Origin of the sequence: Veillonella tobetsuensis (assembly GCF_001078375.1) — a bacterium.
GTDB classification, from domain to species: domain Bacteria; phylum Bacillota; class Negativicutes; order Veillonellales; family Veillonellaceae; genus Veillonella; species Veillonella tobetsuensis.
Window position 1 is genome coordinate 1 of the sequence record NZ_BBXI01000007.1, and the last position, 57,671, is coordinate 57,671.

Annotated in this window: 53 protein-coding genes, 1 rRNA gene and 1 pseudogene (1 of these 55 running past the window's edge); 52 read left to right on the plus strand and 3 right to left on the minus strand. The window is 38.5% G+C overall.

The features are described from left to right. The 11 genes and pseudogenes from rrf to VEI_RS02165 all read left to right on the plus strand — a co-directional run. Window positions 1–92: ribosomal RNA gene (gene rrf / locus VEI_RS02115) — 5S ribosomal RNA — on the plus strand; the annotation flags it as partial. A 373-nt stretch (window positions 93–465) separates the two neighbouring features. Beyond that, window positions 466–783: pseudogene (locus VEI_RS02120) on the plus strand (ATP-binding cassette domain-containing protein); the annotation flags it as partial. Window positions 784–922: 139 nt separating this feature from the next. Further along, complete coding sequence (locus VEI_RS02125; RefSeq protein ID WP_059361647.1) at window positions 923–1,774, plus strand: polysaccharide deacetylase family protein; 852 nt, start codon at window positions 923–925, stop codon at window positions 1,772–1,774. Window positions 1,775–1,782: 8 nt separating this feature from the next. Then, window positions 1,783–2,277, plus strand: a complete 495-nt coding sequence (locus tag VEI_RS02130) for a MogA/MoaB family molybdenum cofactor biosynthesis protein (protein WP_059361648.1) — start codon at window positions 1,783–1,785, stop codon at window positions 2,275–2,277. Between the two features lie 78 nt (window positions 2,278–2,355). Then, a complete protein-coding gene (locus VEI_RS02135; protein WP_059361649.1) occupies window positions 2,356–2,985 on the plus strand; it encodes a DUF47 domain-containing protein in 630 nt (209 codons plus the stop codon). Further along, the gene (locus VEI_RS02140) at window positions 2,978–3,976 is read left to right on the plus strand and encodes an inorganic phosphate transporter (protein ID WP_059361650.1); all 999 of its coding nucleotides are present in this window, start codon (window positions 2,978–2,980) and stop codon (window positions 3,974–3,976) included. Before VEI_RS02135 ends, VEI_RS02140 begins: the two co-directional genes overlap by 8 nt. Before the next feature lie 166 nt (window positions 3,977–4,142). Then, entirely contained in the window at window positions 4,143–4,595 is a 453-nt protein-coding gene (locus VEI_RS02145; protein ID WP_059361651.1) for an RrF2 family transcriptional regulator, read from the plus strand. A 57-nt stretch (window positions 4,596–4,652) separates the two neighbouring features. After that, a complete protein-coding gene (locus VEI_RS02150) occupies window positions 4,653–6,041 on the plus strand; it encodes a cytochrome ubiquinol oxidase subunit I (RefSeq protein WP_059361652.1) in 1,389 nt (462 codons plus the stop codon). Next, entirely contained in the window at window positions 6,032–7,051 is a 1,020-nt protein-coding gene (gene cydB / locus VEI_RS02155) for a cytochrome d ubiquinol oxidase subunit II (protein ID WP_059361653.1), read from the plus strand. The genes VEI_RS02150 and cydB overlap by 10 nt, the downstream gene beginning before the upstream one ends. 123 nt (window positions 7,052–7,174) lie before the next feature. Beyond that, the gene (gene cydD / locus VEI_RS02160; RefSeq protein ID WP_059361654.1) at window positions 7,175–10,717 is read left to right on the plus strand and encodes a thiol reductant ABC exporter subunit CydD; all 3,543 of its coding nucleotides are present in this window, start codon (window positions 7,175–7,177) and stop codon (window positions 10,715–10,717) included. Window positions 10,718–10,841: 124 nt separating this feature from the next. Then, window positions 10,842–12,011, plus strand: a complete 1,170-nt coding sequence (locus tag VEI_RS02165) for a hypothetical protein (protein WP_059361655.1) — start codon at window positions 10,842–10,844, stop codon at window positions 12,009–12,011. Between the two features lie 50 nt (window positions 12,012–12,061). Here VEI_RS02165 and VEI_RS02170 read toward each other — a convergent pair whose 3' ends face one another. Both VEI_RS02170 and VEI_RS02175 read right to left on the minus strand, forming a co-directional pair. Further along, window positions 12,062–12,652 carry a DUF805 domain-containing protein gene (locus VEI_RS02170; protein WP_059361656.1) on the minus strand — a complete coding sequence of 197 codons (591 nt, stop codon included), beginning with the start codon at window positions 12,650–12,652 and terminating at the stop codon, window positions 12,062–12,064. A gap of 66 nt (window positions 12,653–12,718) precedes the next feature. Further along, complete coding sequence (locus VEI_RS02175) at window positions 12,719–13,555, minus strand: pyridoxamine kinase (RefSeq protein ID WP_059361657.1); 837 nt, start codon at window positions 13,553–13,555, stop codon at window positions 12,719–12,721. A gap of 248 nt (window positions 13,556–13,803) precedes the next feature. Here VEI_RS02175 and VEI_RS02180 point away from each other — a divergent pair, with 248 nt between their 5' ends. The 22 genes from VEI_RS02180 to ftsH all read left to right on the plus strand — a co-directional run bounded on the left by VEI_RS02180 (window position 13,804) and on the right by ftsH (window position 33,720). Next, window positions 13,804–14,733 (plus strand): ABC transporter permease, encoded by a 930-nt coding sequence (locus VEI_RS02180; protein ID WP_059361658.1) that lies wholly within the window; start codon window positions 13,804–13,806, stop codon window positions 14,731–14,733. Next, window positions 14,733–15,632, plus strand: coding sequence for an ABC transporter permease (locus VEI_RS02185; protein WP_059361659.1), 900 nt, complete (start codon window positions 14,733–14,735; stop codon window positions 15,630–15,632). Before VEI_RS02180 ends, VEI_RS02185 begins: the two co-directional genes overlap by 1 nt. Then, on the plus strand, window positions 15,629–16,612 hold the full coding sequence (locus VEI_RS02190) for an ABC transporter ATP-binding protein (protein ID WP_082161449.1): 984 nt from the start codon (window positions 15,629–15,631) through the stop codon (window positions 16,610–16,612). Before VEI_RS02185 ends, VEI_RS02190 begins: the two co-directional genes overlap by 4 nt. After that, a complete protein-coding gene (locus VEI_RS02195; protein ID WP_059361660.1) occupies window positions 16,612–17,559 on the plus strand; it encodes an ABC transporter ATP-binding protein in 948 nt (315 codons plus the stop codon). Before VEI_RS02190 ends, VEI_RS02195 begins: the two co-directional genes overlap by 1 nt. A gap of 11 nt (window positions 17,560–17,570) precedes the next feature. Continuing rightward, window positions 17,571–18,386, plus strand: a complete 816-nt coding sequence (locus tag VEI_RS02200; RefSeq protein ID WP_059361661.1) for a serine hydrolase — start codon at window positions 17,571–17,573, stop codon at window positions 18,384–18,386. Next, the gene (locus VEI_RS02205) at window positions 18,383–19,984 is read left to right on the plus strand and encodes a peptide ABC transporter substrate-binding protein (protein ID WP_059361662.1); all 1,602 of its coding nucleotides are present in this window, start codon (window positions 18,383–18,385) and stop codon (window positions 19,982–19,984) included. Before VEI_RS02200 ends, VEI_RS02205 begins: the two co-directional genes overlap by 4 nt. Before the next feature lie 85 nt (window positions 19,985–20,069). Beyond that, on the plus strand, window positions 20,070–21,008 hold the full coding sequence (locus VEI_RS02210) for a S66 peptidase family protein (protein WP_059361663.1): 939 nt from the start codon (window positions 20,070–20,072) through the stop codon (window positions 21,006–21,008). 31 nt (window positions 21,009–21,039) lie between these two features. Next, window positions 21,040–22,188 (plus strand): amidohydrolase, encoded by a 1,149-nt coding sequence (locus tag VEI_RS02215; protein WP_059361664.1) that lies wholly within the window; start codon window positions 21,040–21,042, stop codon window positions 22,186–22,188. A gap of 101 nt (window positions 22,189–22,289) precedes the next feature. Next, window positions 22,290–23,846, plus strand: a complete 1,557-nt coding sequence (locus tag VEI_RS02220; RefSeq protein ID WP_059361665.1) for an ABC-F family ATP-binding cassette domain-containing protein — start codon at window positions 22,290–22,292, stop codon at window positions 23,844–23,846. A gap of 8 nt (window positions 23,847–23,854) precedes the next feature. Beyond that, on the plus strand, window positions 23,855–24,418 hold the full coding sequence (gene folE, locus VEI_RS02225; RefSeq protein ID WP_059361666.1) for a GTP cyclohydrolase I: 564 nt from the start codon (window positions 23,855–23,857) through the stop codon (window positions 24,416–24,418). After that, entirely contained in the window at window positions 24,411–25,244 is an 834-nt protein-coding gene (gene folP, locus VEI_RS02230; protein WP_059361667.1) for a dihydropteroate synthase, read from the plus strand. Before folE ends, folP begins: the two co-directional genes overlap by 8 nt. A gap of 10 nt (window positions 25,245–25,254) precedes the next feature. Further along, window positions 25,255–25,617: a dihydroneopterin aldolase gene (gene folB, locus VEI_RS02235; RefSeq protein ID WP_059361668.1), complete on the plus strand. Its 363-nt coding sequence runs from the start codon at window positions 25,255–25,257 to the stop codon at window positions 25,615–25,617. Continuing rightward, window positions 25,617–26,087, plus strand: a complete 471-nt coding sequence (gene folK / locus VEI_RS02240) for a 2-amino-4-hydroxy-6-hydroxymethyldihydropteridine diphosphokinase (protein ID WP_059361669.1) — start codon at window positions 25,617–25,619, stop codon at window positions 26,085–26,087. The genes folB and folK overlap by 1 nt, the downstream gene beginning before the upstream one ends. 29 nt (window positions 26,088–26,116) lie before the next feature. Continuing rightward, window positions 26,117–26,926, plus strand: a complete 810-nt coding sequence (locus VEI_RS02245; protein WP_059361670.1) for a hypothetical protein — start codon at window positions 26,117–26,119, stop codon at window positions 26,924–26,926. A gap of 9 nt (window positions 26,927–26,935) precedes the next feature. After that, on the plus strand, window positions 26,936–27,172 hold the full coding sequence (locus VEI_RS02250) for a GlsB/YeaQ/YmgE family stress response membrane protein (RefSeq protein ID WP_016476584.1): 237 nt from the start codon (window positions 26,936–26,938) through the stop codon (window positions 27,170–27,172). An 88-nt stretch (window positions 27,173–27,260) separates the two neighbouring features. Beyond that, complete coding sequence (locus VEI_RS02255) at window positions 27,261–28,208, plus strand: L-lactate dehydrogenase (protein ID WP_059361671.1); 948 nt, start codon at window positions 27,261–27,263, stop codon at window positions 28,206–28,208. A 124-nt stretch (window positions 28,209–28,332) separates the two neighbouring features. Further along, window positions 28,333–28,659: an FtsB family cell division protein gene (locus VEI_RS02260; protein WP_005379832.1), complete on the plus strand. Its 327-nt coding sequence runs from the start codon at window positions 28,333–28,335 to the stop codon at window positions 28,657–28,659. A gap of 57 nt (window positions 28,660–28,716) precedes the next feature. After that, a complete protein-coding gene (locus tag VEI_RS02265; RefSeq protein WP_005379830.1) occupies window positions 28,717–29,118 on the plus strand; it encodes a S1 domain-containing RNA-binding protein in 402 nt (133 codons plus the stop codon). Window positions 29,119–29,213: 95 nt separating this feature from the next. Beyond that, complete coding sequence (locus VEI_RS02270; RefSeq protein WP_059361672.1) at window positions 29,214–30,116, plus strand: Ppx/GppA phosphatase family protein; 903 nt, start codon at window positions 29,214–29,216, stop codon at window positions 30,114–30,116. Next, window positions 30,097–31,113, plus strand: coding sequence for a tRNA lysidine(34) synthetase TilS (gene tilS / locus VEI_RS02275; RefSeq protein WP_059361673.1), 1,017 nt, complete (start codon window positions 30,097–30,099; stop codon window positions 31,111–31,113). Before VEI_RS02270 ends, tilS begins: the two co-directional genes overlap by 20 nt. 24 nt (window positions 31,114–31,137) lie before the next feature. Beyond that, window positions 31,138–31,680 carry a hypoxanthine phosphoribosyltransferase gene (hpt, locus tag VEI_RS02280; protein WP_059361674.1) on the plus strand — a complete coding sequence of 181 codons (543 nt, stop codon included), beginning with the start codon at window positions 31,138–31,140 and terminating at the stop codon, window positions 31,678–31,680. Window positions 31,681–31,809: 129 nt separating this feature from the next. Then, the gene (gene ftsH, locus VEI_RS02285; RefSeq protein WP_059361675.1) at window positions 31,810–33,720 is read left to right on the plus strand and encodes an ATP-dependent zinc metalloprotease FtsH; all 1,911 of its coding nucleotides are present in this window, start codon (window positions 31,810–31,812) and stop codon (window positions 33,718–33,720) included. A 49-nt stretch (window positions 33,721–33,769) separates the two neighbouring features. On the opposite strand, the gene VEI_RS02290 is transcribed toward ftsH, so the two are convergent. Next, window positions 33,770–35,113 (minus strand): threonine/serine exporter family protein, encoded by a 1,344-nt coding sequence (locus VEI_RS02290; RefSeq protein ID WP_059361676.1) that lies wholly within the window; start codon window positions 35,111–35,113, stop codon window positions 33,770–33,772. A 226-nt stretch (window positions 35,114–35,339) separates the two neighbouring features. On the opposite strand from VEI_RS02290, the gene VEI_RS02295 reads away from it, so the two are divergent. The 19 genes from VEI_RS02295 to VEI_RS02385 form a co-directional block, all read left to right on the plus strand. Then, on the plus strand, window positions 35,340–36,314 hold the full coding sequence (locus VEI_RS02295; protein WP_059361677.1) for a biotin--[acetyl-CoA-carboxylase] ligase: 975 nt from the start codon (window positions 35,340–35,342) through the stop codon (window positions 36,312–36,314). Window positions 36,315–36,323: 9 nt separating this feature from the next. Continuing rightward, window positions 36,324–37,091: a type III pantothenate kinase gene (locus VEI_RS02300; RefSeq protein ID WP_059361678.1), complete on the plus strand. Its 768-nt coding sequence runs from the start codon at window positions 36,324–36,326 to the stop codon at window positions 37,089–37,091. 84 nt (window positions 37,092–37,175) lie between these two features. After that, window positions 37,176–38,186 carry a tRNA dihydrouridine synthase DusB gene (gene dusB / locus VEI_RS02305; protein ID WP_059361679.1) on the plus strand — a complete coding sequence of 337 codons (1,011 nt, stop codon included), beginning with the start codon at window positions 37,176–37,178 and terminating at the stop codon, window positions 38,184–38,186. Window positions 38,187–38,281: 95 nt separating this feature from the next. After that, window positions 38,282–38,755: a transcription elongation factor GreA gene (greA, locus tag VEI_RS02310; RefSeq protein WP_059361680.1), complete on the plus strand. Its 474-nt coding sequence runs from the start codon at window positions 38,282–38,284 to the stop codon at window positions 38,753–38,755. Between the two features lie 28 nt (window positions 38,756–38,783). Next, window positions 38,784–40,301, plus strand: a complete 1,518-nt coding sequence (lysS, locus tag VEI_RS02315) for a lysine--tRNA ligase (RefSeq protein WP_059361681.1) — start codon at window positions 38,784–38,786, stop codon at window positions 40,299–40,301. A 253-nt stretch (window positions 40,302–40,554) separates the two neighbouring features. Further along, on the plus strand, window positions 40,555–41,508 hold the full coding sequence (locus VEI_RS02320) for a cation diffusion facilitator family transporter (RefSeq protein WP_059361682.1): 954 nt from the start codon (window positions 40,555–40,557) through the stop codon (window positions 41,506–41,508). A gap of 72 nt (window positions 41,509–41,580) precedes the next feature. After that, window positions 41,581–42,861 (plus strand): serine--tRNA ligase, encoded by a 1,281-nt coding sequence (serS, locus tag VEI_RS02325; protein WP_059361683.1) that lies wholly within the window; start codon window positions 41,581–41,583, stop codon window positions 42,859–42,861. A 9-nt stretch (window positions 42,862–42,870) separates the two neighbouring features. Continuing rightward, entirely contained in the window at window positions 42,871–43,515 is a 645-nt protein-coding gene (fsa, locus tag VEI_RS02330; protein ID WP_059361684.1) for a fructose-6-phosphate aldolase, read from the plus strand. 33 nt (window positions 43,516–43,548) lie between these two features. Then, window positions 43,549–44,511, plus strand: a complete 963-nt coding sequence (gene glpX / locus VEI_RS02335; protein WP_059361685.1) for a class II fructose-bisphosphatase — start codon at window positions 43,549–43,551, stop codon at window positions 44,509–44,511. A 183-nt stretch (window positions 44,512–44,694) separates the two neighbouring features. Next, window positions 44,695–45,960 (plus strand): UDP-N-acetylglucosamine 1-carboxyvinyltransferase, encoded by a 1,266-nt coding sequence (gene murA, locus VEI_RS02340; RefSeq protein ID WP_059361686.1) that lies wholly within the window; start codon window positions 44,695–44,697, stop codon window positions 45,958–45,960. Window positions 45,961–46,009: 49 nt separating this feature from the next. Beyond that, window positions 46,010–47,239: a rod shape-determining protein gene (gene mreB / locus VEI_RS02345; protein ID WP_059361687.1), complete on the plus strand. Its 1,230-nt coding sequence runs from the start codon at window positions 46,010–46,012 to the stop codon at window positions 47,237–47,239. Between the two features lie 182 nt (window positions 47,240–47,421). Continuing rightward, complete coding sequence (locus VEI_RS02350; protein WP_059361688.1) at window positions 47,422–48,762, plus strand: phosphodiester glycosidase family protein; 1,341 nt, start codon at window positions 47,422–47,424, stop codon at window positions 48,760–48,762. An 85-nt stretch (window positions 48,763–48,847) separates the two neighbouring features. Further along, on the plus strand, window positions 48,848–49,132 hold the full coding sequence (locus VEI_RS02355) for a biotin/lipoyl-containing protein (protein ID WP_059361689.1): 285 nt from the start codon (window positions 48,848–48,850) through the stop codon (window positions 49,130–49,132). An 11-nt stretch (window positions 49,133–49,143) separates the two neighbouring features. Continuing rightward, window positions 49,144–51,144, plus strand: a complete 2,001-nt coding sequence (locus tag VEI_RS02360; RefSeq protein WP_059361690.1) for a SpoIVB peptidase S55 domain-containing protein — start codon at window positions 49,144–49,146, stop codon at window positions 51,142–51,144. A 28-nt stretch (window positions 51,145–51,172) separates the two neighbouring features. Then, a complete protein-coding gene (locus tag VEI_RS02365) occupies window positions 51,173–51,934 on the plus strand; it encodes an MlaE family ABC transporter permease (RefSeq protein ID WP_059361691.1) in 762 nt (253 codons plus the stop codon). 24 nt (window positions 51,935–51,958) lie between these two features. Then, window positions 51,959–52,717 carry an ABC transporter ATP-binding protein gene (locus VEI_RS02370; RefSeq protein ID WP_059361692.1) on the plus strand — a complete coding sequence of 253 codons (759 nt, stop codon included), beginning with the start codon at window positions 51,959–51,961 and terminating at the stop codon, window positions 52,715–52,717. Further along, the gene (locus VEI_RS02375) at window positions 52,717–53,976 is read left to right on the plus strand and encodes an MlaD family protein (RefSeq protein WP_059361693.1); all 1,260 of its coding nucleotides are present in this window, start codon (window positions 52,717–52,719) and stop codon (window positions 53,974–53,976) included. Before VEI_RS02370 ends, VEI_RS02375 begins: the two co-directional genes overlap by 1 nt. A gap of 26 nt (window positions 53,977–54,002) precedes the next feature. Next, window positions 54,003–55,469 (plus strand): TolC family protein, encoded by a 1,467-nt coding sequence (locus VEI_RS02380; protein WP_059361694.1) that lies wholly within the window; start codon window positions 54,003–54,005, stop codon window positions 55,467–55,469. Window positions 55,470–55,627: 158 nt separating this feature from the next. Continuing rightward, window positions 55,628–57,671 carry the 5' end (the start) of a translocation/assembly module TamB domain-containing protein gene (locus tag VEI_RS02385; protein ID WP_059361695.1) on the plus strand. It continues 2,246 nt past the right edge of the window, so only the first 2,044 of its 4,290 coding nucleotides appear in the window; its start codon is at window positions 55,628–55,630; its stop codon lies off the right edge, out of view.

Here is a 57,671-nt window from a genome sequence, read left to right on the forward strand (position 1 = left end):
CACCTGTTCCCATCTCGAACACAGTAGTTAAGCTCATAAACGCCGAAAGTACTTGGCTGGAGACGGCCTGGGAGGATAGGAAGTCGCTGATTAACGAAAGAAAAAGGTCTACCGAATGGTAGGCCTTTTTCTTTTGTTTATTCGTGGGTTTGTTATACTGCGAGAGCCGTCTCCAGCCAAGGTTGTAGAGGTTTACACTATGTGTAAAGCTTAATTAGACGGATCTGGGAAACCTAGGGCACTAGGGCGTAAAGGAGTGCAGCGACGCATACGTCCATTGCATCAGGTTCTAAGAATGCATAGGAGAGCGGAGCGATAGCTATGCGTGCTGGGATAGGAACTTATTTTTTGTGTGCGACTTCCTATCCGACCAGGGAACGTAGGTATGCTCTTTATTACTCATGATGTGAGTGTTATTTCTCATATTGCTGATGAGGTTATCGTATTGAATAAGGGAAATGCCTCGGTATTCTCGGTGAGTCTGGTAGTGGTAAAAGTACATTGGGCCGTGTTATGTGCTCCTTATTAAAGCCCTTTAAAGGTTCAATGGAGATTGATGGTCTTGATTTATATAATAGTAAAGACGCTTTAGAACCAGGTACTTTGGCCGTAGTATTCCAAGATTACACGACCTCTGTGAATACTCGTTTTACAGTACGCGATATTATCAATGAATCGTTTATTGTATTAAAACGTCGCACTGGTGAGACCATTGATGTTAATGCAGAATGCATTAAGCTACTTGAGCTAGTAGGGCTTAGCGAATATTTCTTGAATACATAATTAATGAATCCCCTTATAGGCTATTTATATAAATTTTGAATGACCTATAAGGGGATTTATATTGAAACAAAAGGTTGAGTATGTTATTCTCAAAGAGTATGAAATATAAATGTTAAATGAAGTAAGAAGGTTCTTAATTATGCTGTTAGTCGTATGTAAACGTATATTATATGTAATTATCGCTTGTATAGCGGTGCTATTTATTACGTTAGGAAGTATGTATTGTTTGTCATCAAATTACAAAATCTATGGTGTTCCTGTTTTAAATTATCACCAAGTAAATGACAAGTATCATTCTGCATTGACACTTGATGTTGCTGAATTTACTAAGCAAATGGAATATTTACATAAAGAAGGATATCATACGATTAGCTTAGATGATTTATATGCGTATATAACTGAAGGAAAAGAATTACCAGAAAAACCAATTGTTATTACCTTTGATGATGGTTATATAGACAATTATGAGGATGTGTTACCAATTTTACAGTCCTACAATATGCAAGCTACTATTTTTATGATTAGTGATGCTATTAATACAGACCGATTTGTATCTGCAAATCAATTACAAGTTATGAACGCCCATGGCTTTACTGTAGAAAGTCATACTAACCATCATCGGATGTTAACTTTTGTAGATCCATCCACCTGGGTAGATGAAATTAAAGGTGGTAAGGATACACTGGAAGGTTTTATGGGAAAACCTATTAAGTATTTGGCTTATCCAGGGGGCTTTAATAATGCTGAAATTCAACGTATAACTAGTGAAAGTGGATTTAAAATGGCTTTCACAGTGACACCGGGAACAGTAAAGCCAAGTGATAATCTCTATGCATTACCAAGATTAGCCATTTTTCAAGGTGATACACCATATTTATCATTTTGGTTACGCCTTCATTGCGCACCATTTATCGCCTATACATGGCAATTGCGCGATACATTACGCGATAATGGATTTACGACATTGGCTAATTTGATGCTATTATTCTAGGAGGATATATGTCTCAAGAAATTATAGAAAGACCACTGAACGTGGCGGTATTAACCGTTTCTGATACACGAACAATGGAAACTGACAAGGGTGGAAATAAGGTTCAAGAATTACTAGAAGCTGCAAATCATAATGTAGTAGTTCGTAAAATTGTAATTGATGATTATGATGAAATTCGTAAGGCTATTATTCCTTGGTGCAATGATGAAGATGTTGACGTAGTCATTTCAACAGGTGGCACAGGAATTGCGATGCGTGATGTAACTATTGAGGCCGTAAATTCTTTATTTGAAAAATCAATACCAGGTTTTGGCGAAATTTTTAGATACCTTTCTTTTACGGAGGATATTGGTACCAAAGCTATTGCATCTCGTGCAGAGGCAGGCGTAAATTCGAATACATTAATTTTTTCTATTCCTGGTTCGGTGGGAGCTGTTACTCTTGGCATGAGTAAATTAATTATTCCAGAAATGCCTCATTTGGTGCGAGAAATCAATAAATAGATAGGCACGCACTGATTTACTATGCTATAATTGTATTATAATTATAGAGGCTAACAGTACTGTATCAGGAGGATCTCCATGGCTTTTAAATTAAAAGGAAAAGAAGAAAAGTTTTTTAGTATTTTAGAAAATCATGCTGAACTTACCTATGAAAGTGCGGAAATGATGGAACGCGTTTTCAAAGGCGAAGTTTCTAAAGAAGAAGCATTCTTGGAAATTGATACAAAGGAAAAAGCTGCGGATGAATTAGTTAATGAAACGGTTGATCGTTTGCGTAAAACATTCATTACACCGATGGACCGTGAAGATATCCAATTGTTGATTGATCAATTAGATACAACACTTGATAATATCAAAGAAATCATGGATAAAATGGTTATGTATCATGTAGGTAAACCTAGTGATGGTGCCATTCGCATGAGTGAAATCGTTGTTAAATGCGTTAAGCATATTAATAAATCTATTGGTTATATGGGTAGCCTTAAAAAGGACCATGTAAAGGTAGAAGGCCGTGTACACCAAGTATTGAAACTTGAGTCTGAAGCGGATAATATTTACCACGAAGAAATGGCTAAACTCTTTACTGAGTGTACAGATCCTATTGAAATTATCAAATGGAAGGAAATCCTTAGCGCCATGGAGGATGTAATCGATGGTTGCGAAGATTTGGTTGGTACATTCCGCCGGGTAGTATTGAAGTATGCTTGAGTCACATTACTTAGTTTGGCTAGTCGTATTTCTAGCCCTAGCATTTGACTACATCAATGGCTTCCACGATACGGCGAACGCCATTGCTACATCTGTTTCGACCCGTGCTATTGAGCCTAAAAAGGCAATTATGATGACTGCGGCACTCAATTTCTTGGGGGCCATGGTTAGTACTGGTGTTGCTAAGACTATCGGTGGTGACATCGTCATGTCTGCATCTCTAATCAATAGTGGTATCATTTCTGCAGCCCTTATAGGTGCTATAACGTGGAACCTTTTAACCTGGTACTGGGGAATTCCTAGTTCCTCATCCCATGCACTTATCGGTGGTATCATCGGTGCCGTAGGTTGGTCTGTAGGCTTTGATGCGTTAAATGAGGCTGGTATCTTAAAAATCTTCTTATCCCTCATTTTATCTCCAATTGTAGCCATGATTGGTGGCTATATTGTGATGAAAGTATTGTTGCTTATCTTTGGTAGATTTTCTCCAATTACATTGAATGATCGATTTAGATCCATGCAAATTGTATCTGCCATCATGATGGCCTTTTCTCATGGTTCTAATGATGCGCAAAAGGCGATGGGGATTATTACCTTAACATTACTTAGCGGTGGATTTATCGATACATTAGATGTACCATTATGGGTTAAACTTTGTTGTGCTACGGCTATGGCCATGGGGACAGCAGTAGGCGGTTGGAAAATCATCTCTACTATGGGGACTAAAATTTTCAAATTGGAAACTATCAATGGTTTCGCTGCTGACTTAAACTCTGCCATCACTATTTTTACAGCTACATTCTTACATTTACCTGTAAGTACTACACACGTTGTAAGTGGTTCCTTGCTAGGCGTTGGTTCCTCTAAACGTTTGAAAGCTGTTAACTGGGGCGTAGCAAGATCTATGGTATTGGCGTGGTTTGTAACAATTCCATTATCTGGTATTGTTGCAGCAATTGCTTATGAAATAGGGCATCTACTTTTTGGATGATTTTATAAACTACATACATAAATGAGAAGGACTATTAGTAATATACTAATGGTCCTTTTTTGTGATAAAATTTACTTTTTACAAAACAATACCATTGCAGTATTGTTTTGTATCGTATATACTAAAAGTGGTAATACGTAGACGTTGTTTTGGAAAAGGAGTGCTTATGAAACTAAATCAAGCCACGGACTATGCGTTTCGCATGATTTTACACATGGCAATGTTACCATCTGGACAGAAGGTGACAGGCGGTGTATTGGCTGAGCAAGAAATGATCCCAGAACGTTTTTTGCTTAAAATAATGCGCAGCCTAATTGCCGCAGGAATCATGAAATCATTCCGCGGGGTGGATGGTGGATTTGCATTAAATCGTGAGCCTAAAGATATTTCCATGCTCGATGTGATTAGAGCCGTTGAGGGGGATACGTATTTACAACGTTGTTTGTATGATGTTGGTTCTTGCTCTAAAGCATGTATGGGCCAGTGTGCAGTTAATGAAGCCATGTCTGTTATTCAAGCTGAACTTGTGAAACAGATGACAAGTGTAACTTTTGATAAATTAGCTGCACGAGAAAAAGAGATTTTAGAGACCATAAATCCTTATGTATCTCATGCGTAATGATGTAAGACATTCATCAAGTGTGTATTTTTGAGTCAATTCTAAGGAGGAAAAGACATGTTTGAAGCACTGGATTTAGCACGATTACAGTTCGCGCTAACATCTATCTATCACTGGCTATTTGTACCGTTTACATTGGGGATGACGGTTATCGTAGCTATTTTAGAATGGACCTATGTAAGCACCGGTAAAGAAGTTTACAAAAAAATGGCAAAATTCTGGGGTAAATTATTCTTAATTAACTTTGCTATGGGTGTAGTAACAGGTATCGTTCAAGAGTTCCATTTTGGTATGAACTGGGCTGAATATTCTCGTTTTATGGGTGATATTTTTGGTGCCCCACTTGCCCTTGAAGCATTAATGGCATTTTTCTTGGAATCTACATTTATGGGCGTTTGGATTTTCGGTTGGGATCGTTTATCCCAAAAAACACATGCACTTGTGGCTACACTTGTTGCATTAGGTACTAATTTATCCGCATTCTGGATTCTTGTAGCAAATTCTTTTATGCAACATCCTGTAGGCTATGTAATCCGTAATGGCCGTGCAGAAATGGATAACTTCTTAGCTATCGTTTCTAATGGTTATGTACCTGGTCAATTTGCTCATATTGTATTAAATGGTTCCATGACAGCAGGTGTCATTATTATGGCTATCAGCGCATGGCACTTGATTCGAAAAAGCAATGTTGATTTCTATAAAACCTCTGTAAAATGGGGGATGGTAATTACATTAATTGCAGGTTCTTTAGGCGCTTTAGCCGGCCATCATCAAGGTCAATATATTACTAAAGAACAACCTATGAAAATGGCTGCTATGGAAGCACTTTGGGAAACTCAAGATCCAGCTCCATTCTCTTTGGTAGCGAATATTGATACAAAAGCACAAAAAAATACAGGTGCTATTGAAATTCCTGGTGGTTTATCCTTCTTAACACAAAATTCCTTTACATCTGGTAAGGTAGAAGGTATTAAAGATTTACAAGCTAAATCCGAAGCTCAATATGGTCCTGGTAATTATATTCCAGATGTACCTAGTATTTTCTGGACATTCCGCATCATGGTAGCAACTGGTTCTATTATGTTGTTAGTAGCATTCCTTGGCTTAGTGTTAAACGCTAAAGACAAACTTGTAGAAAATAAAACATTCTTAAAGGTTATTTTCTGGATGTTACCATTGCCTTATATCGCACAATCCACAGGTTGGTTTGTAGCTGAAGCCGGTCGTCAACCATGGCTTGTATATGGTTTACAATTGACTGCTTCTGGTGCTTCTAAATCTGTTACAGCACCTGAAATTTTGACCACTATCATTGGTTTCACAGTTATTTATATCTTAGCAGCGATTGCAGCGATTTATTTAGCTGTAGAACACATCAAAAAAGGTCCTGATGGTCAAACAATTTATCATGTAGAAGAAAAAGAGGAGGCAAGATTATGGAACTAATTATGAATAACCTTAATGTGATCTGGTTCATCTTGCTTTGTGTATTGTTCGCAGGTTTCTTCTTATTAGAAGGCTTTGACTATGGTACGGGTATTCTTCTACCAGTCATTGGTAAAACTGACGTTGAACGTCGTCAAATGATTAATGCATTAGGTCCTATTTGGGATGGTAATGAAGTATGGATGATTACTGCTGGTGGTGCATTATTTGCATCCTTCCCACATGTATATGCTACATTATTTAGTGGTTTCTACATGGCATTGTTCTTGATGCTTGCTGTACTTATTATGCGTGGCGTTGCCTTTGAATTCCGTTCTAAGAGCCCAAATCGCACATGGCGTAAAGTATTTGATTACTGTATTTTCATCGGTTCCATCGTACCTGCATTATTGTGGGGCGTAACAGTAGGTAACTTGATTCAAGGTACTCCTATTGATGAAACAATGACTTATGTTGGTACATTCTGGGATTTGCTTAGCCCTTACACTGTATTATGTGGTGTAGCCTTCATTTTGGTATTTACATACCATGGTGGCTTGTTTACATCCTTGAAAACAGCTGGCCCTGTATCTGAACGTGCTCGTGCAGCAGCTCTTGTGACTGGTGTACCTACAGCAATTGGTGTGATTGCATTGATTATTGCATCTTATGTATGCACGGATTTGTACAATTCTACTTTAGCCATTGTTTTCTGTGCACTTGCTGTTGTATGCTTCCTAATTTCTTGGGGCGCAACACGTACTCGTAATACAAAATGGGGTTTCCTATTTAGCTCCCTTTCCATTATCTTGATTACTGCAACATACTTCGCAGGCCTATTCCCACGTATCATGGTTTCTTCCTTGAATCCAGCTTGGAGCTTGACGATTACAAATACGTCTTCCTCTGAATATACATTAGCTTTGATGACTGCTGTTGCAGCTGTATTCGTGCCAATCGTTTTGGCATACCAAATCTGGGTATATTGGATTTTCCGTCACCGTGTAACGGAAAAAGACTTACATTATTAATACGAATGCTTTTACAATTAGTGAAAGTATGACTCCTTTTATGAGGCGTGCTATAGCGGCACGCCTCATTTTTATGGTAAGATGAATGTAATATTGATAAAATTAGATTTAAAGGGGATAGACATGATACAAAAAACGGCACTTCGGGTCATTAAGGGAAAAAAGAGTGTATTGTTGGCACTTATTATCACTAGTATCTTACAAAGTCTCACCATAGTAGGACAAGCTTGGTTTTTTGCTATATTGATTAATAATTTTATATTTCTTGATCACTCGTTGGTGGATGAAACATATACCGTTATATGGCTTTCAATAATGATCGTATTACGATTAGTTTTTTCATATTTACAGGAGCATTTATCTTCTAGTTTAGGACATACTGTAAAATCTATTTTGAGAAAAGAGGTGCTTAATCGTCTTTTTAAGCTAGGTACGCAGCGTAGTGAATCACAAGGGGATATGATTCACCTCATTACTGATGGTTTAGAGCAAATAGATGCATATGTATCTAACTATATTCCACAAATGTTATATGCAATTATTACGCCTCTCGTTATGGGGATTGCTATTATCGATACAATGCCTATTATTGGGGCTATCCTTGTTGGTACAGTACCATTAATTCCGCTGTTTATGATTCTTATTGGTAAACAAGCGGAGAAGATGAATCAAGAACAATGGGAACGGATGAGTTTATTATCAGGTCATTTTTTAGATGTGTTGAAAGGGATTACTACATTAAAAGTATTTGGTCGTGCCAAGGATCAAATACAGGTCATTAGTCGCTTATCCAATGAATTTAAAGACTCTACATTACGTGTATTACGGGTAGCGTTTTTATCTGCTCTTGTATTGGAATTAGTAAGTACCATCAGTACGGCAATTATTGCTGTTTCACTTGGTTTAACATTATTAGAAGGGGGCTTAAATTTCTTTTCGGCCTTTTTCATTTTACTATTAGCACCTGAGTTTTATACTCCTTTTAGACAACTGGGCGCAGCCTTTCATACAGGAATGTCAGGTAAAACAGCACTTGCTAAATTTGACGCTTTTATGAATTTACCTCTTACCTTACCAAAAGGGGGGGCTCAAGTTGTAAATGAAAATATTCATACCATTTCTGTACAGAATCTTACTTATACTTATAAGGGAACGAATAATGGGGTTAGACATATCGACTTAGAGGTACATCGAAATAAACCTATTATGCTTGTTGGTGAAAGTGGTGCTGGGAAATCAACTATTGCACATATTATAGGCGCCTTTTTAGAAGCGCCACCTCATAGTGTATATATTAATGACACGGATCTTTCCACATGTTCCATGGATTGGTGGCGTGCACAGGTTACTTATGTTTCTCAAAAGCCACATGTTATGAATGGTACATTGCGAGATAATATTGCTTTTGGGCAAGCCGTAAGTGATGAGGATATTCTAGCGGCCTCCCATCTAGCTGAATTACAAGATGTAATTCATGAAAAAGGTTTAGATTTTGTCATTGGTGAAGGCGGTATAGGTCTTAGTGGGGGCGAGCTACAACGGATTGCATTGGCACGTGCTTTTTTACATGGTGGTCAAGTTCTCATATTAGACGAAGTGACATCTCATTTAGATGTAAAAACGGAGTCTCAAATTAGTCGCGCTTTGCAACGATTGATGAAGGATAAAATCGTTATTCTTGTAGGTCATCGCATTCAAACGATGCAATGGGCTTCTAAACTATATGTATTGCGATTAGGAAAGATTATTGAGCATGGAACCTATGAAGAATTACTAGCTTACAATGGATATTTCAAAGCACTTGTAGAGGCTGGTACAGGGGCCTTCGTAATGGATGCGAATGAGGGCCTAGCTGATACTTTGAAACGCTCTGAAACTGTTGAGCCAGAACGTATTAGTATAAAACATCTACCAGAACTGAATGGTGTTAATCAGCCTACTAATAATGATATAGAAGCTTGGAAATTATTGTTCTCCGTGTTAAAGCCTGCAAGATGGTCTTTAGTACTTGCGCTGATATTCACTTTTTTAACTGTATTTATGAATGTTGGATTATTAAGTGTATCTTCGTGGCTTCTTGCATCTGCTGCATTACAACCTGGGATTACATATTTGAGCCTTGCTATCGTAGGGGTTCGCTTTTTTGGAGTTAGCAGAGCCGTATGTCGTTATTTTGAGCGATACACATCTCATAGAATGGCTTTTCAAGGATTGTATGGATTGCGTGTATGGTTTTACAAATATTTAGAACCATTAGCACCTGCTATCTTTCACCGTTGGGGGGCTGGTGATATGCTAGGCCGTATAATGGCGGATATTGAAGTACTGCAGTTTTTTTATTTGCGCACATTAATCCCTCCCGTGGCAGCGATTCTTTTGACCATATTGGTATCCTATGGTGTTAGTCTTGTAGATGCTAGGGTATCTGTCCTCGTATGGACCGCTGCATTGGTGACCGGTCTTGTTATACCGTATGCAGTTTATCGGTATCATCGCTTATCATTAGACTCTATTAGTCAGGTTCAAGGGCGCTTTAAAGCAACTTTAAGTGATGCCTTAGAAAGCATGGAGGATATCATCAGCTATCGTAATGAATCTCTCATTATGAATCGAATGCGTGCGGCTATTGATGATGTAGAATATCATAAGCATCGTATTTCAAAGGGCATGAATCTAGGGACTACCATATTTCTTGGAATTGTACAAATAGTAGTTATTATGGCTGCTATATTGGCTAGTGAGGTCCTATCGGGACCGTGGGCGAGTGTTATGGTTGTAGTATGTGCAATAGGCATACAGGCTTGGTTTGAAGCGTTACAGCCTATGATTGTATCCTTTCATCATGGTTATGAAAGTTTAGTAGCTGTGCGACGCCTTTTACAGATTAAGAATACTCCAATACCTGTAAGAGATGAAGGTCATATTGCGGTTGACTCTATGAAAGATGTTGCTTTTATGAATGTTAACTTTAGTTATGATGGTATTTTGCCTATCTATAAGGACCTAACATTGAGTATAGAAAAAGGTCAAACCATAGCTATTGTTGGTGCTAGTGGTTCAGGTAAAACAACACTATTTTCTCTATTGGAGCGATTATATGATTATAATGGGCGCATTACTATCGGTGAGGATGAATTAAAGCATGTATCCGTTGATTCTTGGCGTAATAGAATGGGTTCTATTACACAAGATACCTATATTTTTCATGCTACATTAGAGGATAATATTCGCCTTGCCAATCCCAAAGCTAATTTGGAAGAGGTTCGGACTGTTGTAGAACGTGCGGCATTGGAGGACGTAGTTAATCGTTTGCCTAATGGCTTAAAAACCGTTGTTGGTAGCGGTGGTATTGGTCTTAGTGGTGGCGAGCGTCAGCGTGTTGCGTTAGCTCGATTATTTTTGAGAAATCCTGAGTTTGTACTCCTCGATGAACCATTGGAAGGATTGGATCAAGTAACGAAACGAAAGTTACATAATGATATTATTACATTCACAAAAGAAAAGACCGTTTTATATATTACCCATCAGTTGGAAGGGTTAGAAGTGATGGACCGCATTATATTTATGGAAAAAGGCCAAATTGTAGAGGATGGTACCTTTGCTGAATTAATTGCATTGAAAGGGCATTTCTACGAATATTGTAGACTGACTATGGCAAGTGTTTAAGTGTTGTTTGAAGAGAATATGATTTGTATCTATGTATCAATCTCGATAAAATGTGTATTATATGATATAATTATACTGTTTAAGGGATATAATTAATGTGTAGTGTGCATAAATTGGAGCGACTATGACAAAAATCTTCACCAAGTTACGAGCTTTGGTGGATGACGCATTAAATGAACGTTCGCCTATTATTGAACAGGATACAACGCTTATAACTGCACCTGTGGAGCGAGAATTATTTGATCATCGTATTCTTTATATTGAAGAAGATATGGTTAATCGAATGCTCCGTGCTGCGCTTCGAAATCACTGGTTATTATATTCTGTAACCTTTGAATTTGAACCTAATAATCAAGTGTTCCTCTCCATTATTACAAAATGGGGGAATGTGATTAATGTGGAATTTACCATTGAAGATGTGTGGTTTGATGACTATTCATCTTCCTTTGCTATACGGTTAGATACCGCTAATATAGATACAGGTGGGTTTATTTTGAACTCGATTCTCCACCTTTTAGGCAATTGGTGCCTCAGTTTATTTGGCATCTTCTTTAATCCTATTGCTATGGGCAATCAGGGATCAACCGTACGGTTTGAAAAAAAAGGAATTATTCAATTTGATTTAGTTCCTACTTCTAGAATTAAGAAATTTATTCCATTACCTGAACGTCATGTAGGGAGTGGAGGCCCTATTCTATTAGGGAATCCTAAAACAGGTCAATCTGTATTGCAATTAGACTATTATGCATTTCATGACCCGGTAGATACGTTTACTGTTCCTGATGTGCCTACCCGTACAAGTTGGGTTAGATCTATTGATATTGCAGCGGTACTATTGCTGCCAATTGGCGTATGGATTACATTTCTTATTCTCCATCACTATTTGCCTACAGAAACCTTAGAGTTTTCATTTTCTACGTATTTCTTAATCTCTTTAGGGATTTTTATCATATCCTTCTTGGTGATGAATATTCCGAGATATGTGTATATGTATGTGGATTCTCGAAAACAATGGCAAAGTGCATTTGTACATAATAATATTAAAATTCAGTTGCGTAAGTTGCATCGTAGGATTTTTATGCAGCAAGCTTCTTTGACAACAGATTGTGATGAATGTGTGGCGTCTCAAAGTCAGGAACGAATTAAGCAATTATTATTACAAATACGGGATAAACGTTTTCTTGCTAATCGTTTGAAAATTGCTGATGATGATCGTGCTAGAAAGCAAAAGGTTAAGTTTATTATTGCCTATATCGGTTGTACATTAATTGAATTAATGTTGTTGATGAACTAACAATATAATGCAAAACGAAAAGGCTGAGCCCAGAGGCTCAGCCTTTTGTGTTATCGTTTTTTACGTCGTTTACGAACCTTTTTTCTCACCTCTTGTTCAGCGGGAGTTGGTGGTTGCGGTTCAAAGTGCTCTTGCGAATGTAATGGTTCTTGATGCATGAATGGAGGGTATCCGTATTTATTCGGTTCCGGTTGACCTGGTAAAACCCAGAATAGGAATCCAATAATCCATACAAATAGGTCTAATAAATAGTTTAATGGCGTTACGGCTATATAGGTATTGATGAAAATGATAATGGAAGCCCATAAGATACCTGCCCAGCCATTAAAGCCAATATCGTGGATACGTCTTGCGAATAGGACACAACCAAGTGGAAAGAGCAGTGCTTGAAGTAATCCTATCAAGATACGTGTAGCCCAATATGCTGGGAGTGTAACGATATAGTCAAATAAACGGGCTTCGATGACGTCTACGGCATAGAAAAGTCCCATTAATCCCATAAAGAGTATAAAAAATTGTAGTCTATTAAATCGCCCATATAGATTAAATATAGTATAGCCCATGCGTCTTCCCTGATAAGCTATGCCAAAACCTACTAAGCAAATTAGTACAGTTCGTAGAACTGGATATAATAAATCCATGAAATCCCCTTTTTAAAAATAAACATATAGCATATTTTCTATGTGTTTTAGTATATCATGAACGGCCTATTTGGACAATTTAGTTAATTCTGGTAATACTAGTTCAAAAGCTATGCCATGCTTCATAGATTTTACAGTATCCACCGTAGCTTGAATTGATTTTGTTGTAAAGTTCATAGCTAATTGAGCTGCTTCGTGTACAGAATAGCCACGCATAATGGCTCCAGATAGGACAGATGTAAAAATATCACCAGTTCCTGTTGCTTTTACAGGGATAAGGGGAATAGAGTAGGTTGATACTTTATCAATGGTTCCCTCGTAGACTGCAATGGTAGCATGTGTTTCAGAGGGAACGCTGGTCATGATGACCAGTTCTGGCCCTAATTGATGAAGTTTTCTACACATATCCTGTAATTCATCATTTGAAATAGGATTTGTAGAATATGGTTTATCTAATAAAAAGCAGGCTTCGGTATAATTTGGTTTAACGATATAGGCTCTGGAAATAAGATGGCGCATGGCTTTTACCATTTCTGGTGTGTAAATGGAGTAGAGCCGCCCATCATCTGCCATAGCAGGATCGACAATTACCATTTTATCTTTGCCAAATCGATTAATTGCTTCCTCTACGAGGTGGATTTGTTCAGGTGAGGCTAAAAAACCACTGACAATAGCGTTAAAATCGATGTTATTTTTTTCCCAACAATCCATAAAGGCCGTTAGATGATCTGATAAATCGACAATTTCAAAATATGGATATTCTAAATGATTACTCAATACGGCTGTTGCCAAAGGTACAGCTTGGCATTGAAGTGCGCTGATGATAGGTAACATTACTGTTAAAGAGCAACGGCCAATGGAGCTCATATCTTGTATTGTTAATATTCTTGGTATTGTTGTCATAGAAACCTCCCAATATAGTATGCTTGTATTGTACTGTATTCCTTAAAACCTGTAAATCAAGAGGAATTATAGAAAGCACTATTTTTACATGATATAATGTGAAGAATAGATGAGTATCAAATAGATGAAATGTAAAAGAAATAAATAAAAAATAAAATTTTTATTACAATAATTGTGATTCACCTTTAAATTTTGATACAAAATATAGTATAATAAAATAGAAATTTTATTGTATGGAGGAGATTAGAATGGCGAGGTATGTTTTACGGCGCATAGGTAGCGCTCTCGTAATACTATGGGTAATTATCAGTATTACCTTCGTTTTAATGCATGCTATACCTGGTGGACCTTTCACAAGTGAGAAAAAATTACCACCTCAAGTAAAAGCAAGTATAGAGGCAAAGTATCATTTGGACGATCCATTATGGAAACAATATACTGATTATATTGGCAGTATTGTTACTGGTGATTTAGGTCCATCTTATAAGTATGAAGGTCGTTCTGTTAATGACATCATTGGTGAAGCATTCCCTATTTCCGCTCAATTAGGTTTACTTGCACTGTGTGTAGCTGTTGTTGGTGGCATTGCGGCAGGTGCTATTAGTGCTATGAGGCCTAATGGAATGATTGATTATGCGATTACATTTATTTCCACATTAGGCATTTCTGTACCAACATTTATCATAGGTGCAGTTTTGGTGTATGTAGTGGGCTTTGAAATGGGTTTATTACCCGTGGCGTTATGGCGTGGACCATCGTACATGATTTTACCAGTACTTACATTAGCGGCTCAGCCTATGGCTTTTATTGCACGATTAACACGTAGTGGGCTGCTTGATGTATATCAACAGGAATATATACGTACCGCTCGTGCTAAAGGGCTTGGTTCATGGACTATTTTATTTAGCCATGCTTTGGGAAATGCTATTTTACCTGTCATCACCTATATTGGACCATTGGCAGCAGGCCTTTTAACAGGCAGTTTCATTGTTGAAACCATTTTTGCCATTCCTGGCTTAGGTCAATATTTTGTAACATCTATTTATAATCGTGATTACACTGTTATTCTTGGTGTTACCGTATTTTATAGTACATTAATAGTAGTATTAAATATTATAGTTGATATGATTTATCCGATTATCGATCCTCGGGTAACAACAGAGAAGGAGCGTGCGTAATGGATAGAGAAGATTTTTTACCTATTGAACGCGATACGCATATTCGAGAATCGTCCTTTATTGTGAGACCTAATTGGTGGCAACGATTTAAGGTAAACCGCTTAGCTGTAATTGGTGCAGGGATTATTGCTGTTATGATCGTACTGGCTATTTTGGGACCTATAATCTCACCATATACTTACGCAGATCAATCTTTGATTGATGCTAATCAAAGTCCGAGTTTATCACATTGGTTTGGTACCGATACGTTGGGACGTGACATATATACTCGCGTTATGTATGGTGCGCGTATTTCTTTAACAATTGGCATTGTAGCAGCACTATTAAACCTGGTGATTGGTGTTGTTTATGGCGGTATTGCAGGGTATTTTGGCGGCAAAGTCGATCGTATTATGATGGCTATTGTAGATGTATTATATGGCATTCCATTGTTGCTCTACGTTATTTTGTTAATGGTTGTCATTGGGCCTGGCTTAACGTCGATTTTTATTGCATTAGGTATTGCATACTGGCTTAATATGGCTCGTATTGTGCGCAGTCAAATTGTGAAAGTTCGAGAAGAAGAATATATTATTGCCGCAGAGACCATGGGGATTCCTAAATGGCGTATTTTGTGGCGCCACATTTTGCCAAACTGTGTGGGACCTATTATTATTACACTAACATTGGCCATTCCCGATGCTATTTTTACAGAAGCTTTTTTGAGTTTCATTGGCCTTGGCGTAAATGCACCGATGGCTAGTTGGGGCGTTTTGGCATCTGATGGAATTAGCAGTATGAGATCATATCCATTCCAATTGATTTTCCCAGCATTGGCAATTAGCATTACTATGCTTGGATTCGTATTCTTAGGGGATGGTTTGCGCAATGTATTTGATCCAAAGGAAGGGGATAGATGATGAACGATATACTAGTAGATGTGCGTAATCTATCCATTACTATTGATACATTTAGAGGACCTTTGCGGGTGATTCGCAATCAAGATATTATGCTTAGAAAAAGTGAAATTCTAGGTGTTGTAGGTGAATCTGGATGCGGTAAATCGGTTATGGTTAATTCTTTGATGGGATTATTACCGGAAGGTCAAACTAAAATAAAATCAGAAAAATTTGAAATTGATGGTGAAAATTGTCAAGAATATGTGGAAGAAGATTGGAATGAATTGCGTGGTACAACTGTAGCCATGGTGTTTCAGGATCCTATGACCGCATTAAATCCAATTTTAACAATTGGGGAACAAATTTATGAAGTCATTCATCGTAGCAATGCTTATGGTGATGATTATGATGAAAAAGCTATAGCCTTAGACTTATTGAAAAAAATGGGCTTATCAACACCTGAAAAACGATTGACCCAATATCCCCATGAGTTGAGCGGTGGTATGCGTCAGCGTGTATGCATTGCTATGGCTGTAGCAGGACGCCCTAAAATCTTGATTTGTGATGAGCCAACAACTGCATTGGATACAACCACAGAAGCGCAAATTTTACGCCTTATGCAGACCTTAGCTGTAGAAGCTGGTATAGGTATTATATTTATTTCTCATAACTTACGTGTTATAGCACAATTATGTGACCGTGTTATGGTTATGTATGCGGGGAAATGTGTAGAGTCCGCAACTGTTGAGGATTTATTTAATGATCCACGCCATCCTTATACAATTGGTTTGCTGATGTCCTTGCCTCAAGGTAAATGGCATGGTGAATTGACGGCTATTGATGGACAACCGCCTGATTTATATGATCTTCCGCGGGGGTGTGCATTTAATCCGCGTTGCAAATGGGCAATGCGCATATGTGGAAAGCGTATACCTATGGTATCAAATATCGGTAATAATCATGAGTATACATGTTGGTTAGCGAAGTTGGAGGGACTTTAATGGGATATATTTGGGAAACAGACAATCTCGTTAAAAATTTTACCCTTTCTGGCGGATTGTTTAGACCGAAACAAACGGTACATGCATTACAAGGTGTCAGCCTTTATCAGGCTGAGGGGGAAACCTTGGGGATTGTTGGCGAGTCAGGATGTGGTAAATCTACATTTGGATATACTTTGATGGGTATTCATCAAGCCACATCGGGTTCTATTTACATGAATGGTCGTCAAGTTGATCCTTATGTACAACGAGATACAACGAGAGATATGATGCAAATGGTATTTCAAAATCCTTATGCATCTCTTAATCCGAGACTAAAAATTAACACAATCTTAGAAGAACCATTAGAGTTAAATCCTAATTATACACCTCGTGATCGTGTCATTCGCGTTAAAGAGGTGTTGGAACAGGTTGGCTTGGATATGGCCTTTGGCGAACGTTATGCTCATGAACTTTCCGGTGGGCAGCGTCAAAGAATTGGCATTGCACGAGCTCTTATTATGCAACCGAAATGCATTATTCTAGATGAGCCAATTTCTGCATTAGATGTGTCCATTCAGGTGCAAATTATGACCTTATTGGAGCGTTTACAAGCATTATATGGTATTTCATACCTCTTTATCTCTCATGATCTACCAATGGTACGTTATATTAGTCATCGCATGGTGGTTATGTACTTAGGGGCTGTCATGGAAGAGGGGCCTGCTCTTGATATTTATGAGTTCCCACAACATCCATATTCTAAAGCGCTTACGACGATGGTGGGACAAGTTGTACCACGAGCTCCAATCGGGGCGCCATTGCGTGGTGAACCGGCAAGCCCATTGCATCCACCTAAGGGGTGCTTATTTAGTGACCGTTGTCCAGAGGTTGATCGTAGATGTCTTGAAGAACGACCACCACTTCGTGAATGGGCAGATCGAAGAATTGCATGTTGGCATATATAATGGGGTAAATGATGGAAAAGTTAATCGTCGGGAAATCCTTAGAAACACAATTATCGGCTTTGTTAGCAACGTTACCTTCTGATGCTATAGTATCGTATATGGTGACGCGTCTTAATGAGGGGGAAGAAGCCACAATAGTTGCTTCCTCTAAGGAAACACAAATCCATACTGGTGCAAGTATGGTAAAAACATTGATTTTAGAATATGTATTTCATTTAGCGACCCAAGAGCAGTTAGATATTAATGATACAATTGCATTGAGCCGTAGCCCTCGTGTTGAAGGTGCGGGTGCTTTGATGGAATTGGTAGGTAATCACAGCTTTAGTTATTTAGAACTTTGCCGACTAATGATGGTACTCAGTGATAATTGGGCCACTAATTTATTAATTCAGGCATTAGGTATGGAATATATTAATGCTCGTGCAGAGCAAATAGGATTAGAGCATTTTGAAATCAATCGTATGATGATGGACTTTAAGGCTGTAGAAGAAAATCGGGAAAACTATATTACCGCTTTAGATATGGCTAAATTATTACACCATATATATGAATTGCGTCAGAACATATATGGTCATGAGATGTGGAATATTTTAGGTCGTCAGCAATATAGAGATATTCTGCCATTTCATTGGGGCGAAGATGTGGTATTCCATCATAAAACGGGATCACTAGATTGTGTTGAGCATGATGCGGGTATTATAGAAACGATGAATGGGGACTTTTGTTTTGTATTGTTGATGAGTCGTTTACGCAATGATGTAGCAAAACAATTAGGAGCTCAAATGGGGCTCATTATGAAAGAATTTGTAGAGGATGCATTACCATGATGGATAAACGTACTTTGCTTAAGCTCGTGGTATTAGCCTTTGGAGCAAGTATACTATTACTTGTCTTTGGGTATACAAGTGGGCCTAAGATTGTTGATGAGCATACCATACGATATGTATTGGAGCAAGAACCATCAACATTAGATCCGGCTAAGTCTAGTACCTCGCCAGAGGCAACCGTTCAGTTACAGTTGTTCGATGGTTTAGTTCGTTTAGATGATAAAGGCGAACCAGAGGCTGCACTAGCTAAGAGTTGGACCGTGTCAGATGATGGCACACGATATACATTCCATTTACGACCTAATTTGAAATGGTCGAATGGAGAGCCTTTAACAGCACATGACTTTGAATATGCTTGGAAAAGAACGTTGGATCCAAGCACCGGTGCTGATAGTGCATATATGTTATATGTGCTTAAAAATGGGGAAGCTTTCAATAATGAAAAAGCAGATAGAGATGATGTTGGTGTAGAGGCAATCGATGATGATACACTGGTGGTTACCTTAGAACAACCAACTGCATATTTCTTAAAATTGTTAGCATCTCATGGGTATTACCCTGTTAATAAAAAGGTTGTAGAGGCAAATGAAAATTGGGCTAATGATGCAGAAACACTAGTTTCTAATGGTCCATTTAAGCTATTGGGCTGGCAACATAATGGGGAAATGAATTTTGTAAAAAATGAACACTATTGGGATGCTGATGAAGTTGTAACAAAAACGATGAATTGGCCGATTAGTGAATCTCAAAGTACACGCCTCACCCTTGTCGAAGGTGGCGAAGCGGACATGATGGTAGAACCTCCTGTAGCAGATCAACAACGGTTAGAAGAAGCTGGTTTATTGCACATAGGCCCTATGCTTGGTAACTATTATTACCTATTTAATGTGAAAGCAGAACCTTTTACCAATCCTGATGTACGTAAAGCCTTTTCCATGGTTATTAATCGTAAGGAAATTGTAAAGAACATCGTAAAAGGTGGTAAGGAAGAAGCTTATGCCTTTGTTCCATATGGCATGCTTGAAAGCAATGGTACAGAGGATTTCCGTGAAACCGGTAGTTATCTTGTATATGAAGATGTAGAGCAAGCTAAGGAATTGATAAAAGAGGCTGGCTATGATGAAAATCACCCATTACCACCAATTACGATTTTGTATAATACTAGCGAAATGCATAAAGCAATTGCAGAAGCTATTCAAGCAACTTGGCACAAAGCATTTGACGCTGATGTGCGCTTGCAAAATCAAGAGACAAAGGTATTCCTTGCTAATCGTGAGGCTGGTAAATACCAAGTGGCTCGTGCATCTTGGGTTGCAGATTATGGTGATCCACAAAACTTCTTGGAAGTGTTCTCCGCAGAGGATAATGACAGTCAGTACCATAATGAAGATTATAACGAGTTAATTGCTCAAATTCGTAGCACTCCAGATGGTGCAAGACGGGATGCGTTGATGCATAAGGCGGAACAAATGATTTTTGATGAGTCCTTAGTTATGCCGTTGTATTTTACAACGCAACCATATGTTTCTAATGGAACGATTCAAAATTATTTCTGGACTGTACTTGGTCAAGTAGACTTTAAAAAAGCATATAAATAAGATACACTAAAGACGTACAAATAGTACGTCTTTTTTGTATGCTTATATTCACTTAGGTGAATAGTGATATATTTTGTGAGGGCTTATGGAGTGGAAATATCCAACGTGTTTAAAAAGGGGAATGACCATTGGATGTATAGCACCTGCTAGTAGCAGTGACGAATCCTTGAACACGATACAACAGATATGTAGTGAACATGGTTATAACATTATATTTGGGGAATCCTGTTATCGTACTGGCTTGTATGGAGGCAGTACGGAGGAACAAGCGGAAGAATTTGAATGGATGATGACTAAGGCGCCTTGTGATGCGGTGTTAGCTTTACGAGGTGGCTATGGAACGATGCGATACGTAGATCGCATTGATTATGATGCTATACGTAAATACGGAAAACCTTTTATAGGCCATAGCGACTGTACAGCATTACATATGGCTATTAACCGATATGGTCGTCTCGTTACCTATCATGGACCGATGGGTGTAGATTTTACAAAGGCACGGAAGCAGGATATAGCCCATCTATTTGAAGCGTTAGAGGGGCGTTTGCGTGTTATTGAGCCATTACCGGAGCCACCGAGAGGGGCTATTGGTACAGAATTAGGGGAGGGCATCTTGCGTGGCGGCAATATGACAATGCTTTCCATGTTATGTGGCACACCTTATTTTTTAGAGGATGATAGCATAGAGGACACGATTTTATTTTTAGAGGATATAGGCGAAGCTCCATACAAATTAGATCGTATACTACAACAGTGGCGACTATCCGGTTTGTTAAGCCGCATAAAAGGATTGATGCTTGGTACCTTTACAGACTGTGAAGGCGATGAGGATGAAGCAGATTATGACATCGGTTATGAAGTATTGCGATATATGGAAGAGAATCGCAAGCGTCATTTACCAGATCCATTTGTATGTTATGTACCAACGGGACATGGTACGCCACATCAAACATTGCCTCTAGGGGGTCATGTTCATTTTCGATATATTTCTAATACAATTGTATTATCGCCTTATACAAAGTAACATAAATCATAAGATACATGAGGAAAAATCTATGAATTTAAAGGAAAGGGAGGCTCAAGCGTGTACCATAATTGATGGTATGCAAGATGAGTTGAAATCGATTTCCCTATTTTTACATAATAATCCAGAACTGGGGCAACAAGAGGTACTGGCTGTAGACAAAATTAGTCAATATATGATGGACAATGGTTTTGATACGACCGTAGGTCTAACAGAACGTTTAGAGTTACGCACTGCCATGAGATGTGATATTGGTACAAATCGTTTACATAAAATAGCTTTTTTAGGTGAATATGATGCTTTGCCAGAATTGGGTCACGGTTGTGGTCATAATTTGATTGCTATTATGAGCATGGGGGCCGCTATTGCCTTTAGTCAAACATCACGCGAGACATGGGGGACAACCTTTTTTGGTTGCCCTGCAGAGGAAACAATTGGCGGTAAGGTGTATATGGCTGAAGAAGGTTTATTTAAGGGCTATGATGGGGCTTTGATCATACATCCAGGTGGTGAAAATGAAGTGGGTGGGACGTCATTGGCAACGCATCCATTAGAGGTTACTTTTCGTGGTAGATCCTGCCATATTGCATCATTAACTGATTCTGGTATCAATGCATTAGACTGTGCGGTTGATCTATATCAATCTATTAAACAAATGAAAACTAATACCTTTCCTAAAGGGGCTATAGTAGGAGCTGTCTTTACACAAGCTGGCACCGCGCCTAATGTAGTGACCGACAAGGCTACGTTGCGTATGACCGTGCGTGGTGCTACAGTAGCAGATTTGGAAGATTTGATTTTGCCTGCTATTAAAGCTGAGTCGAGTCGTATTGCCACAAATTATGGTGCTACAGTTGAGATGCATCATTATGAGCCTTTATTTAAGGATATGAGACAAGATAAACGTTTACTATCTTTATTTAATGAGGTTATGACTGAGTTTGGTGAAAGCCCACGCCAATTACCACCAGATGAGGCAGATGGCAGCACAGATGTAGGCAATGTTTCTTATGAAGTGCCAACGGCTCAACCGACATTGACGATTGGCAATCGTCTAGAAGCACATACGCCTGAATTTGCTTGTGCAGCAGGTTCTGAGTATGGATTGGACCAAGCTATTAAGGGGGCTAAGATTATGGCTGTTGTTGCCTTGCGTTATGCGGAAGCATTAGAAGCGTAAATTTTGACATATTTAGTGTAATCAAGGTACAATAAATATATTAATTAGTGTGAACTAAGCCGTCTTAAGCAAGACGGCTTTTATTCCGATGGAGATAGATGATGAGTGTATTAACGGTATCCCATGTAACGCATGGCTTTGGGGCACGACAAATATTAGATGATGCATCGTTCCGACTGTTAAAGGGCGAACATGTAGGCTTGATTGGTGCGAATGGTGAAGGTAAGTCTACGTTTTTAAATATCATTACAGGAAAACTGCCTCCTGATGAAGGTAAAATTGAGTGGTCCAATCAAGTGACCGTGGGCTATTTAGATCAACATGCGGTCCTTGAAAAGGGCATGACCATCCGTAATGTATTGCAACGTGCTTTTGATGATTTATACATTATGGAAGAGAATATCAACGATGCGTATAGTAAAATGGGTGATGTTTCAGAAGATGAAATGAATCGTCTCTTAGAGCAAGTTGGTGAATGGCAAGAAATTCTAGAGCAACGTGGGTTCTACGAGATTGATGCGGTTATTGAAAGAACCGCACAAGGATTGGGCCTTATGGATATTGGTTTAGAACGAGATGTATCTGAGCTAAGTGGTGGTCAACGTACAAAGGTTTTGCTGACTAAACTATTACTTGAAAAACCGACCATATTACTACTAGACGAACCGACGAACTATTTGGATGTAGAACATATTCATTGGTTGCAAAACTATTTACAAAATTACGAGAATGCTTTTATCTTAATTTCTCATGATATGGAGTTTTTAAACTCTGTGGTCAATGTAATCTACCATATTGAACAGGCTGTCCTTACTCGATATACTGGGGATTATCATCAATTCCAAGCCGCCTATGAGGTTCAGAAGGCACAGGCTCGCAAGGCTTATGAGCGCCAACAGCAAGAAATTGAACGTATGGAGGATTTTATTCAACGCAATAAGGCGCGTGTAGCTACCCGCGGTATGGCAAATTCTCGTGCTAAACGATTAGAAAAAATGGAAATTCTTGAAAAACCAAAGGAGTATATCAAACCATCTTTTGGATTTAAAGAAGGCCGTACACCTAGTCGTTTTATTGTTGAAGCCTTTGGCCTTGAGATTGGTTATGACGAACCGCTCACAAGACCTGTAGACTTTCAAATTGAACGAAACAAAAAAATCGCTATTCGCGGTGTCAATGGTTTAGGGAAAACAACCTTATTAAAGACTATTTTAGGTTTATTAAAACCGGTGAGTGGTGAATTAACAAAAGGCGACTTTCTTGAGGTTGGTTATTTTGCTCAAGAGGATGCACCATCTAATTCAGAAACTGCATTAGACTATATTTGGAATGAATACCCCGCTATGACAAATGCGGAGGTTCGTGCAGCACTGGCGCGTTGCGGTTTGTCAAATGAACATATAACATCTCAAATGCGCGTTTTATCCGGTGGTGAAAATGCGAAGGTAAGACTTTGTAAATTAATGCAGAAAAAATACAATGTTCTCGTTCTTGATGAACCGACAAATCATTTAGACATACACGCAAAAGATGAATTAGCACGAGCGTTGCGTGACTTTAAAGGCACCATTGTTCTCGTCAGTCATGAACCAGAATTTTATGAAAGTTGGATCACCGATATTTGGAATATAGAGGATTGGACAACGAAAATCGTTTAGGAGGGCCTATGAATCAACTTGCTAAAGAAGGGATAGAACAGTTTTTGCGCGCTCTATCCGTTGATACAAAGGCACCAGAATTAGAAAAAACACCAATCCGTGTAGCCGAATTATATGAAGAGCTATTTTCTGGTGTAGGTAAAGATACAAAGGAGTTATGGGGAGAGCTGTTTTCTACGGATTATAATGGCTTAGTAGCTGTTACAGACATTCCGTTCTACTCCATGTGTGAACATCATCTATTGCCATTTTTTGGCACTGTAGATGTAATATATCAACCACATAGTGGTTGTGTAGCTGGCTTAAGTAAGTTTAATGATGTAATAACGGTATTAAGTAGAAAACCACAATTACAAGAACGATTGACTCGGGAAATAGCTGATGCTATCGAACGAGATTTATCGGCAGAAGGTGTTTTTGTACGTCTTAAAGCCACACAATTATGTATGTTGATGAAGGGGACTTTGCAACAAGGCTCGCAAGTGGTAACCATAGAAAGCAGAGGCTTATTAAGGGAGGCTGGATCTTTGCGAGACGAAGCATTGGCTATGTTAGGAGGCACAAATGTATAAACGTAGACAATATACTTGGAGTGATGGAAAATCATTACGCTTATTTGACCATACATTGATTATGGGGATTTTAAATGGTACGCCAGACTCTTTCTCTGATGGTGGATTGCATAATACACCCGAAGCAGCGGCAGAGTGGACTCGTCAAATGATTCTTGACGGGGCTGATGTGATTGATTTAGGTGTTGAATCAACGCGACCTGAATGTACACCATTGACAGCAGATGAAGAAATTGAACGCCTTAGTGTATTGATTGATCCTGTATTAGAGGCATCTACTGTACCTGTATCCATTGATACGTATCACGCTAAAACAGCTGATTATGCATTCTCTAAAGGAGCACATATTTTAAATGATGTATGGGGATTACATTATGATCCAGATATGGCGGCCGTAGCTGCAAAACATCGCGTGCCGATTATCATTATGCACAACAGCAATGATACAAATTACGATGATATCATTGAAGATATGAAAGCCTATTTCTTCTCTGCTGTTGATAAAGCGTTAAAAGAAGGAGTACAACCACAAAATATTTGGCTTGATCCAGGTATTGGTTTCGGGAAAACAGAGGAACAAAATATTGAGGTTTTACAACGTTTAGGTGAAATTACAGCTTATGAATATCCTGTATTGTTAGCACCTAGTCGAAAGCGCTTTATTGGCTCCATGCTTGGTGGACTTCCTCCAGAAGAACGTGATGAAGGTACTGTAGCAGCTTGTATTACAGGAGTTTTCCAAGGTGTTGATATGGTTCGTGTGCACAATGTATTAATGCATAAACGTGCTCTTGTTGTAGCGGATGGTCTACTTCGCGGCGAATAAGGGGTTTACTATGGATAAGATCGTATTAAAAAACATGGCTTTTTACGGATATCATGGTAATTTAGAGTCTGAAAAATCTCAAGGGCAACGCTTCTTCGTAGATGTGGAGATTAAAACTGATTTAACAAAGCCTGGTCAAACCGATGTTTTGGAGGACTCCATCAATTATGTTGAGGTTTATGATATGGTAGCCTCTATTATGACTGGTGAAAGTTGCAATTTACTTGAACATATTGGGGCATTAATTGCAGATTCACTATACCAACATTTTCAAGGAATTATTGGTTTAAGCGTAGCCGTTCGTAAACCATCGGTACCTATTGCCGGTGTATTAGATTATGTAGAGGTTGTAACGACTCGAGGTCAAATTTAATGTACACATACTATATTAGTGTAGGTTCTAATATAGGGAATCGCCGTCAGTTTATTATGGGTGCATATGATTCGCTTTCAATACATCCTCAAGTTCATAGGATTACTAGTTCCTCCGTTATGGAGACAGAACCTTGGGGCTATACAGAACAAGATGTGTTTTTAAACGCTGTTTGGTGTGTATCTAGCTCGTTAGAACCTCACGATTTACTCGATGTCTTACAGTCATTAGAATGTGAGGCTCAACGTAAGAGGGATATTCATTGGGGACCAAGAACACTTGATTTGGATATTGTATATGCCCTATCGGATGATGGTGCGTGTATGTATATCAATGATGCTCGATTAGTGATTCCTCATCCCTATTTTTGGGATAGACTATTTGTTTTAGAGCCCTTGATGGAGCTAGATAAAGCGTTTACATATAATGGGGAATCCATAGGTGATAGGATTCAAACATTAAAGAAATAATATGAGATGTGTATTCATAAGGGGTTAAGATGAATGCAAAACGACTGGGATTTATCTTTATTGCCATTCTTCTAATGGGGTTATCTTATTGGGCGATGTCGATGGTTAATAATGATGTAAAGTCTGTTAAGGTAGATCCTGAACAGCATACTTTGATGGTTATATCAAATGATGCAGTTATATCTAAACGTATATTAGGAATGAAACAAATCGGTGATGACGTATATTTTTTAGGCTATGAAGGCTATGGTATTTATAATGTAAAAGAAAATACTATTCGTCTCAATGCAATCCAATTTAAAGGTAACCATATTGAGCCAGGGCAATTAAAAAATTATCATAAAGGTGTACGTTACGTAGAAACTGTAGCGAACTTTCAAGATTTTTCTGCTGATGAACAACGTAACTTTTCAGATTTGCTCAATGCTACTGATAAAGGAGCTCATTATATAAAGCCTTATTACCAATCTGGTTATGAATCTTCGCTCATCGATTTAGATAAGAAATTTTTTATTACTAATAATGTAAAGTCTCTTAAGCAAGGGGATTCAAAATTATATATTTTAGATGGCTCTGGATTTATCATTATTGATCGGTCAAAACAAGAAATTCAGGGATACTTTAACACTCGTATTCTAGGAGAGGGTACGAAAGGTGTTCCTGATAGCTTGAAAGGTCATTATGGATCACAATTTATACGGATTTATGCATTAAATAAGATAGAACCAGATGACTTATCTATTTTGTGGAATTTACGTAAACAATATTTAGAAAAGAATAAAATTGATGTACAGGAACAAAATCTATTTTCTCTGGAATTAATTGATGTACATCAGTAGGAGGTATACATGCTTTGGTCTATTATTGTTGGTGGTTTTATTGGTTTCGTAGCAGGACGTATTACTAAGAAAGCGAAAAGCATGGGAATTATTCTTCGTGTTGTAGCAGGTTTAGTTGGGGCCTCTGTGGGTCAAGCTTTACTTGGTACCTGGGGACCTAGTCTTGCGGGTATGGCCTTAATTCCATCCATTGTAGGTGCAGTTATCGTTATTGCTGTAGTGAGTTTCTTTTTTGGAAGGGACTAACAATATATTTAAAAAAGGACTATTATAGTAAGTGGCTATAATAGTCCTTTCAATTATTTATAAACCAAATGGTATTGAGGAGACCCTTATGAAATTACGTAAAGTAGGTATTATCGGAACTGGACATGTAGGCTCGCATGTAGCCTTTTCTTTAGCTTTGCAAGGCGAAGTTGATGAGTTATATATGATGGATATTGATGAAAAGAAAGCTAAAGCACAGGCTATGGATGTTAATGATGCGGTTAGTTATATCCCTCATCGTGTAACGGCTACATCTGGTCCGATTGAAGAATGTGGTGATTGTGATATTCTTGTTTTTAGTGCGGGCCCACTACCTAATTTATATCAAGATCGCCTAGAAAGCCTTGGTGATACAATCGCAGTACTAAAGGATGTTATTCCTCGCATTAAAGCATCTGGGTTTAAGGGCTTTATTATTTCTATATCTAATCCAGCAGATGTAGTGGCTACGTATTTATGTAAACATTTAGATTGGAATCCAAAGCGCATTATTTCGTCAGGTACAGCGCTAGATTCTGCAAGATTGCAAAAAGAGTTAGCTCATATATTCGATATTAGCAATCGAACTATTACTGCTTATTGCATGGGTGAGCATGGCGCAAGTGCTATGGTGCCATGGTCACATGTGTATGTACAAGGCAAGCCGTTAGTAGAATTGCAAAAAGAATTGCCTCATAGATTTCCAGAACTAGATCATAAACAAGTTTTAGATGATGTTAAAATTGGTGGATATCATGTGTTGGCAGGCAAAGGCTCTACGGAATTTGGTATAGCAAGTGCCACTACAGAGTTAATTCGCTCTGTATTCCATGATGAGAAAAAAGTATTGCCATGTTCTTGTTATTTAGATGGTCAATACGGGGAAACAGGCGTTTTTGCATCCACACCTGCTGTCATTGGCAAGGATGGCATAGAAGATGTTCTTGAATTACAAATGACAGAGGATGAATTGGCTTTATTTAAGAAATCCTGTGAGGTTATTAGAGAATATGCAAAAAAAGCAGAAACTATGTAATGTACCTTAAATATATTTCAAAATAAATCTACTTTTATACAATTTTCTATCTATAATTTCCTAGGGGTTCTGTGGTATAATTTGTTATTATGTATATAGTTAATACTATTTTTGGGGGCTCTGCATGAAACAATCTGAACATCGTGAAAAACCGATAAAGCGTAGACGGGTGCAACGAAATCGACGCGCTGAAGATCGTAAGATTGTCATTATGTGGGTGAAACGCATTGCAGTTGCAGTAATGGTTATGCTTTTACTTGGACAAGCATATCGCTTAGTAGCTATATATCAAGAAAAACAACATATTGAACAACAATTGCAAGAATTGCAACAAAGAAATGATGAATTAGAACAAGAAAAAGCAAAGCTACAAGATCCTAAGAATATTGAAAATGTAGCACGTGAGCAATTAGGCCTCGTTAAACCGGGTGAAGTGCCATATGTAAAATGATCTTGTCATCATTGGTGTAGTTTTAGTTTATATTTTGAGGTTTTATTAGGAGGTTGCATGGCAATCGAAGTTGGTAGCGTTTTAAACGGTACAGTTTCCGGTATTACAAAGTTTGGTGCTTTTATCGATTTAGGTGATAAACAAACAGGTTTAGTTCATATTTCAGAAGTAGCTCATGGCTATGTAGAGGATATTAACGATGTACTAAAAGTACAAGATGCAGTGAAGGTAAAGGTCTTATCTGTAGATGGTAGTAAAATTGGTCTTTCCATTCGTCAAACTCAAGAAAAACCACAAGTAGAGGAACGCCGTCCAGAGCGCCGTGTACAAAGTCGACAAAGTGCAGAGTCTTTTGAGGCAAAGATGAAATCATTCTTGCGTGATAGCAACGAGCGATTACATGATTTAAAACGTAATACAGAAGGTAAACGTGGTGGCCGTGGCGGTCGTCGCGATTAAAATAAAGAGATGGTTTCGGCCATCTCTTTGTGCATATACTTTAAAATTGCAATTATAGTGGGTAATTAATAGAGGAATAATAAGGAGGGGCGGCTATGAAAGCTGCTATTATCGATGTAGGTTCTAATTCTATTCGATTATTACTAGGAACTTATATAGATGGTCAATGGCATAACGAACCAAAGCGGTTATGGACAACGCGATTAGGTAAACGAAATGAAGATGGATCGTTAACGACAGAATCGATGGATGCATCTTATAAAGCGTTTTCTGAAATAGCCACTCTAGCGAAAGATTATGGTGTAGACCATTGTCTTGCATTTGCAACGAGTGCCGTTCGAGAAGCATCAAATGGCATTGCGTTTATGGAGCAAGCCATGACATATTGCTCCATGACGTATCGTATCTTAAGTGGTGATGAAGAAGCAGTTTATGGATTTAAAGGCGCTTTACAAGATTGTTTAGCTGACGGATTACATTATGCAACCATTGATATTGGCGGTGGTAGTACTGAGTTGGCACTCGGTTCTAAAGATAGCATCTATTGGAGTCGTTCGTACCCTGTTGGAGCAGTACGTCTTCGCCCACTTTCAGATGAAGGCCCACAACGAGTATGGGAAGAAACTAGATTCTTATGGGACCCTATGATGATAGAGGGCACCTTTGGTGACTTTATTGGCATAGGTGGTACTATTACAACCTTGGCAGCTATTGATTTAAAAATGACAGAATATGATGGTCATAAGATTCAAGGTCATAAATTATCAAGAGAGTGTGTGGAAGGCATTATTTTACAATTGCGTTACATGAGTCGTGATGAACGTTTACATGTACCAGGACTACAGCCTGGGCGTGCAGATATTATTGTAAGTGGTGCAGAAATACTAACATCATTTATGGATGCTTATGAGGTGCCTCATATTTTTGTGAGTGAACAAGATGGGATGGAAGCATTGCAACAAGAATTGTTTGAAGGTCATGATGAGCCAACACAGTAAAACTACTCCAAAAGTAATTAAACAACTACATAGAACTGTTAATAAAACCTTAAAAGATGCTAATTTATTTCCTAAGGAAGCACGTGTTTTGATTGCTTGCTCCGGTGGTCCAGATTCTATGGTCTTGCTAGATGTATTGCAATATTTAAATTATCATAGGAAAGCCCAGTGGACTATCGGCGTTACAACTATAGATCATTGCATTCGCAGTGAAGGTGCTAGTGAATTACAGCTAGTGGAAAACTATTGTAAGGAGAGAAATATACCTTTCTGGGGGATAAAAAGGGATGTTCCTGCTATAGCTAGGGCGCGAAAAGAGTCTGTAGAGACCATTGGTCGTTATGAGCGTTATGCGTGGTTTAATCAATTAGCAGAACGTGAAGGCTATGATTATATCGTTACCGCTCATCATAAGGATGATCAAGCGGAAACTATTTTGGCACATATACTGCGTGGAACGGGGGTTAAAGGCCTTACAGGAATGATTGTGGTGAGTCATGATTATATGGTTCCCGTTGTTCGACCATTATTAGAAGTGACAAAATCTGAAATATTGGAATATGCTCAATTACAGAGAATTGTTTATTGTATAGACGGTTCTAATGAGGATGTACAATATAATCGTAATCGCATACGCCATGAAGTGATTCCTGTCTTACAAACAATAAATCCCAATGTAGTAGATGCACTATGTCGACTAGGAAATATTGCTCATGTTGATGAGGCTTATATATATGGTGAAAGTAGACGTTTATTTTCACAACTAGTGATGCTGACTCCATATGGATATACTGTGTCACGACGTGCTATGAGAGCATTGCCACTAGCTATGCAACGTAGACTGTGGCAGTTGATGATTACTAGTGTGTCACTGTCCTTGTTACATCAAGAGCAACTAGAGCATATTGTGAAATCAGGAGAACCCAAAACTTTCACCATTCAAAAAGTTACAATTAACGCACAATGTGATACAATACATGTATATTGCGAACATTAGATATAGAGCCGGGAGGTCTTTTATATGCATCAAGATGTAAAAGAGATTTTATATACTCAAGAACAATTAGCGTCTCGTATTCGTGAATTAGGCGCTACCATCAGCAAAGATTACGCAAACGATTCTGTTGTACTTGTAGGTGTATTGAAGGGTGCTATTGTTTTCTTTACTGATTTAGCACGTACTATCGATAACACCGTAGATGTATCCTTTGATTTTATTTCTTGTTCTAGCTATGGAGATGGCACAACCAGTACTGGTGTAGTGCGAATTTTAAAAGATTTGGATCGTTCCGTAGAAGGCAAGCATGTATTAGTCGTAGAGGATATTGTAGATACTGGTACGACACTTCACTATTTATTAGATAATTTAAAAGCACGCGGTGCTAAGAGTGTTCGTCTTGTGGCGCTTCTTAATAAGCCAGAACGTCGTAAAATGGACGTTGATGTCGATTATGTAGGCTTTACTGTGCCAGACTATTTTGTTGTTGGTTATGGTTTAGACTATGCTGAACGATATCGTCAATTACCGTATATTGGTATTTTGAAAGAATCAGTTTATCAATAAATGACAAATATATGTTAAACCTAAATAATGGCGAGTGTTTGTTCGCCTTTTATGGTATAATATAATAATGCATATCATTATGCATTTAAATTAAATAGATTATACATTACATGTGAAAGGAGTAATTTTTTGAGTCAATTTAGTAAAAAACTCGTCCTTTACTTACTTATCATTGCAATTGCCGTTTTCGCTATAGATTCACTTGCAGGGCAAAACAATAATAAAGCCGAAATGAGTTATACCGGTTTTGTACAACAGGTACAACAAAAAAAGGTTGAGTCTGTAACGATAACAAATGACCATGGTATCAAGGGGAAATTAAAAAATGGTACGGATTTTGTATCCTATGCACCATCTGATGATACATTGATTAAAACCTTGACAGATAATGGTGTTGAAATTACAGCAGCACCACCAGAACAACCTTCTTGGTGGGTAAGCCTATTAGGTTCTGCTATTCCAATTATTATCCTAGTGGTTGTATTCTTTTTCATCATGCAACAAACCCAAGGTGGTGGCGGTCGCGTGATGAACTTTGGCAAAAGCCGTGCTAAGATGATGGGCGACGGAAATGTAAAGGTTAAATTTAACGATGTAGCTGGTGCCGAAGAGGCAAAACAAGAATTGACTGAGGTCGTAGAATTCTTGAAGGATCCAGGTAAATTTACAAGCATTGGTGCTACTATTCCTAAAGGGGTATTATTAGCAGGACCTCCAGGTACAGGGAAGACTTTGTTAGCAAAGGCTGTAGCTGGCGAAGCTGGTGTTCCATTCTTTACCATTTCCGGTTCAGATTTCGTAGAAATGTTTGTCGGTGTCGGCGCATCTCGTGTGCGTGACCTCTTTGGTCAAGCGAAAAAGAATGCACCATGTATCATTTTTATTGATGAAATTGATGCGGTAGGCCGTCAACGTGGTGCGGGCCTTGGTGGTGGTCACGATGAACGTGAACAAACATTAAACCAATTGCTCGTAGAAATGGATGGCTTTAGTGCCAATGAAGGTATTATTACCCTTGCTGCAACCAATAGACCAGATATTTTAGATCCCGCGTTGTTGCGTCCAGGTCGCTTTGATAGACAAGTTGTTGTTGGCCGACCAGATCTTCGCGGTCGTGAAGCAATTCTTAAGGTTCATGCACGCAATAAACCGATGGCCGATGATGTGGACTTAAAAACAATTGCGAAAAAGACACCTGGTTTTACCGGTGCTGACTTGAGCAATTTGTTGAATGAAGCAGCCTTATTGGCAGCTCGCTTAAATAAAAAAATCATCACTATGGCTGAACTAGAAGAAGCTAGTGAAAAGGTTAGCATGGGACCAGAACGCCGTAGTCATATTGTTAGCGAAAAAGATCGCAAATTGACTGCTTATCATGAATCTGGTCATGCTATTGTGGCACATTTGTTGCCACATGCAAATCCTGTTCATAAGGTAACGATTATTCCTCGTGGCTATGCCGGTGGATATACAATGATGTTACCTAAGGAGGAACATGATTATAAAACAAAAGCTCAATTATTAGCTGATATACGCGTTTCTTTAGGTGGTCGTATTGCAGAGGCTCTTGTACTAGGTGATATTAGTACTGGTGCATCTGGGGACTTACAAACTGTAACAAGTACAGCGCGCTCCATGGTAATGCGTTGGGGCATGAGTGATACATTGGGACCAATCGTATTTGGTGAACAACAAGAACAAGTATTCCTTGGAAAAAATATCGGGCATGAACGCAACTTCAGTGAAGAAGTGGCAAGTAAAATCGATGTTGAGGTTCATCAGATTGTAGATGAAGCATATCGTGATGTAGAAAAATTGTTAACAGACAATATGGATTTCTTACATAACATGGCCAATGCCTTATTAGAAGAAGAAACAATTGATTCAACAGCAGTTGAAAACCTTCATAAATACGGTACTACTAAGGCTCCTGTCGAAACAGAAGATACAAACGTAGAGTCCGTGGAAGCAGTTACTAGTGCACCTGAATTTGTGAATGAAACAAAAATTGATTCTACTGAATCCGATGTACAATCTTAATAGATAATCAAAAGAGGCTACCTTGCGGTGAATCGCAAGGTAGCCTCTTTTATTGTCCGTCAGAAGCATGGCGTGTGGCCATGAGTTCTTGGATGCGTATTTCTTTTTGGCGTTGTAGATATTTTTGAGCTAGTACATTTGGAATTGCTACACCAACGGCAATAGCTACGATACAGAGTACACCAGTAGTACCGTTTTGAGCCATATACAATAATCCTGATTCATTTAACTTGTTGATGTGTAATATATCAAATAGGAATCGATATAATAAAATACCTGGCATGAGTGCAATGGCGGATGGGACAACCAATACCGGTCCTGAGGTTCGAAGCCAAGAGGATAATTTAAGAAAAATAATACTCATTGTAGCTGCACCTATGAAGGTGGCACCAGGAAGAGAAAATCCATAATGTACAAGTACGAGATTTCGTACACTGACGCAGACGACACCGCCCAATCCAATATAGAATAATGAACGTATAGGCGCATTGAAGAGGACTGCAAAGGATGCAGCGGCCATAAATGCACCGATCATTTGTTCAATAGTGAATACATGAGGTTTAATATCTACAAAACTAAAGGCAGGTACAGGACTAAAATAAAGGGCCATTGCCATACCAAGTGTCATGCTACCTACGATGAGAAGTGTACGAATCGCCCTTGTTATACCTGATAAAATATGATTGTTAATAGTGTCCACAACAGAATTGATTAGAGGTACACCAGGAATCATAAATAAGGTACAACAAACGAGTACATATAACAGTGAACCTAGTTCAATATGGAGGTAGAAACCGTAAGCTATAAACATGGCTGTAAATGAACCTAAGGCTATACTCATATATTCATTAAAACCTAGTTTGTGAGATAAGCTACGCGTAAAATATCCACATAATGAACAGATAAATGTAACTAGTAATGCAATAATATCGCCGCTAAATAAGAATGCTAACCCAGATGAACCTAGTGCGCAAGCAATACCTTTTATCCAATTAGGATACACAGAGATTGCATGTGGAAGTTTCGTTATCAACATTTCATAGGTAGTCAATGAATAGTGACGCTCGAAAGCTCTCCACGTTAATTTAGAAACGGCATTAATCATAGCCATATTAGGAATGTGACTCGGTGTTTTTCTGAATACCGTAATAGATCGTTCTTCGTGGAAGATATTAATCATAATAGTGGTATAACTAATATGTATATTAAGATATTCATGAGGTATGCCCATAAATGTGGCAGCCCTTAAAATTTCTGAGGTTATGCGTCCCGTATCAGCACCCGACTCCATCAATAGTTTTCCAATACTCAATAAGACATCTAGTTTTCGATGGATATGAATAAAAGGTGTTTCTAAGACTTCGTTTTTCTCAGCTAATGTGAACTGTTTCATAGATACTCCATAGATACTCCTTAGAATTATCATAGTATATTCATTATACTATTAATGGATTATAATATCATTCATAAATCTATTTGTCTACCTTAGGGGGTATTAAAAATCAAATAACTTGCATTTTTTTGAATGATTATTTATAAAATTGATAAATAACACTTGCATTTTCAGGGGTCCACTTGTACAATCGAATTGTAAACCGACATGAGAAGGGGGCCTTATTATGCGTGATGAAGTATTAGAATTTTTACGACAGAATCAAGGCGGTTTTGTATCGGGGCAAGATATGTCAGAGGCATGTCATGTGTCTCGGACTGCCATTTGGAAGCATATAAAAGCACTACGACAAAAGGGCTATAAAATTGAGTCCTATACAAAGCGTGGATATCGTTTGTTGGAGGAGCCGGATTTGTTAAGCCCATTAGCAATGAAACAAATATTAAATACCGATGTATTTGGTAAACGATATGTATATATGGATACTACTGAGTCTACTAATTTAGAGGCTCGTCGATTAGCACAACAAGGTGCCGAGGAAGGTACTGTTGTTGTTACAGAGGAACAAGCTGCAGGACGAGGTCGTTTGTCTCGTGGTTGGTATTCTCCGTTTGGAAAAGGTCTCTGGTTTAGTCTTATTCTACGTCCTGACTTTCCTCCTGCTGAGGCTCCTAAATGTACATTGATGGCTGCTGTAGCATTGACAAAAGCCTTTCATAAAATGGGGCTTACAGATGCTGGTATTAAATGGCCTAATGATATTTTGGTCAATGGTCGTAAATTGGTAGGTATCTTAACAGAAATGTCCGGATCAATGGAAGAGATTTCTCATATTGTGATGGGGATTGGTGTTAATATTAAAATTAAACAAGAGGAATTACCTGAAGAAATTAAACAAATTGCTACATCACTCTTGATGGAAGGAATCGAAATCGAACGGACAGAAGCTTTCAAAATCATCTTAGAAGAATTAGAGCATCAATATTACGAAGTGTTGGATAGCGGATTTGATGATACTTTGAATGAGTGGCGTAAGTTAAGTGTAACTTTAAATCAAGAAATTGAGGTTAGAGCGCCAGGTAATACATATGAAGGGGTGGCTACTGATATTGATAATGATGGTAATTTATTGGTAAAAACATCCACAGGGGATATTAAGAGGGTTGTTGCTGGTGACGTTTCTATACGGCCACGAAAATAGGAGGAATGCATGTTATTAGTAATTGATGTGGGAAACACCAATATTGTTCTCGGTGTATATGACGATAAGGATCTTGTGGGACACTGGAGAATTTCTACGGATCGCGTGCGAACCACGGACGAATATGGCATGTTGATGATGAATCTATTTTTTCATGATCGCAAGGTTAATGCAAAGGATATTACGGATATCATAATTTCCTCTGTAGTACCTCCGATGATGCCTACGCTTGAACGGGTATGTTTACGTTATTTTAATGTAAATCCAATTATCGTAGGACCTGGTACAAAAACAGGTATTGCTATTAAATATGATAATCCGCGCGAAGTAGGGGCTGACCGCATTGTAAATGCAGTAGCAGCTAATGCAGTATATAAAGGCCCATTAATTATCATTGATTTTGGTACTGCTACAACCTATTGTGCAGTCTTAGGTAATGGTGATTATATTGGAGGTGTTATTACACCAGGGGTAACAATTTCAGCAGAGGCACTATTCCAACGAGCTGCCAAATTACCGCGTATTGAAGTAAAGGATCCTGGACAGGTGATTAATCGTAATACCGTATCCTCCATGCAATCTGGTATGTTTTATGGCTATGTTGGGCAAGTAGAGGGCTTGGTGTCTCGTATGAAAGCCGAAATGGGCGGCGATGTAACAGTTGTAGCAACAGGCGGTTTGGCACAACTTATTAGTAGTGCTACCGACTGCATTGATCATGTAGAACCGATGCTTACTCTAGAAGGTCTTCGCCTCATTTACGAACGAAATAAATAATGGTACTATAATAGAGTTAGTTGTAATTATAGTGTACATAACAGGTACGGCTTAGGCTGTACCTGTTTTATTAGGTGAATCATAATGAAAGAAACATGGGCTATTGGTAATGTACCCATTCATGGTAAGGCTATTTTAGCACCTATGGCAGGGGTTAGTGATATTGCATACCGATTATTAGCCAAAGAACATGGCGCATCCATGGTTTGTACCGAGATGGTTAGTGCTATGGGCATAAAATATAAAAATGAACGCACTCATGAATTGTTGCGTATGGAAGAAGTTGAACATCCCGTATCAATGCAGATTTTTGGTTCAAATCCAGAAGCAATAGCATTGGGCGCGAAGGTGGTAGCAGATGCTGGTGCAGATATTGTAGATATCAACATGGGATGTCCTGTTAAAAAGGTCGTTTCTAGCGGTGATGGTTCTGCGTTAATGAAAACTCCAGATCTGGCTGCTCGTGTGGCTGAGGCTGCTGTAAAAGCCGTAGATAAACCTGTTACGGTAAAAATGCGAATCGGTTGGGATGCGGAGCATATTAATGTAGTTGATTTTGCTAAACGCATTGAAAGTACTGGTGTTGCAGCCGTGGCTGTTCACGGTCGAACTCGGGAACAAATGTATATGGGGCATGCAGATTGGTCCTATATTAAAGCTGTGAAAGAGGAACTATCTATTCCTGTTATTGGCAATGGCGATATTTGGACACCTGAAGATGCTTTTAATATGATACAAGAAACTGGCTGTGATGCGGTGATGATTGGACGAGGTGCACAAGGGAATCCATGGATTTTTGAGCGTATTAATCAGTATTTAACTACTGGTGAAAGTAGTCCCGCACCTACGTATGTAGAGCGAGTGGATATGTTGCTTCAGCACTTTGAACTGTTATGTCGGTATAAGGGTGAGACCCTTGGCGTAAAAGAAATACGGACACATGCAGGGTGGTATATGAAGGGCATGCCTGAATCTGCGTATTGGCGAAATCGAGTAAATACAATTCATACACCTCAAAGCTTTAGAATTGAGCTTTTAAAATACCGAGAACTGTTAGAGCATTGGGCTCGCATTGACAAAAACAGGGGTTCTTAGTATAATTGATTAGAAAATTTAAAGATGCAAGATAAGGTGTCATCGTACTATGACACTTTTTCTATTATTTATATGTAGAAAGAATGGGAGAATCCATGGCAGACGTAAAAGAAACATTACTTACAGCCGAAGGTTTGAAAAAACTTGAGGATGAATTAGCATATTATAAATCTGTGCGCCGTATCGAGGTGTCACAACGTATTAAAACCGCTATTGAATATGGCGACATTAGTGAAAACTCTGAATATGATGATGCTAAAAATGAACAAGCTTTCATTGAAGGTCATATTTCTGAATTAGAAAATAAAATTAACACTGCAAAAATCATCGATGAATCCGTTAAGGGTGATGTTGTATCTGTTGGTAGCAAGGTTACTGTTTTAGATACTATGTATAATGACGAATTAGAATATGTTATTGTTGGTTCCTCTGAAGCGGATCCTTTCAACAATCGTATTTCCAATGAATCCCCTGTAGGCAAAGCTATTTTGGGTAAACGCCAGGGTGATGAAGTAGAGGTTTCCACACCAGATGGCCCTGTTACTTTTAAAGTGTTAGCAATTCAATAATTTACATTTCCAACGAAGAGGCGATAACATGAGTGAAGAAATTAAAAATGTACAAGAAGAATTAAATGATCAAATGCAAATTCGCCGCGACAAATTGGCTGAATATGAAGCTGATGGCATCTATCCCTTTGGCCAACGTTTTGTTGTTAAAGATCATGCAAAAGATATTAAAGATGACTTCTTGAACTATGAAGACCAACCTACAGTGATTGCGGGCCGTCTAATGACAATCCGTTCTCATGGTAAGACTGCATTTGCGAATATTCGTGATAAATCCGGAGATATCCAAGTGTATTTCCGTAAAGATGCATTAGGCGAGGAAAATTACAAATATGTAAAAATGCTTGATATCGGCGATATCGTAGGTATTGAAGGCCATGTATTTAGAACTCAAAAAGGTGAAATTACTATCAAAGTAAGTAAATTGACACTTTTATCTAAATCCTTGCGTCCATTACCAGAAAAATGGCATGGTCTTAAAGATACAGAACTTCGTTATCGTCAACGTTATGTAGATTTAATCGTAAATCCAGAAGTACGCGATACATTTGTAAAACGATCCCAAATTGTTGCAAAAATTCGTGAGTACATGATGCGTGATGGCTTCATGGAGGTTGAAACTCCTATGATGCATGCTATCCCTGGTGGTGCTGCGGCTCGTCCGTTCATTACACATCACAATGCGCTTGATATTGATATCTATATGCGTATTGCACCTGAATTGTACCTTAAACGTTTAATCGTTGGTGGTATGGACCGCGTGTTCGAAATGAACCGTTGTTTCCGTAACGAAGGTATCGACAATCGTCACAATCCTGAATTTACTACTATTGAATCCTATCAAGCATATGGCGATGTAGAAGATTCTATTCGTTTAACTGAAAATCTTGTATCCTATTGTGCTCAAGAAGTACTTGGCACACAAGAAATCACATACCAAGGTACAGAAATTAATTTAACACCACCTTGGAACCGCATCACCATGTCTGAAGGTGTAAAAAAATATACTGGTGAAGACTTTGATGCAGTGACTACAGTAGAAGAAGCACGCGCTATTGCAGATCGTTTAAATGTAGAATATGCAGATAGTGATGGTATTGGTAAAATCTTGAATGCTTGTTTCGAAGATTATGTAGAAGAAAACTTGATTCAACCAACTATTGTATATGGTCATCCAAAAGAAATTTCCCCTCTTGCTAAAGCAAGTCGTGAAAATCCATTGGCTACAGAACGTTTTGAAGCATTTATCTACGGCCGCGAGTTAGCAAATGGCTTCTCCGAGTTGAATGACCCAATTGACCAAAAACAACGTTTCTTGGATCAATTGAAAGAACGTGAAGCTGGCGATGATGAAGCTCATCGTATGGATGAAGATTTTGTCAATGCTCTTGAATACGGTTTACCACCAACAGCTGGTTTAGGTATTGGTATTGACCGTCTTGTTATGTTTTTAACAGACTCTGCATCTATCCGCGATGTATTGTTATTCCCATTGATGAAACCAGAAGTATCTTCTGCACAAAATTCTGAAAATATTGAAGAATAATATATGATGTAAGTAGTACAACCGAAAACGATGAAATCGTATTTAAGTTAAGACTCATGCAAAATATTAAAACCAAGAGTAATTAAGCTTATACATGTTTAATAACGGTTCTATAATAAATGTTGGGGTGACACCACTACGGTGTCACCCCAACATTTATTATAGAACCATGGTTGAGGGCTTTTTTCTGTGATTTTAAAAACATTCCTTATTAGAGTATAATAAAATAATATAGGTATATAAGGGGATAATTATGGATATATTAGCTGCAAGGCGTTCAATAGAGCAACGATTATTAAAGCAATCCGTTGCATTAATGTTGTTGGTGGCCATTAGTGGTACTATTATGGGCGTAATTACTGGTTCTAGTGCCGTACTATTAGATGGTATATTCTCATTTATTGATGTAATTATTAAAATAATGATGCTTATGACAGCCAAGTTGGTAGCGCGTGAAACTAGCAAGCGTTTCCAATTTGGGTATTGGCAATTTGAGCCTCTCGTACTCGTTGTTGAAGGTTTCTTTATACTACTAATCGTATTATACGCATTGATTAGTGGTATAGGAGATTTACTCAATGGCGGTCGCCATGTTGATTTTGGCATTGCCATTTATTATGCTATTTTCTTTACTATAGCTGATACAGCTTATTATTTTTACGTACATCGTATTAATAAAAGCTTACAATCAAATCTAATCAAGTTTGATAATGTTAGTTGGTCCGTTGATGCATGGCTAGAGGCGGCTATTCTCATCAGTTTTGTGGCTGCTCTTTTGTTAGAGGAGACAGCGTATAGCTATTGGGCTGTTTATATTGACCCTATCGTTTTAATCGTATTAGCATTGCAAATGATTCCGTCAGTTATTAAGATTCTTATACCTTCTACAAAACAAGTTTTGGGTTGGGCCCCATCATCATTGCATGATGAAGTGCAAGAGATTATGGATCGATTCATGGAAAAATATTCATTTAAAGATTATGTAACTAGTGTGCAAGCTTATGGTAACTCACGTATTATTGAGATCGATATTTTGGTACCAAAGAATTTTCCTTACCAAACAATTGCAGAACTAGATGCAATTCGAAACGAAATTGATGGAGAGCTAGGCGGTAATCCTACAGAAAAATGGGTGACTATTTCCTTTACAGGTACTCGTAAATGGATGGCTAAAGATTATCTTCTCGATGAAGAAGATGATGATTAATACTATATTTTATGGTATACTTAGATGTATTAAAATACTAAATTATACGACATAATAAAAGAGGCTGATACTATGTTAGATTTAAAATTTGTCCGAGAAAATCTCGAGCTAGTAAAACAAAATTTAGACAACCGTCATACAAAAGGTGATATTGATACTTTTGTAGATGCATATGATGAACGCAAACAATTAATTCAACAAGTAGAAGAATTAAAGGCATTGCGTAACTCTGTTACAGAAGAAATCAGCCAATTAAAACGCAACAAAGAAAATGCAGATGAAAAAATTGCTGAAATGAAACGCGTTGGCGATGAAATTTCTGAGTTGGATGGCCGCATTCGTGAAGTAGAGGAATCTTTGCGTAATGTAGCGTTGATGTTACCGAATATGTGTGACGCATCTGTTCCTGTTGGTGCTGATGAAGATGAAAACGTAGAACAACGCAAATGGGGTGAACCACGTCAATTTGATTTTGAACCAAAAGCACATTGGGATATTGGTGAAGAATTAGATATTCTTGACTTTAACCGAGCTGTAAAAATGTCTGGGGCACGCTTTACCGTATATAAAGGCCTAGGTGCGCGCTTAGAACGTGCTCTTATTAATTTTATGGTTGACCTCCATGTTGATAAACAAGGTTACACAGAAATGATGACTCCCTATATGGTTACTCGTGAAACTTTGACAGGTACAGGTCAATTGCCTAAATTTGCTGAAGATATGTATCATGTTGAGGATACAGAGTACTTCTTGATTCCGACAGCAGAGGTTACATTGACAAACTACCATAGTGGTGAAATCTTAAGTGAAGATGAATTGCCAAAATATTACACAGCATTTACAGCATGTTTCCGTGCAGAAGCTGGCTCTGCAGGCCGTGATACACGTGGCTTAATTCGCCAACACCAATTTAACAAGGTTGAAATGGTTAAACTTTCAAAACCAGAGGATTCCTTTAATGAATTGGAAACATTAACTGATAATGCAGAAGAGGTATTACGTCTATTAGAATTGCCATTCCGCGTTATTACATTGTGTACAGGCGATATGGGCTTTGGTTCTGCTAAAACGTATGACGTTGAGGTATGGATGCCTGCACAAAATAAATATAGAGAAATTTCTTCTTGTTCCAATATGACGGACTTCCAAGCTCGTCGTGCAAATATTAAATTCCGTCGTGGACCTAAAGGTAAACCTGAATTTGTTCATACATTGAATGGTTCTGGCCTTGCAGTAGGTCGTACCGTAGCAGCAATTTTGGAAAATAATCAACAACCAGATGGTTCCGTTGTGATTCCTAAGGTGTTGGTTCCATACATGGGCGGCGTAGAAAAAATTACGCCTGCCAAATAAGGAGGTCCTATGAAATTCTTTATAGATACAGCCGAATTTAGTGAAATTAAAGATGCTTACTCTTATGGCTTTATCGACGGGGTAACGACAAACCCATCCTTAATTGTGAAAGCTAAACGCGATTTAAAACAAGTAATTAAAGAAATTGCGGATTTTGTAGAGGGCCCTGTAAGTGCAGAGGTCATTGCTAGTGATGCACCGGGTATGATTGAAGAAGCACATGAGCTTGTAAAACTAGGCTCTAATGTGGTTGTTAAAATTCCAATGACTCCAGAAGGCTTAAAAGCCGTTGCAGTGCTTTCAAAAGAAGGTATTAAGACAAATGTAACATTGATTTTTTCTGCTAATCAAGCATTATTGGCAGCTCGCGCTGGTGCTACATTTGTGAGCCCTTTTGTAGGGCGTATCGATGATATTAGCATGGATGGATTGACGTTGATACAAGATATTGCTGATATTTTTGCTATTCATGGTATCAATACAGAAATTATCGCTGCTAGCGTACGTACACCATTGCATATTTTACAATGTGCGAAAGCTGGTGCCCATATTGCAACAGTGCCATATAAAGTGTTGTTACAAGCTATGAAACATCCATTAACTGATGCGGGATTGGAAAAATTCATGGCTGATTGGAAACAAGCTAATCAATAAGTAATATAAACATCTTTTTAAGGAGGCCCTAAAATGGATCGTACTTTATCTTTAGAATTTGCTCGTGTAGTCGAAGCAGCTGCACTTCGTAGTGGTCGTTTATTAGGTCGTGGACAAAAAGACGAAGCCGATGGTTTAGCCGTTGATGCAATGCGTCAAGCTTTTGATTCTGTTCGTATTTCTGGTACTGTTGTTATCGGTGAGGGCGAAATCGATGAAGCACCTATGTTATATATTGGTGAACATGTTGGCGCTGGCGGTCCAGAAGTAGATATTGCAGTAGATCCAATTGAAGGTACTAATTTGATTGCTAAAGGTCAAAATGGTGCTATCGCAGTTATGGCTATCGCTGAAAAAGGTGGTTTATTACATGCCCCTGATATGTATATGGAAAAAATCTGCGTAGGTCCACGCGGTGCTGGTGCTATTGATATTACCAAGTCGTTGACTGAAAATATTAAAAATGTAGCTACGAAAATGGACCGTAAGGTTGAAGAAATCAACTTGGTTATGCTTGATCGCGAACGCCATTATGGTTTGATGCAAGAAGCTCGTGATTTAGGTGCTCGTATCATGCTTATTTCTGATGGTGATGTGAATCCAGCTATGGAATGTTGTATTGAAGGTTCTGGTGTACACATGGTTGTTGGTACTGGCGGTGCACCAGAAGGTGTATTGGCGGCTGCAGCACTTAAATGTGTAGGCGGCGATATGCAAGCTCGCTTAAAACCAGAAACTGATGAAGAAATTCGTCGTTGCCATGAAATGGGTATTGCTGATGTAAATCAAGTATTGACATTAGATGATCTAGTAAAAAGTGATGATGTAATTTTTGCAGCGACTGCCATTACGCGCGGTAACTTGTTAAATCCAATTCAATACTTCCCAGGTGGCGCTCGCACTCATACTATTGTGATGCGCTCCAAAACGGGGACTGTACGTTTCCTTGATACGATTCATATGGATGATAAATTAAAAACATTAAAAGCTCGTTAATTCTATTACTTTTACTAGTAGAGTAACTTAGAACCCCTAAGACTATATTGATAATCTTAGGGGTTTTTACTTGATGAGAAAGCCTAAAAAATAGTATAATAATCGTTAGTATATAACAGTGTGACGAATAGGGTTGTGAATTGTTACAACCTTTCTAATATAGGATATGTAGGAGGAATTCTTTTGGAAAAGCTCGTTATTCAAGGCGGTAATCAGCTGAATGGTCGCGTGCGTGTTAGTAGTGCGAAAAATGCGGTGTTGCCTATTATTGCAGCTACTTTATTGGCATCAACACCAAGTAAATTATTGGAAATTCCAAATTTAGAAGATGTTGGCACGATTTCTCAAGTAATTGAATCATTGGGGGTTAAGATTACTCGGAACGAAGCTGATGATGAAATTATCTTCGATGCCTCTATGTTGACAGCTACAGAAGCACCTTACGAATTAGTTCGTAAAATGAGAGCTTCTTTTCTTGTGATGGGACCATTATTGGCGCGTAAAGGCGAAGCTAAAATATCCATGCCTGGTGGTTGTGCTATTGGTGCACGTCCTATCGATCTTCATTTGAAAGCATTTGAAGCATTGGGTGCAAAAATTGAAATTACTGAAGACTATGTATATGCTCATGCTCCAGAAGGCCTTACAGGCACTCAAATTTACTTAGACTTTCCAAGTGTAGGCGCTACGGAAAACGTAATTATGGCTGCCTCTATGGCAAAGGGTAAAACCGTTATTGAAAATGCTGCAGAAGAACCAGAAATCGTTGATTTAGCAACATTCTTAAATGCGATGGGCGCTAATATTCGCGGTGCAGGTACTAATGTAATTCGCATTGAAGGGGTAGAATCCTTGCATGGAGCTATTCATACTGTTATTCCAGATCGTATTGAAGCTGGTACGTATTTAATTGCAGCGGCTATGGCCGGTGGTGATGTATTTGTAGAAAACGCATTGCCTGAACATTTAAAACCAGTGGTTGCTAAGTTAAAAGAAGCAGGCGTTACTGTTGAAGAAGACATTGAAGGTATTCGTGTTATCAGTACCGGTAAAGGATTAAAAGCGGTGGATATTAAAACATTGCCATATCCTGGATTCCCTACAGATATGCAAGCTCAATTCATGGCGTTTACTACAATTGCAGAAGGCACAAGTACCGTGACTGAAACAGTGTTTGAAAACCGTTTTATGCATGTTGCTGAGTTACGCAAGATGGGGGCTCATATCGATATTGATAACCGACAAGCTATCGTTGAAGGTATGCCATCATTGCATGGTGCCGTTGTAAATGCTACAGATTTACGTGCAGGGGCTGCGTTGGTTTGTGCAGGTCTTGCAGCAGAAGGTACAACAGAAATAGGCCGTTTGCATCATATTGACCGCGGTTACGATGATTTAGTGGGTAAATTGAAAAGGTTAGGTGCCGATATTGTTCGGGTTAACGAATAAGAACAAAAGGCCAAAACTGAATACGAAGAAACGAAGCCGGCGAAAACAAGTGCCGGCTTTGCGTCGCAATCAAGAGAATGATACGAATGGTAAGAACGAAACTATTGTAGAGCGTACCTCTCGTGCGGCCATGGTGAAGGTAACCGAAATACGTCGTAAGGAACGTCGTCAAAAGCGGACTAAACCTATTGCTAAAACAACGCCAGCCATGACGTTAAAACGTATTGTTTCGCCTAAAAATGTGGGCTCCACAGTATCTAAATTTGGTCGATCCCTTACCTTTGATTTAGGCATCGATTTAGGGACAGCTAATGTGCTTATCTATGTTAAAGGAAAAGGGCTAGTTTTAGATGAACCTTCTTGTGTGGCTAAAGATACGCGCACCGGTGATGTGTTGGCCGTAGGAGAAAATGCTCAGCGTATGATTGGTAGGACACCGACTGGGATTGAAGTGATACGACCGGTTCAAGCGGGGGTTATTGCAGATTACGATATGACGGAATTCATGTTAAAGTATTTTATCCGTTCCGTAGTTCCAGCATCACGGCTTATGAAAACACGTATCGTTGTTTGTGTGCCATCGGGAATTACGCCTGTTGAAAAACGAGCGATTTTAGAGGCTCTTTTACGCACTGGCGCTAAGAAGACCGTTCTTATTGAAGAACCCCTCGCGGCTGCAATGGGGACAAATCTCAATGAGGCAGACCATGTAGGGGCTATGGTAGTTGATATTGGTGGTGGTACTACTGATATTGCTGTATTATGTGATACAGGGGTTGTAGTGAGTGAGTCTTTACGTATAGGTGGAGATTCGTTTAATGAAGCCATTATTCAATATGTACGACGAAAGAAAAAACTTGTTATTGGGGCGTTGACAGCTGAAGAAACTAAAATTTCTGCTGGAACGGTAGACCGACGCTCAGAGGAGCGAGAGGTAGAAATTAGGGGCCGTGATGCCATTACTGGTTTGCCTAAAATAGTGACGCTTCACTCATTAGAGATACAACGTGCCTTAGAATCTCAGGTTATGAGTATTTTAGAGGAAATCAAATCTATTTTGGAAAAAACGCCTCCTGAATTAGTGGCAGCTATAGCTGATCATGGTATTATTCTTACCGGTGGTGGAGCGTTAATTAGTGGTTTAGATCGCGTAATTTCTCGCTCTATCGGCATTGCCGCATATTTAGTTGAAATGCCTAGATATGCTGTAATTAAAGGTGTTGCTAAAACACTGGATGAGATGTCGACATTGAGAGATACATTAGAAGAATTACAATAGTATAAATTAAGCCGAGGATGATAAAAACCTCGGCTTTCTTTGTATTCTTTTTGAAAATAGTGTATACTACAATAAATAGATTGTATAAAATCAATAATGAGTAATAGAGTAGCTTTCATCAATAAGATTATGATTTACATGAGAAGGCTAATAGTCATTAAATATCATAAAGGAGTTCAATTATGGTGCGCCTTAAAATTGCTGCTATAGCAGCATCAATTATGACAACTACGTGCTTGACAGCTTATGCTGCGGATTTAACCGGTGTTCGCGTATCGGATTATGATGGAACCAGTCGTATCGTCTTTGATATGTCTGAATTACCATTGTCCTGGACTAAGTCCTACAATGCTAGTCAAAATACGGTTACATTGAATTTAGCTAATACTACTAATAAAATTTCAACTGCTGCAGAGCGTACAACAAATAAGGCTGGCATGTTGAAAAGCATGTCATTTCAGAATACGAATAATGGAGTGCAAGTCAAGTTAGCCGCCAATCAAGCCGTTAATTATCATGCCTTTACACTAGCGAATCCAAATCGTTTGGTAGTAGATATATTCTCAGATTATAGTCAGAAAACAACCAAACATGTAGGCTCGTCGATTCAGACTGCAAATATTAAAACCTCTGTTAAGGAAGGTCTGATACAAGCTTATGCAATGACTGTAAATAGTGATGCGCCAATGGTTGTATCCTCCGTATCCGGCGGTAAGACTTTGGATGCTATTTCACAGCCTCATATTGCTTCTGTAGGTTTGACTCTACCTGGCAAAAGCTTTAATCAACCTTATTCTGTTAGTGCTAATGGGGAAGTAGATTTAAGTCGAATTCAGTCGGTAGGGGTCCTTCGTTATACCCCAAGTAGAGGCTATTTTATAGAAGAGAAAAAGCCTTTGTTACAGGCGAAAACTCCAAAAACTACGCTGGTGATTACTGCTGTCAATGGTCCGCGTAGGAATAATGCGTTGACCTTGTATACACCAAGTTATGGTAAAAGTACAAAAACAAATGACTTTGGTTATGAAGTAACGGTTAGTGCAGGCAAGATATTGAAGGTTGGTACAGGGAATTCCATATTAGGTACGAATCAATTTGTTCTGTCCGCTCATGGAGAGGCTATTCCTTCTTTAAAAGCTTTAAAGGTAGGAACTCCTGTTACTTTACAACCTAGATCGGAGTTGGCAAAGGTTGATACGGCTGGTGGAGCTATGGTCGAAGGTGGTACATTAATTTTGTATAATGATCATTATGTGGGATCTGACAGTTCGACTAATAGTCGACGCAGTTTTATTGGAACCACAAAGGATGAAAAGCTTGTAGTAACTACTGTAGATAAACAGAATGCGTCTTCTGTAGGTGTCACTTTGGAGGAAGGGGCAGATTTACTTAAATCCTTAGGTGCTATTAATGGATTTGAATTATCTAACCAAGGTAGTGTTGATATTAACGTTGATGGTCATTATGTTCATAAGGAAAAGGAAACACCGACAGCTTATGAAAAAATTTTGATTATTAAATAATGAGTTGCATGCAATTTTGTTTGAAAAAAATAGTTAAATTTAGTATAATAATTTTATGTATTCTATTGTAAAAGGAGGGATCGTTATGAAAAAGATCTTATTAGCCTTCGCTGCGTTAACAGCTTTGGGCGTTACTTCTGTAATGGCGGCCCCTGTATCATACCAAAGTGTATTAACAGGTAAAGTTGCCTCTACTGTTGCTGTTGGAACTTCTGTTACAGAAGGTCAAACACTAGTGACTGTAGAAACATTGGCAGGTCCTATGGCAGCAGCTAAATCCACAGTGAATGGCACTGTGACTGCAGTTGATGTCACAGTAGGTTCGGATATTTCTCGTGATCAAGTCGTTGTCACTGTAGAAAGCAAATAAAGGAGATAGGAATGAAGTTTTCTCATTCTTGGCGTCGGTATAGAAAAACGATACTGGCGCTTTTCTTCTGTAGTGCTCTATCATCCGCACAGGCAGTAGATTTTATGCCTGTTCAAGATGTACAGACTGGTATGGAAGGTATAGCAAAAACAGTAATAGTAGGGGATACCATATCTAACTTTGATGTCAAGGTATTAGGGGTCATGAAGGATAAAGGCCCATCGGGACATTTGATTTTAGCAAAATTCTCTGGTCCTGTTATGGAACAGACTGGAGGTATTGCACATGGTATGAGTGGTAGTCCAGTATATATAAATGGGAAACTCGTAGGTGCCGTAGCGTATGGTTGGGGCTTTGCTGATGGCACAATCGGCATGATTACACCTATTGAAGATATGGTGAAATTATGGAATATACCATACGAAAAGAATTTGACTAACACATGGTCTGATAAACAATTAATTCCCATGAAAACACCATTGATGGCATATGGCTTTGATAAGATGGCTATGGATTATTTTAAATCCAAATTGCCACAATATAATTATGAGACCTATGACACTGCTAGCTCTAGTAGTGATGATATTGAAAAACCATTAGAAGCTGGTGGCTCTGTAGCAGCATTACTCGTTGATGGCGATTTAAAATTAGGGGCTATTGGCACTGTTACCTATGTTGATGGAAAACAGATGGTGGCCTTTGGTCATCCGTTTTTAAAGCATGGTTCTGCTAATTACTTTATGCATAATGCAAGTATTTTTACCGTTGTTAAAAGTTATGAATCTGCTTTTAAACTAGGTTCTATGGGTCGTGAAGTGGGCACTGTTACAGAGGATCGTGGTGCAGGTATCGCTGGTGTTTCAGGAACTATTTCAAGCGGTATTCCTGTACGTTTCCATCTTAAGGATATCGACATGGGACGCGATAAGCGCTCTAATGTAAAGGTCATTGAAGATAAAGAGATGACCCCTACCTTGGCGGCTACAGCATTATATAATATGCTGAATAAAACCTTGGATCGTAGTGGTGAAGGGACTGCTAAAATTACCTATACCATTACACCAAAAAATAAGGAACAAAAGCCATTAACGCGGACGAATATGTTCTATAGTTCTGACTCGATTAGTGAAAAAACTGTTGATGAATTTTACAATGTTATCGATGTACTTATGAATAACCGTTTTATTAACTATGAAATCACAGATATTAATGTTGAAATAGAGATTACACAAGATAAGAAAACCGCGAAACTGGTAGATGCATCAGCATCATCGACCATCGTATCACCTGGTGATACAATAGTAGTTGATGTTACATTGGAACCTTATCGTGGGGAAAAAATTAACAAAGAGGTATTCTTTGTGGTACCAAAAGATCAACCACTCGGTAAATACACCTTAGAGGTTCGTGGTGGCGGTGAAATCCCACTACCATATATTTTGGAAAAACAAAAATACAATTTAACCGATGAAATATTGCGTCGTTTAAAAGTTTACAAAGATTTTGATGATTTGTTTGATGAATTACAAAAGACAGATACAAATAATCAGATCGTTGTAGAGATTTTGGAAGATGGCATTAGCCTTGTCAACGAAGAAGCGTCTACTAAATCCGTGAAAAAGGCAAAACTTCAAGGTGTTGAAGATAAGCCAAGTCCGGGAGACGTTAAAAAGAAAAAAGATAACGAAGACCTTGGGGATGGCAAGGATGATGATAAGAAAAACGATAAAACTGCTGTAGACACAGAGTATATCGTGCAAGGTGATGGTCAATTTACTATTCATGTTATGAGCGTTAAAGATCGTGATAAAGCACTGGCTAAACGCGCTAAAGAACAAGTTAAGATGGAACATAAGTTGGAATTAGAAGATCAAAGTAATAAAAAAACTACTAAATCTTCTCAATCTACAAAGGATAAACCAGCGAAAGAAAAACCTTCAAAGGAAGATCCATCTAGTAATAAACCATCTACAGACAAACCTGCTAATGATTCATCAGAACAAGAGGCATAGGAATTAAAAATAAGAAAGGGGGACTGTTGTGAATTGGCTTGAGTTGATAGGCCGTAATGTGATAACGGGGCTATCTAATGTGGGAACGGCCATGTTACTTATATGGCAAACCATAAAACAATTAAAAATGCTTAATATATGGCATGTTCTACAGCAAATGGCTCATTTAGGTGTAGATTCATTGCCTATCATTAGTCTTACCTTGTTATTTGCCGGCGGTGTAATGACACTACAAATTACTGATGTTCTTATTACATATGGAGCACAAAGTACGGTTGGTGGTCTTATGGCGGTAGCTATGGGACGTGAACTAGGACCAATTCTTGTAGGTGTTGTATTAGCTGGTCGTGTGGGGGCAGCTATTACAGCAGAGATTGGAACCATGAAGGTAACAGAACAAATCGATGCATTGCGTGTTATGGCTGTAGATCCAATCGGCTACCTAGTGGTACCCCGTGTTGTAGCTTGTATGATTATGGTGCCAATCCTTGCCTTTTACGGTGTTGCAATTGGTATTGCAGGGGGGTATTTTGTAGCTACAGCTATAAAAGGGTTAGCCCCTGCTACATATTTAGATTCGATACAGATTTTTTCAACTGTTTCTGATTTTACATTAGGCTTAATTAAATCTAGTGTTTTTGGGGCGGTTATTGCTCTTGTAGGTGCTTACAAGGGGATGCATACCAAGATGGGGGCAGAGGCGGTAGGTTTTTCTACTACTAGTTCTGTTGTGACTAGTATCATATTGGTGTTTGTATTAAACTATTTTCTATCGACACTACTCTTTTAATCGATTATCTCAAACGAGGGCTATATGATTGAATTACGTGATGTAGTTGTAGCATATGATACACGGGTGATATTAGATTCTGTAAATTTAACTATTCAAGATGGAGAAACACTCGTTATTTTAGGCGGTAGTGGTAGTGGTAAAAGTACCCTATTGCGTCTACTCATAGGTTTACAACGACCAACATCAGGCCAAATTATTGTTGATGGTGTAGATGTCACTACATTATCAGAGGAAGAATTTAATAAGGTACGCCAGAAGATGGGCATGGTATTTCAATATTCCGCACTTTTTGACTCTATGTCGGTAGGCGAGAATGTAGCTTTTGGTCTCAGAGAGCATACGACATTAAGTGATGATGAAATTATGCGAATTGTTAGTGAAAGACTCGGATGGGTTGGGCTAAGCGGATATGAATCCTATATGCCTAATGAGTTATCAGGGGGGATGAAAAAGCGCGTCAGCCTAGCTCGTGCGATTGCCCTTGACCCAACGCTTATCTTGTATGATGAGCCATCATCAGGCTTAGATCCTATTACATCTGGTACAATTAGCATGCTTATACGAGGTATGCAAGAACGTTTAGGATGTACATCTATTGTTGTCACCCATGATATGCAATCGGCTTTTTATGTAGCTGATCGCATAGCATTACTTGATAAAGGACAGTTTATTGAGGTATCAAAAACAGAGGACTTTAAACATTCACCTAATCCTAAGGTGCAACAATTTATTCATGGTGAAGCGGAGGCTATTGATATCGTAACAAGGAGAGACATATAATGAAGTGGACGACGGAAGCTAAAGTAGGGGCTTTCACAATTGTAGGGGTTGTGTTGTTTATAATGGGCATCCTATTTGTAGGGCGCGTTGATATATTTACAAAACCACAAATGACAATAACAGGGGATTTTGCTCAGGTAAATGGTCTAAAGAATGGTAATCAGGTTAAATTTTCCGGTGTTGCTATCGGTAGCGTTTCCGATATCGAGATTACTCCTTCTGGCGTTGTGGTAAAGATGAAAATTGATGATAAGACACAAATACCAAGTGACTCAAGGTTTACCTTGGGATCTGACGGATTTTTAGGCGATAAGTATATTCAAATCTCACCAGGTAAATCTACTGTATATTTACAAAATGGAGATTCTGTTAAGGGTGAAGGCGTTGATGCGATGGACCAAGCCATGCAAAGTGCTCAAAAATTAATGGCCGGTACAGAGCAAATGCTACAATCCATCAACAATATAATTGGAGACCCTAAAACGCAAGATGCATTAAAGCATTCTTTGCAATCTACAGCTATTATGGCTGATAATGCAGTAGCAATGACACAGAATATGGCGGATGTAACAGCTCAGTTGAACCAAGCGGCTCAACAATTCAATGCCGATGGCAATGCTGGGGAGGATATGCGTCAAATTCTAACAAATATAAAACAAACTACAGAGCGTGTAGATAATATGGCTCGCTCTATGGAAGGCACTGTTACAGATCCTAAAGCACAAGAGAATTTAAAAGAAACGTTGCATAATACGGCGCAAATTTCTGCGCGTGTCAATAAATTGATGGGTGGTAAGGCATATCAATCCGATGCAACATATAGTGGCTCGGAGGTAAATACAGCTGAAAAAAAGTCATCTATTAAAGTAGAACCTTCGGTGGATTTGCTTTATAATACAAACAAAGATGAAGCTCGTGTCAATGGTCGTGCCCGTATTTACACAGACAAAGGAATGGGCGAGTTTGGACTTTCCAATATTGGCGATGACACTAAATTTGATCTAAATGGTGGCAAATATTTTGCTTCTAAATGGCTAGTACGAGGTGGTATTTTTGAAAGCAAGCTCGGATTTGGCATAGACTATAATCCTCGTGGGCCTTTTGCTATATCTGCTGCTATGTATGATTTAAATCATCCTAAATATCGACTTCGCTCTGATATACGCTTACATAATAATACATATGGTGTTGTGCAGATGACACGTCCATTTGGTTCTTCCAATGGTGGCACCTATTTTGGTATTAAACAAGTCTTTTAAAACACATATTGTGTGGAGGTATACGTATGAATAAGAAGGCCTTTTCTTTAGCCGTAATATTATCTATGGCTACAACAGGTGCATTCGCAAGTGACGTTGTTTCTACATCTGTCAATAATGGTGATAAACTCACTAAACTTCAAAAAGAAGCCATTCAATTAACTCAAAAACAATTAGCCCAAAAATCAGTACAAGATGCACAACGCTATGAATCCTCTATTTCTTTAAATGAAGAAAGTACTGTTGATTTAGCATTGGCAAACAATCGTACTGCTAAGCAAACTATGTGGAGCTATCAGGCAGCAAAAGCAGCCGTAAGCACAGCTGCTGCTGGTAAAAATCCATCTCTTGCCTATAGTTGGGGTGGCAAACGCTCTGGTGGCGATGCAGGTAGTAGTAAAAATGGTAATCATAACTTTACGATTTCTGCGCCTGTATTTAGTCCGTCTTTAGATGCTAGTATTGATGCTTCTAGATATACGCGTGAAGGCGCTGGTGCTGCATATGAAGAATCTTTACAACAAGCTAAATACGATGCTATTAATGCTTATTACTCCTTGATTATGTATCGTAATAAGACCGCTGTAGCAAGACAAGCTGTTAAGGATTACCAAGGTCATGTAGATAATGTTAAAGCTCAATATAATGTGGGTTTAGTAGCTAATTCTGATGTATTAGGTGCAGATACAAGCTTGGCAGAGGCTCAAACTAGTCTTGTAAAAGCTATGAATGCAGCTGATTTGGCTGAGGCTAGCTTGAATCAAGTTATTGCATACCCTGTACAAACAGCTATTACTACGGCAGAAGAAAGTTTACAATATAAACCATACGATGTGTCTTTAGAACAAGCTAAAGCGTATGCGATGCTTCATCGTTCTGCGCTAGTTCAATCTGCTATGGCAGTTAAGGCGGCAGAAGAAAACTTAAAAGCTGCAAAATCTGGTTACTTACCAACGATAGATGTAGAAGCTGGCCGTGGTTATACTGATCTAAATGGGTACTTTGGTACCGATGTTAAATCCTGGCATATCAGTGCATCTGCAACTTGGAAACTCTGGGATGGTGGTGCTACACAAAATAAAATCAAAGGTGCTTATGCAGATTTAGAAAAAGCTAAAGAAGCTAATTTGGCAACTGTAGATAAGGTAAATCTTGCAGTGCAACAGGCTTATCTAAATTTACGCACTGCAGAACAAACAATTCAAAGTACACAAACTGCTGTTAATGAAGGACAAGAAAACTTCCGTATTGCATTACTTCGTTATAGAGCAGGGGTAGGCACTAACCTTGATGTACTTGATGCGGAATTAAAATTAACACAAGCACGTAATAATTATGTTGATGCTCTTTATAGCTATAATGTAAGTGTTTCTGCTCTTGAACAAGCTACAGGTGTCCCTGTTGATACTCCAGTTGGTCAAGGTGCAGCTATTATCGCTAATAGTGGTGCAGAAGCACAACTAGCAGCTTTAAGTGCTAGTGCAAAAAAATAAAACCCAAAAGAATGGCGATTGCTTAGGTAGTCGTCATTTTTTATGGATATAGATATTTATATTTCATAAAATTTATGCATCATATACTATTGTAATATTATTGTTTATGGTAAGATTGATGTATAAATTATCGTATTTTTTTAGGTGTGGGGTTTCCTATGACAAGGAAAAAATGGTGTCTTATTGGTGCAGCTGTTTTAGGTCTGGGCGTAGCAGGAGTGGCTACGACAATCAATCCTATTGCACAACAATATGTAGCACCCATGGTACAGGAACAACTACATAAAACAGTAAGAGGCACCATCCAATACGAATCTATGCATATAGCATGGAATGGAGATGTGGAACTACAGAATGTTACAGTTCGAGATGAACAAAATCATTTGGTCGCAACCGTTCCAACAATGGCAGTGTCTTTGAAATGGATATCAATACCATCTATTCTACAAGGGTCTTCTCAGGGATCCGCTATCGTGTCCACAATTACTATGGAACGACCTGAAGTTCACGTATGGCAATTAGCCGATGGAACTTGGAATGTAAATTCTTTAGTTGTGTCGACGCCTAAGAGTAATAAGAAATCCTTTGATGGGAACATTGTTGTTAATGATGCTACAGGTATCATTCGATTTAAGGATGGTAATGTACATAGACTTACAAAATTGGATGGCAATGTTGCGTTGAATTTAGATGGTATGTCAAAAGGGGCTTTGAATGGTTTGCTTGATAATCATTCCTTTGCTCTTAATGGTTCTGTAGATATGAATAAAACAGAGGATTTTGATCTTTTCGTACAAGCGGATATGGTTGATATCTCTGGCTTTATGAATCTTGTGCCAATAAAGAAAAATATATCTATATCTAAAGGTATATTGCATGATGTGAAAACCCAAATTAAAGGGCGAGATGGGGCCTATACGATGGCGGGAAGCCTCTCCTTTGATGGTGTTAACGGATCCTATAAAGATGGAGCATCTACGTATACGATTACCGAAGGGAATGGACGTATATTTTTCCAAAATAAAAATATCTTAATCAGCCAAAGTAAATGGAATGTAAACAATCAAGCTGTAAAACTTAACGGCTTGGTGACATTAGATGATAAAGTAGGATTAAATCTTAACGCTGTAGCAGATTCTGTAGCATTAGAGGCTTTCACGGAAAATCAAATTAGTGGTACTGTTGGCGGACGTGTTCATATTGGTGGTACTAGTGTTGACCCTTATGTGTCTGGCACTATTAAGAGTAGTGGTTTTTCTTATGGGGACTACCACATTGATAGCGGAGATGCAAATATTGCTTATTATAATAGTACATTAGATATCCGTGATGCTACATTATATGTTGGTCGCGGTAGTGTAAAAGCTAAGGGTCAATATAATTTTGATAGTGGTGATTTTTCTGTGGATAGCACCATTCACGATGCAGAAATTGCTTCATTTACACAGAATTTATCGTATCCTGTATCTGGTGTGATGAATGGTAGAGTTCTTGTTAATGGTAAAAATAGCATTATTACTGTTATAGAAGGCGATGTTAGAGGTTCTAATATCGTTTCCAGTGGTGTTGCAGTGGACTCAGCACAGGCTACGTTCCGTAAGTCCGGCAATCACACTGATGTGGCTGTTGTTGGTGATATGGGAAATGGTAAGATTAGTGGCTATGGCACTATAGAAGGAAATCAGTTAAATTTATCTTTATCCGCAGATTCCATTGATGCAACTAGCTTTAATGGTTTTATTGGAAATGGTTTAGCTGGCACGCTTACGGGCCATGCACTTGTAACTGGAGATATAGATAATGTATCGGTAGAGGGGCGCATTACTAGTCCTGAAATAATTTATAATGGCAGTCGTTTGAACTCGATTAATGCGGGCTTTACAATAAAAGACCATGTTTTAGATTTGCAAGATGCCTCTATTGGTGATGGCGATGGTGCTTTCACAGTTAATGGTACTTTGAATTTGAAATCTAAAGCTTTATCTATGCGTGCCCGTGCAAAGGCAGTTCGCATAGAAAATCTTATTAGGCCATTTAGCAATATACCGATTACAGGCTGGTTTGAATCTGAAAATGATATTCATGGCACCTTAGATAATCCATATATTCAAGGTCATTCTCGTTTATATGATGGTTCGTATAATGGCAAATTAATTAGTGACGCTAATTTTGACTATACATTAAAAGATAAGGTACTTACAC

Excerpts from the sequence above, each read along its gene's own strand:
- VEI_RS02125 (WP_059361647.1), top strand. The coding sequence starts at position 923 with ATGCTGTTAGTCGTATGTAAACGTATATTATATGTAATTATCGCTTGT.
- VEI_RS02130 (WP_059361648.1), top strand. The coding sequence starts at position 1,783 with ATGTCTCAAGAAATTATAGAAAGACCACTGAACGTGGCGGTATTAACC.
- VEI_RS02135 (WP_059361649.1), top strand. The coding sequence starts at position 2,356 with ATGGCTTTTAAATTAAAAGGAAAAGAAGAAAAGTTTTTTAGTATTTTA.
- VEI_RS02140 (WP_059361650.1), top strand. The coding sequence starts at position 2,978 with ATGCTTGAGTCACATTACTTAGTTTGGCTAGTCGTATTTCTAGCCCTA.
- VEI_RS02145 (WP_059361651.1), top strand. The coding sequence starts at position 4,143 with ATGAAACTAAATCAAGCCACGGACTATGCGTTTCGCATGATTTTACAC.
- VEI_RS02150 (WP_059361652.1), top strand. The coding sequence starts at position 4,653 with ATGTTTGAAGCACTGGATTTAGCACGATTACAGTTCGCGCTAACATCT.
- cydB (WP_059361653.1), top strand. The coding sequence starts at position 6,032 with ATGGAACTAATTATGAATAACCTTAATGTGATCTGGTTCATCTTGCTT.
- cydD (WP_059361654.1), top strand. The coding sequence starts at position 7,175 with ATGATACAAAAAACGGCACTTCGGGTCATTAAGGGAAAAAAGAGTGTA.
- VEI_RS02165 (WP_059361655.1), top strand. The coding sequence starts at position 10,842 with ATGACAAAAATCTTCACCAAGTTACGAGCTTTGGTGGATGACGCATTA.
- VEI_RS02170 (WP_059361656.1), bottom strand. The coding sequence starts at position 12,652 with ATGGATTTATTATATCCAGTTCTACGAACTGTACTAATTTGCTTAGTA.
- VEI_RS02175 (WP_059361657.1), bottom strand. The coding sequence starts at position 13,555 with ATGACAACAATACCAAGAATATTAACAATACAAGATATGAGCTCCATT.
- VEI_RS02180 (WP_059361658.1), top strand. The coding sequence starts at position 13,804 with ATGGCGAGGTATGTTTTACGGCGCATAGGTAGCGCTCTCGTAATACTA.
- VEI_RS02185 (WP_059361659.1), top strand. The coding sequence starts at position 14,733 with ATGGATAGAGAAGATTTTTTACCTATTGAACGCGATACGCATATTCGA.
- VEI_RS02190 (WP_082161449.1), top strand. The coding sequence starts at position 15,629 with ATGATGAACGATATACTAGTAGATGTGCGTAATCTATCCATTACTATT.
- VEI_RS02195 (WP_059361660.1), top strand. The coding sequence starts at position 16,612 with ATGGGATATATTTGGGAAACAGACAATCTCGTTAAAAATTTTACCCTT.
- VEI_RS02200 (WP_059361661.1), top strand. The coding sequence starts at position 17,571 with ATGGAAAAGTTAATCGTCGGGAAATCCTTAGAAACACAATTATCGGCT.
- VEI_RS02205 (WP_059361662.1), top strand. The coding sequence starts at position 18,383 with ATGATGGATAAACGTACTTTGCTTAAGCTCGTGGTATTAGCCTTTGGA.
- VEI_RS02210 (WP_059361663.1), top strand. The coding sequence starts at position 20,070 with ATGGAGTGGAAATATCCAACGTGTTTAAAAAGGGGAATGACCATTGGA.
- VEI_RS02215 (WP_059361664.1), top strand. The coding sequence starts at position 21,040 with ATGAATTTAAAGGAAAGGGAGGCTCAAGCGTGTACCATAATTGATGGT.
- VEI_RS02220 (WP_059361665.1), top strand. The coding sequence starts at position 22,290 with ATGAGTGTATTAACGGTATCCCATGTAACGCATGGCTTTGGGGCACGA.
- folE (WP_059361666.1), top strand. The coding sequence starts at position 23,855 with ATGAATCAACTTGCTAAAGAAGGGATAGAACAGTTTTTGCGCGCTCTA.
- folP (WP_059361667.1), top strand. The coding sequence starts at position 24,411 with ATGTATAAACGTAGACAATATACTTGGAGTGATGGAAAATCATTACGC.
- folB (WP_059361668.1), top strand. The coding sequence starts at position 25,255 with ATGGATAAGATCGTATTAAAAAACATGGCTTTTTACGGATATCATGGT.
- folK (WP_059361669.1), top strand. The coding sequence starts at position 25,617 with ATGTACACATACTATATTAGTGTAGGTTCTAATATAGGGAATCGCCGT.
- VEI_RS02245 (WP_059361670.1), top strand. The coding sequence starts at position 26,117 with ATGAATGCAAAACGACTGGGATTTATCTTTATTGCCATTCTTCTAATG.
- VEI_RS02250 (WP_016476584.1), top strand. The coding sequence starts at position 26,936 with ATGCTTTGGTCTATTATTGTTGGTGGTTTTATTGGTTTCGTAGCAGGA.
- VEI_RS02255 (WP_059361671.1), top strand. The coding sequence starts at position 27,261 with ATGAAATTACGTAAAGTAGGTATTATCGGAACTGGACATGTAGGCTCG.
- VEI_RS02260 (WP_005379832.1), top strand. The coding sequence starts at position 28,333 with ATGAAACAATCTGAACATCGTGAAAAACCGATAAAGCGTAGACGGGTG.
- VEI_RS02265 (WP_005379830.1), top strand. The coding sequence starts at position 28,717 with ATGGCAATCGAAGTTGGTAGCGTTTTAAACGGTACAGTTTCCGGTATT.
- VEI_RS02270 (WP_059361672.1), top strand. The coding sequence starts at position 29,214 with ATGAAAGCTGCTATTATCGATGTAGGTTCTAATTCTATTCGATTATTA.
- tilS (WP_059361673.1), top strand. The coding sequence starts at position 30,097 with ATGATGAGCCAACACAGTAAAACTACTCCAAAAGTAATTAAACAACTA.
- hpt (WP_059361674.1), top strand. The coding sequence starts at position 31,138 with ATGCATCAAGATGTAAAAGAGATTTTATATACTCAAGAACAATTAGCG.
- VEI_RS02290 (WP_059361676.1), bottom strand. The coding sequence starts at position 35,113 with ATGAAACAGTTCACATTAGCTGAGAAAAACGAAGTCTTAGAAACACCT.
- VEI_RS02295 (WP_059361677.1), top strand. The coding sequence starts at position 35,340 with ATGCGTGATGAAGTATTAGAATTTTTACGACAGAATCAAGGCGGTTTT.
- VEI_RS02300 (WP_059361678.1), top strand. The coding sequence starts at position 36,324 with ATGTTATTAGTAATTGATGTGGGAAACACCAATATTGTTCTCGGTGTA.
- dusB (WP_059361679.1), top strand. The coding sequence starts at position 37,176 with ATGAAAGAAACATGGGCTATTGGTAATGTACCCATTCATGGTAAGGCT.
- greA (WP_059361680.1), top strand. The coding sequence starts at position 38,282 with ATGGCAGACGTAAAAGAAACATTACTTACAGCCGAAGGTTTGAAAAAA.
- lysS (WP_059361681.1), top strand. The coding sequence starts at position 38,784 with ATGAGTGAAGAAATTAAAAATGTACAAGAAGAATTAAATGATCAAATG.
- VEI_RS02320 (WP_059361682.1), top strand. The coding sequence starts at position 40,555 with ATGGATATATTAGCTGCAAGGCGTTCAATAGAGCAACGATTATTAAAG.
- serS (WP_059361683.1), top strand. The coding sequence starts at position 41,581 with ATGTTAGATTTAAAATTTGTCCGAGAAAATCTCGAGCTAGTAAAACAA.
- fsa (WP_059361684.1), top strand. The coding sequence starts at position 42,871 with ATGAAATTCTTTATAGATACAGCCGAATTTAGTGAAATTAAAGATGCT.
- glpX (WP_059361685.1), top strand. The coding sequence starts at position 43,549 with ATGGATCGTACTTTATCTTTAGAATTTGCTCGTGTAGTCGAAGCAGCT.
- VEI_RS02350 (WP_059361688.1), top strand. The coding sequence starts at position 47,422 with ATGGTGCGCCTTAAAATTGCTGCTATAGCAGCATCAATTATGACAACT.
- VEI_RS02355 (WP_059361689.1), top strand. The coding sequence starts at position 48,848 with ATGAAAAAGATCTTATTAGCCTTCGCTGCGTTAACAGCTTTGGGCGTT.
- VEI_RS02360 (WP_059361690.1), top strand. The coding sequence starts at position 49,144 with ATGAAGTTTTCTCATTCTTGGCGTCGGTATAGAAAAACGATACTGGCG.
- VEI_RS02370 (WP_059361692.1), top strand. The coding sequence starts at position 51,959 with ATGATTGAATTACGTGATGTAGTTGTAGCATATGATACACGGGTGATA.
- VEI_RS02375 (WP_059361693.1), top strand. The coding sequence starts at position 52,717 with ATGAAGTGGACGACGGAAGCTAAAGTAGGGGCTTTCACAATTGTAGGG.
- VEI_RS02380 (WP_059361694.1), top strand. The coding sequence starts at position 54,003 with ATGAATAAGAAGGCCTTTTCTTTAGCCGTAATATTATCTATGGCTACA.